Origin of the sequence: Janthinobacterium sp. BJB304, assembly GCF_002735765.1 — a bacterium.
Taxonomy (GTDB): Bacteria; Pseudomonadota; Gammaproteobacteria; order Burkholderiales; family Burkholderiaceae_D; genus Janthinobacterium.
Window position 1 is genome coordinate 1 of record NZ_PDZN01000027.1, and the last position, 56,590, is coordinate 56,590.

At 63.8% G+C, this 56,590-nt stretch carries 53 protein-coding genes, 4 tRNA genes and 1 pseudogene; 24 read left to right on the forward strand and 34 right to left on the reverse strand.

Annotated elements, in window-relative coordinates; genetic code table 11:
• The 3 genes from CSQ95_RS24965 to CSQ95_RS24975 form a co-directional block, all read left to right on the forward strand.
• Positions 1-828, forward strand: an 828-nt coding sequence (locus tag CSQ95_RS24965) for an SDR family oxidoreductase (protein WP_099411453.1), incomplete at its 5' end; no start/stop codon positions are given.
• A 3-nt stretch (positions 829-831) separates the two neighbouring features.
• Positions 832-1,707, forward strand: a complete 876-nt coding sequence (locus tag CSQ95_RS24970; protein ID WP_099411454.1) for a Ku protein — start codon at positions 832-834, stop codon at positions 1,705-1,707.
• 120 nt (positions 1,708-1,827) lie between these two features.
• Positions 1,828-4,140, forward strand: a complete 2,313-nt coding sequence (locus tag CSQ95_RS24975) for a PAS domain S-box protein (protein ID WP_180279156.1) — start codon at positions 1,828-1,830, stop codon at positions 4,138-4,140.
• Here CSQ95_RS24975 and ligD read toward each other — a convergent pair.
• Positions 4,124-6,610, reverse strand: a complete 2,487-nt coding sequence (gene ligD / locus CSQ95_RS24980; RefSeq protein ID WP_099411455.1) for a DNA ligase D — start codon at positions 6,608-6,610, stop codon at positions 4,124-4,126. The genes CSQ95_RS24975 and ligD overlap by 17 nt on opposite strands.
• Before the next feature lie 210 nt (positions 6,611-6,820).
• Here ligD and CSQ95_RS24985 point away from each other — a divergent pair, with 210 nt between their 5' ends.
• The 8 genes from CSQ95_RS24985 to CSQ95_RS25020 all read left to right on the forward strand — a co-directional run bounded on the left by CSQ95_RS24985 (position 6,821) and on the right by CSQ95_RS25020 (position 13,634).
• Entirely contained in the window at positions 6,821-7,150 is a 330-nt protein-coding gene (locus tag CSQ95_RS24985; RefSeq protein WP_070289293.1) for a hypothetical protein, read from the forward strand.
• Between the two features lie 222 nt (positions 7,151-7,372).
• On the forward strand, positions 7,373-7,705 hold the full coding sequence (locus tag CSQ95_RS24990; RefSeq protein WP_099411456.1) for a hypothetical protein: 333 nt from the start codon (positions 7,373-7,375) through the stop codon (positions 7,703-7,705).
• 39 nt (positions 7,706-7,744) lie between these two features.
• Positions 7,745-8,083 carry a hypothetical protein gene (locus tag CSQ95_RS24995; RefSeq protein WP_099411457.1) on the forward strand — a complete coding sequence of 113 codons (339 nt, stop codon included), beginning with the start codon at positions 7,745-7,747 and terminating at the stop codon, positions 8,081-8,083.
• A 277-nt stretch (positions 8,084-8,360) separates the two neighbouring features.
• Positions 8,361-10,529: a TonB-dependent siderophore receptor gene (locus CSQ95_RS25000; protein WP_099411458.1), complete on the forward strand. Its 2,169-nt coding sequence runs from the start codon at positions 8,361-8,363 to the stop codon at positions 10,527-10,529.
• 9 nt (positions 10,530-10,538) lie between these two features.
• Complete coding sequence (locus tag CSQ95_RS25005) at positions 10,539-11,780, forward strand: PepSY-associated TM helix domain-containing protein (protein WP_373632954.1); 1,242 nt, start codon at positions 10,539-10,541, stop codon at positions 11,778-11,780.
• Positions 11,781-11,843: 63 nt separating this feature from the next.
• The gene (locus CSQ95_RS25010) at positions 11,844-12,866 is read left to right on the forward strand and encodes a serine hydrolase (protein ID WP_099411460.1); all 1,023 of its coding nucleotides are present in this window, start codon (positions 11,844-11,846) and stop codon (positions 12,864-12,866) included.
• 114 nt (positions 12,867-12,980) lie between these two features.
• On the forward strand, positions 12,981-13,325 hold the full coding sequence (locus CSQ95_RS25015) for a hypothetical protein (protein ID WP_099411461.1): 345 nt from the start codon (positions 12,981-12,983) through the stop codon (positions 13,323-13,325).
• Positions 13,326-13,370: 45 nt separating this feature from the next.
• Positions 13,371-13,634, forward strand: coding sequence for a hypothetical protein (locus CSQ95_RS25020; protein WP_099411462.1), 264 nt, complete (start codon positions 13,371-13,373; stop codon positions 13,632-13,634).
• Positions 13,635-13,689: 55 nt separating this feature from the next.
• Here the strand turns inward: CSQ95_RS25020 and CSQ95_RS25025 are convergent.
• From CSQ95_RS25025 to CSQ95_RS29765, 6 genes and pseudogenes are all read right to left on the reverse strand, one after another.
• Positions 13,690-14,126, reverse strand: a pseudogene (locus CSQ95_RS25025) (fasciclin domain-containing protein).
• A 140-nt stretch (positions 14,127-14,266) separates the two neighbouring features.
• On the reverse strand, positions 14,267-15,709 hold the full coding sequence (locus CSQ95_RS25030; protein ID WP_257218219.1) for an efflux transporter outer membrane subunit: 1,443 nt from the start codon (positions 15,707-15,709) through the stop codon (positions 14,267-14,269).
• A gap of 44 nt (positions 15,710-15,753) precedes the next feature.
• Positions 15,754-18,954 carry an efflux RND transporter permease subunit gene (locus tag CSQ95_RS25035; protein ID WP_070219500.1) on the reverse strand — a complete coding sequence of 1,067 codons (3,201 nt, stop codon included), beginning with the start codon at positions 18,952-18,954 and terminating at the stop codon, positions 15,754-15,756.
• 2 nt (positions 18,955-18,956) lie between these two features.
• A complete protein-coding gene (locus CSQ95_RS25040) occupies positions 18,957-20,210 on the reverse strand; it encodes an efflux RND transporter periplasmic adaptor subunit (protein ID WP_099411464.1) in 1,254 nt (417 codons plus the stop codon).
• Between the two features lie 271 nt (positions 20,211-20,481).
• Positions 20,482-21,342 (reverse strand): alpha/beta hydrolase, encoded by an 861-nt coding sequence (locus CSQ95_RS25045; RefSeq protein WP_099411465.1) that lies wholly within the window; start codon positions 21,340-21,342, stop codon positions 20,482-20,484.
• Positions 21,339-21,509, reverse strand: coding sequence for a hypothetical protein (locus CSQ95_RS29765; RefSeq protein WP_180279157.1), 171 nt, complete (start codon positions 21,507-21,509; stop codon positions 21,339-21,341). Before CSQ95_RS29765 ends, CSQ95_RS25045 begins: the two co-directional genes overlap by 4 nt.
• A gap of 190 nt (positions 21,510-21,699) precedes the next feature.
• On the opposite strand from CSQ95_RS29765, the gene CSQ95_RS25050 reads away from it, so the two are divergent.
• Genes CSQ95_RS25050 through CSQ95_RS25060 form a run of 3 tightly spaced genes read left to right on the forward strand, consistent with a single transcriptional unit; the run spans position 21,700 to position 24,085 of the window.
• The gene (locus CSQ95_RS25050) at positions 21,700-22,659 is read left to right on the forward strand and encodes a LysR family transcriptional regulator (RefSeq protein WP_070289287.1); all 960 of its coding nucleotides are present in this window, start codon (positions 21,700-21,702) and stop codon (positions 22,657-22,659) included.
• The gene (locus CSQ95_RS25055; protein WP_099411466.1) at positions 22,656-23,633 is read left to right on the forward strand and encodes a D-2-hydroxyacid dehydrogenase; all 978 of its coding nucleotides are present in this window, start codon (positions 22,656-22,658) and stop codon (positions 23,631-23,633) included. Before CSQ95_RS25050 ends, CSQ95_RS25055 begins: the two co-directional genes overlap by 4 nt.
• Entirely contained in the window at positions 23,630-24,085 is a 456-nt protein-coding gene (locus tag CSQ95_RS25060; protein WP_180279158.1) for a hypothetical protein, read from the forward strand. Before CSQ95_RS25055 ends, CSQ95_RS25060 begins: the two co-directional genes overlap by 4 nt.
• A gap of 3 nt (positions 24,086-24,088) precedes the next feature.
• Here the strand turns inward: CSQ95_RS25060 and CSQ95_RS25065 are convergent, their stop codons facing one another.
• The 8 genes from CSQ95_RS25065 to CSQ95_RS25100 all read right to left on the reverse strand — a co-directional run bounded on the left by CSQ95_RS25065 (position 24,089) and on the right by CSQ95_RS25100 (position 29,485).
• On the reverse strand, positions 24,089-24,601 hold the full coding sequence (locus tag CSQ95_RS25065; protein ID WP_257218213.1) for a DUF1993 domain-containing protein: 513 nt from the start codon (positions 24,599-24,601) through the stop codon (positions 24,089-24,091).
• Positions 24,598-25,092, reverse strand: coding sequence for a hypothetical protein (locus tag CSQ95_RS25070; protein ID WP_143450074.1), 495 nt, complete (start codon positions 25,090-25,092; stop codon positions 24,598-24,600). Before CSQ95_RS25070 ends, CSQ95_RS25065 begins: the two co-directional genes overlap by 4 nt.
• 53 nt (positions 25,093-25,145) lie before the next feature.
• Positions 25,146-26,027 (reverse strand): PHB depolymerase family esterase, encoded by an 882-nt coding sequence (locus CSQ95_RS25075; RefSeq protein WP_099411518.1) that lies wholly within the window; start codon positions 26,025-26,027, stop codon positions 25,146-25,148.
• A 75-nt stretch (positions 26,028-26,102) separates the two neighbouring features.
• A complete protein-coding gene (locus CSQ95_RS25080) occupies positions 26,103-27,326 on the reverse strand; it encodes a HAMP domain-containing sensor histidine kinase (RefSeq protein ID WP_099411519.1) in 1,224 nt (407 codons plus the stop codon).
• On the reverse strand, positions 27,319-28,023 hold the full coding sequence (locus tag CSQ95_RS25085; protein WP_099411469.1) for a response regulator transcription factor: 705 nt from the start codon (positions 28,021-28,023) through the stop codon (positions 27,319-27,321). Before CSQ95_RS25085 ends, CSQ95_RS25080 begins: the two co-directional genes overlap by 8 nt.
• Positions 28,020-28,559 carry a GNAT family N-acetyltransferase gene (locus CSQ95_RS25090; RefSeq protein WP_099411470.1) on the reverse strand — a complete coding sequence of 180 codons (540 nt, stop codon included), beginning with the start codon at positions 28,557-28,559 and terminating at the stop codon, positions 28,020-28,022. The genes CSQ95_RS25085 and CSQ95_RS25090 overlap by 4 nt, the downstream gene beginning before the upstream one ends.
• Positions 28,560-28,577: 18 nt before the next feature.
• Positions 28,578-28,925 carry an SMI1/KNR4 family protein gene (locus CSQ95_RS25095; RefSeq protein ID WP_180279159.1) on the reverse strand — a complete coding sequence of 116 codons (348 nt, stop codon included), beginning with the start codon at positions 28,923-28,925 and terminating at the stop codon, positions 28,578-28,580.
• Complete coding sequence (locus CSQ95_RS25100; RefSeq protein ID WP_099411472.1) at positions 28,922-29,485, reverse strand: GNAT family N-acetyltransferase; 564 nt, start codon at positions 29,483-29,485, stop codon at positions 28,922-28,924. Before CSQ95_RS25100 ends, CSQ95_RS25095 begins: the two co-directional genes overlap by 4 nt.
• A 179-nt stretch (positions 29,486-29,664) precedes the next feature.
• Between CSQ95_RS25100 and CSQ95_RS25105 the strand changes: the two genes are divergently transcribed.
• The 4 genes from CSQ95_RS25105 (at position 29,665) to CSQ95_RS25120 (ending at position 32,627) form a co-directional block, all read left to right on the forward strand.
• Positions 29,665-30,432, forward strand: a complete 768-nt coding sequence (locus tag CSQ95_RS25105; protein WP_099411473.1) for a CPBP family intramembrane glutamic endopeptidase — start codon at positions 29,665-29,667, stop codon at positions 30,430-30,432.
• A gap of 9 nt (positions 30,433-30,441) precedes the next feature.
• Positions 30,442-31,107 (forward strand): hypothetical protein, encoded by a 666-nt coding sequence (locus CSQ95_RS25110; protein WP_099411474.1) that lies wholly within the window; start codon positions 30,442-30,444, stop codon positions 31,105-31,107.
• Positions 31,108-31,117: 10 nt separating this feature from the next.
• Positions 31,118-31,924: a DUF6624 domain-containing protein gene (locus CSQ95_RS25115; RefSeq protein WP_099411475.1), complete on the forward strand. Its 807-nt coding sequence runs from the start codon at positions 31,118-31,120 to the stop codon at positions 31,922-31,924.
• Between the two features lie 196 nt (positions 31,925-32,120).
• A complete protein-coding gene (locus CSQ95_RS25120; RefSeq protein ID WP_099411476.1) occupies positions 32,121-32,627 on the forward strand; it encodes an ATP-binding protein in 507 nt (168 codons plus the stop codon).
• Here the strand turns inward: CSQ95_RS25120 and CSQ95_RS25125 are convergent.
• Both CSQ95_RS25125 and CSQ95_RS25130 read right to left on the reverse strand, forming a co-directional pair.
• Positions 32,624-33,769, reverse strand: coding sequence for an alpha-hydroxy acid oxidase (locus CSQ95_RS25125; RefSeq protein WP_099411477.1), 1,146 nt, complete (start codon positions 33,767-33,769; stop codon positions 32,624-32,626). The genes CSQ95_RS25120 and CSQ95_RS25125 overlap by 4 nt on opposite strands.
• Positions 33,770-33,861: 92 nt before the next feature.
• Complete coding sequence (locus CSQ95_RS25130; protein WP_099411478.1) at positions 33,862-34,818, reverse strand: phytanoyl-CoA dioxygenase family protein; 957 nt, start codon at positions 34,816-34,818, stop codon at positions 33,862-33,864.
• A 115-nt stretch (positions 34,819-34,933) separates the two neighbouring features.
• On the opposite strand from CSQ95_RS25130, the gene CSQ95_RS25135 reads away from it, so the two are divergent.
• Complete coding sequence (locus CSQ95_RS25135) at positions 34,934-35,806, forward strand: AraC family transcriptional regulator (protein ID WP_099411479.1); 873 nt, start codon at positions 34,934-34,936, stop codon at positions 35,804-35,806.
• A gap of 56 nt (positions 35,807-35,862) precedes the next feature.
• Here the strand turns inward: CSQ95_RS25135 and CSQ95_RS25140 are convergent.
• Positions 35,863-35,939 (reverse strand) — tRNA-Arg (locus CSQ95_RS25140).
• A complete protein-coding gene (locus tag CSQ95_RS29370; RefSeq protein ID WP_143450075.1) occupies positions 35,917-36,222 on the reverse strand; it encodes a hypothetical protein in 306 nt (101 codons plus the stop codon). The genes CSQ95_RS25140 and CSQ95_RS29370 overlap by 23 nt, the downstream gene beginning before the upstream one ends.
• Here CSQ95_RS29370 and CSQ95_RS25145 point away from each other — a divergent pair.
• On the forward strand, positions 36,217-38,346 hold the full coding sequence (locus CSQ95_RS25145) for a hypothetical protein (protein ID WP_143450076.1): 2,130 nt from the start codon (positions 36,217-36,219) through the stop codon (positions 38,344-38,346). The genes CSQ95_RS29370 and CSQ95_RS25145 overlap by 6 nt on opposite strands.
• Positions 38,347-38,463: 117 nt before the next feature.
• Here CSQ95_RS25145 and CSQ95_RS25150 read toward each other — a convergent pair.
• The 3 genes from CSQ95_RS25150 to CSQ95_RS25160 form a co-directional block, all read right to left on the reverse strand.
• Positions 38,464-38,540 (reverse strand) — tRNA-Arg (locus CSQ95_RS25150).
• Between the two features lie 91 nt (positions 38,541-38,631).
• A tRNA-Arg gene (locus tag CSQ95_RS25155) sits at positions 38,632-38,708 on the reverse strand.
• A gap of 82 nt (positions 38,709-38,790) precedes the next feature.
• Positions 38,791-38,867 (reverse strand) — tRNA-Arg (locus CSQ95_RS25160).
• 428 nt (positions 38,868-39,295) lie between these two features.
• Here CSQ95_RS25160 and CSQ95_RS25165 point away from each other — a divergent pair.
• Entirely contained in the window at positions 39,296-41,803 is a 2,508-nt protein-coding gene (locus CSQ95_RS25165; protein WP_099411481.1) for an ATP-binding protein, read from the forward strand.
• Positions 41,804-42,109: 306 nt separating this feature from the next.
• Positions 42,110-43,093 (forward strand): diguanylate cyclase domain-containing protein, encoded by a 984-nt coding sequence (locus CSQ95_RS25170; protein ID WP_070219228.1) that lies wholly within the window; start codon positions 42,110-42,112, stop codon positions 43,091-43,093.
• 79 nt (positions 43,094-43,172) lie between these two features.
• On the opposite strand, the gene CSQ95_RS25175 is transcribed toward CSQ95_RS25170, so the two are convergent.
• Positions 43,173-43,568 carry a hypothetical protein gene (locus CSQ95_RS25175; RefSeq protein ID WP_070219229.1) on the reverse strand — a complete coding sequence of 132 codons (396 nt, stop codon included), beginning with the start codon at positions 43,566-43,568 and terminating at the stop codon, positions 43,173-43,175.
• A 310-nt stretch (positions 43,569-43,878) separates the two neighbouring features.
• On the opposite strand from CSQ95_RS25175, the gene CSQ95_RS25180 reads away from it, so the two are divergent.
• Both CSQ95_RS25180 and CSQ95_RS25185 read left to right on the forward strand, forming a co-directional pair.
• Positions 43,879-44,592, forward strand: coding sequence for a sensor histidine kinase (locus CSQ95_RS25180; RefSeq protein ID WP_099411482.1), 714 nt, complete (start codon positions 43,879-43,881; stop codon positions 44,590-44,592).
• Positions 44,593-44,666: 74 nt separating this feature from the next.
• Positions 44,667-45,182: a DUF6265 family protein gene (locus CSQ95_RS25185; RefSeq protein WP_099411483.1), complete on the forward strand. Its 516-nt coding sequence runs from the start codon at positions 44,667-44,669 to the stop codon at positions 45,180-45,182.
• Positions 45,183-45,225: 43 nt separating this feature from the next.
• On the opposite strand, the gene CSQ95_RS25190 is transcribed toward CSQ95_RS25185, so the two are convergent.
• From CSQ95_RS25190 to CSQ95_RS25240, 11 genes are all read right to left on the reverse strand, one after another.
• Positions 45,226-46,524: an NAD(P)/FAD-dependent oxidoreductase gene (locus CSQ95_RS25190; protein WP_099411484.1), complete on the reverse strand. Its 1,299-nt coding sequence runs from the start codon at positions 46,522-46,524 to the stop codon at positions 45,226-45,228.
• A 15-nt stretch (positions 46,525-46,539) separates the two neighbouring features.
• A complete protein-coding gene (locus CSQ95_RS29770) occupies positions 46,540-47,043 on the reverse strand; it encodes a hypothetical protein (RefSeq protein ID WP_180279160.1) in 504 nt (167 codons plus the stop codon).
• Between the two features lie 93 nt (positions 47,044-47,136).
• A complete protein-coding gene (locus CSQ95_RS25200; RefSeq protein WP_257218214.1) occupies positions 47,137-47,910 on the reverse strand; it encodes a transporter in 774 nt (257 codons plus the stop codon).
• Positions 47,911-47,987: 77 nt separating this feature from the next.
• On the reverse strand, positions 47,988-49,643 hold the full coding sequence (locus CSQ95_RS30315) for a methyl-accepting chemotaxis protein (protein ID WP_099411485.1): 1,656 nt from the start codon (positions 49,641-49,643) through the stop codon (positions 47,988-47,990).
• Positions 49,644-49,802: 159 nt separating this feature from the next.
• A complete protein-coding gene (locus CSQ95_RS25210; RefSeq protein ID WP_099411486.1) occupies positions 49,803-51,185 on the reverse strand; it encodes a multicopper oxidase family protein in 1,383 nt (460 codons plus the stop codon).
• 2 nt (positions 51,186-51,187) lie between these two features.
• Positions 51,188-52,546 (reverse strand): TolC family protein, encoded by a 1,359-nt coding sequence (locus CSQ95_RS25215; RefSeq protein ID WP_257218215.1) that lies wholly within the window; start codon positions 52,544-52,546, stop codon positions 51,188-51,190.
• A gap of 1 nt (position 52,547) precedes the next feature.
• Positions 52,548-52,922, reverse strand: coding sequence for a hypothetical protein (locus CSQ95_RS25220; RefSeq protein ID WP_099411488.1), 375 nt, complete (start codon positions 52,920-52,922; stop codon positions 52,548-52,550).
• Positions 52,923-53,048: 126 nt separating this feature from the next.
• The gene (locus CSQ95_RS25225; RefSeq protein WP_099411489.1) at positions 53,049-53,465 is read right to left on the reverse strand and encodes a hypothetical protein; all 417 of its coding nucleotides are present in this window, start codon (positions 53,463-53,465) and stop codon (positions 53,049-53,051) included.
• Positions 53,466-53,498: 33 nt separating this feature from the next.
• Positions 53,499-54,044 (reverse strand): hypothetical protein, encoded by a 546-nt coding sequence (locus CSQ95_RS25230; RefSeq protein ID WP_099411490.1) that lies wholly within the window; start codon positions 54,042-54,044, stop codon positions 53,499-53,501.
• Positions 54,045-54,179: 135 nt separating this feature from the next.
• On the reverse strand, positions 54,180-55,754 hold the full coding sequence (locus tag CSQ95_RS25235) for a diguanylate cyclase (protein WP_070313368.1): 1,575 nt from the start codon (positions 55,752-55,754) through the stop codon (positions 54,180-54,182).
• 143 nt (positions 55,755-55,897) lie between these two features.
• A complete protein-coding gene (locus CSQ95_RS25240; RefSeq protein ID WP_099411491.1) occupies positions 55,898-56,455 on the reverse strand; it encodes an NADPH-dependent FMN reductase in 558 nt (185 codons plus the stop codon).
• Between the last annotated feature and the right edge of the window lie 135 nt (positions 56,456-56,590).

A 56,590-nucleotide genomic window follows, 5' to 3' on the forward strand; every position in this document is an offset into this window, starting at 1 on the left:
GCCCAGCACCTGGACAAACCGGGCATCGAGGGGCAAATGCAGTTAAAACCGCGCTTCCTGGCGCCCGATTACTGCGGCAGCGGCAAGCTGGCCGGCATGGTGGCCATCATCACGGGCGGCGATTCGGGCATCGGCCGCGCCGTGGCCGTGCTGTATGCGCGCGAAGGCGCTGATGTCGCCATCATTTACCTGAACGAACACGCGGACGCCAACGAAACGAAGCGCTACGTGGAAGCGGAAGGCCAAAGCTGCCTTTTGATCCCCGGCGACGTGCGCGACCAGGGCTTTTGCCAGCAAGCCGTCAGCCAGGTGCTGGAGAGGTTCACGCACATCGATGTGCTGGTCAACAACGCCGCCTTCCAGGAACACGCCGAATCCTTGCTGGACCTGAGCGAAGAACGCTTCGACCTGACCATGAAAACCAATGTCTACGGTTATTTTCACATGGCCAAGGCCGTGCTGCCCCACTTGCAGCGGGGCGCGTCCATCATCAACACGGGTTCCGTGACGGGTTTGCAGGGTTCCAAGCACCTGCTCGACTATTCCACCACCAAGGGCGCCATCCATGCGTTTACCATGGCGCTGGCCGGCAACCTGCTCGACAAGGGCATCCGCGTGAACGCCATCGCACCCGGCCCCGTCTGGACGCCGCTCAATCCGACCGACAAGTCGCCCGAGGAGATCGAGAAATTCGGCCAGGACACGGACATGCGCCGCCCGGCCCAGCCGGAAGAACTGTCGCCCGCCTATGTCTTCCTGGCCTCTCCCGCCTGTTCCAGCTACATCAGCGGCATTGTCCTGCCCGTCACCGGCACGGTGGGAGACTAGCCGATGGCGCGCGCACTCTGGAAAGGCGCCATCAGCTTCGGGCTCGTGCACATTCCCGTCGAGCTGATTTCTGCCAGCCTCGACCACGAACTGGACTTGTCCATGCTGGACCGGCGCGACTTCGCCCCCATCGGCTACAAGCGCTACAACAAGCAGACGGGCAAGGAAGTCGAGTGGGACGACATCGTCAAGGGCTATGAATACAAGACGGACGAGTACGTGGTACTGTCCGACGAGGATTTAAGGCAGGCGAACGTGACGGCCACGCAAACCATCGATATTTTGACCTTTGTCGATGCGGCGGAGGTGCCGCTGACCTTTTACGAGCACCCGTATTACCTGCTGCCCGCCAAGGGCGGCGAGAAAGTCTATGCGCTGCTGCGCGAAACCTTGCGCAAAGCCAATAAAGTGGGTATCGCCAGCGTAGTCATGCGCACCAAGCAGCATTTGTGCGCGCTCGTCTGCGTGGGCGACGCCATCGTGCTCAACACCCTGCGCTACGCCGATGAGCTCCGGCCCACGGACGACCTGGACTTGCCTGCCAGTACCCTGAAGGCGGCCGGCATTTCCGACAAGGAACTCAAAATGGCCCTGTCGCTCGTGGAAGGCATGAGCGAAGCGTGGGAACCGGAGCAATACCACGACAGCTACCGCGAAGACGTGCTGGCACTGGTCAAGAAGAAAATCAAGGCGAAACAGACCAAGACCATCACGCCGCCCGCCCCAGAACCGGAAGAGGAACACGACAGCAATGTGATCGACCTGGTCGCCCTGCTGCAGCAAAGCCTGGGCAAGAAGGCGTCCGCGGCGCCGGTCCGCAAGCGGACGGCCGCGTCCCCTGCGCGCAAAACGGCGTCCGCCAGGCGCAAGGCGGCCTGAGGCACGCCCCACGCCACCGAGAATAGTCAATACTATAAATGCATTGACTTTGATCAAGCTTCTCGCTACGTTATGCACAGGCCTGCCAACCGGCAAGCCCTGTCATGCGTGCGGGAAAAAATGGATGCCGAGTTAGATCAGCTTATCCTCAGCGGCGCCCCTGGCGGCGTTGTCATCACGAACGAAGAGCACGCCGTCGTGCGCTGGACGGTGGGTGCCCAGCGCATCTTCGGCTATGCCACCGACGAAGCGCTGGGCCGCACGCTGTGGGAACTGATCTCCTTGCCCGGACAAGCCGAGGCGGCGGCGCTGATCGACGAACAGCTGACCCTGCATGGCAGCTACGACCGCGAATCGCTGCGGCGGCGCAAGGATGGCGAACTCATCCACGTCGATGTCGCGTGCCAGGTGGCACAGGCCGGGGCGGATGCCCCCCGCTACCTGATTTCCACCATGAAGGACACGACCTTGCTGAAGGCGGCGCGCGACGCCCAGTTCGTCGAGGTGCGCTACCGCGTGCTGTTCGAATCGACGCCGGACAGCGTCATCATGGTCAATGCCACGGGCGCCATCGTGCTGGCCAACCAGCAGGCGCAGCGTCTGTTCGGCTACGCGGAAGGCGAATTGAACGGCAGACAAATCGATAGTCTGCTGCCGCAACGCCTGCGCCATTCGCACGTGGCGCACCGCGCGCGCTATTTCGATCAGCCCCGCACGCGCACCATGGGCGCCGACCTGGAGTTGCTGGGCTTACGCAAGGACAACATCGAGTTTCCCGTCGAAATCAGCCTGTCGCCCATCCAGACGGAGATCGGCACCTTCGTCATCAGCGCCATCCGCGACGTCAGCGACCGCCGGCGCGCCGAGCAGAAGTTCCGCGGCCTGCTCGAATCGGCGCCGGACGCCATCGTCATCGTCAACGGCGATGGCGAGATCGTGCTCGTCAACTCGCAGACGGAACGCCTGTTCGGCTACTCGCGCGCGGAGTTGCTCGGGCGCAATGTGGAAGTGCTGATCCCGGCCCGCTACGCGATGGACCATCCGCGCCACCGCCATGCGTTTTCCACGGCGCCGCGCGCCCGCTCCATGGGCGCAGGGCTGGAACTGTACGGCTTGCGCCGCGACGGTACCGAATTTCCCGTCGAAATCAGCCTGTCGCCGCTGGAAACAGACGAAGGCGTGCTCGTGTCGTCGGCCATCCGCGACATCTCCGAGCGCAAGCGCATCGAACGCACGCTCAACGAGCAGAAAGTCGAACTCGAACGGGCCAGCCAGGCGAAGGACCGTTTTCTCACCAGCATGTCGCACGAGCTGCGCACGCCGCTGAATGCCATCCTCGGCTTTGCCCAGCTGCTGGCCAACGAAGCCTTGCCCGCCACCGTGCTGCAAAAACGCACCTTCGTGCAAAACATCGTCACCTCGGGGCGCCACCTGCTCACCCTGATCAATGAAATCCTCGACCTGGCGAAGATCGAATCAGGCAGCCTGAGCCTGTCGATGGAAGCGGTGACGCTGCCCGCGCTGATCGAGGAAGTGCGCGTGATGGTGGAAGAACAGGCGCAGCAGCGCCAGATCCACCTGATCTTTCCCGCCTGCGAAGCGCTGACGCTCAGGGCCGACCATACGCGCCTCAAGCAAGTGCTGCTGAACCTGCTGTCGAATGCCATCAAGTACAACCGTCCGGCCGGCAAGGTGGAGCTGGAAATTTCGCAGCCCGATGCGCTGTGCGTGCGCATCGCCATCCGCGACACGGGCAAGGGGCTGGACGACGCGCAGATGGCCGAACTGTTCCAGCCGTTTAACCGCCTGGGGCAGGAGGCCGGCAGCGAAGAAGGCACGGGCATCGGCCTGGTCGTCACCAAGCGCCTGGTCGAACTGATGGGCGGACGCATGGGCGTGCACAGCTGCCTTGGCGAGGGCAGCGTGTTCTGGATCGAACTCGACACCATGGCCGCGCCGCCCGAGAGCATGCCGCTGGACACGGAGGGGCTATCAGAGCCTGCCGGCAACGCCGGGGACGACGCCAGCGGCCAGGCCCTGCTGCTGTACGTGGAAGATAATCCGGCCAGCCTGCGCCTGGTGGAAGACATCGTCAGCTTCCTGCCGCATCTGCGCATGATCTCGGCCACCGATGCGCGCCAGGGCATCGCGCTGGCGCTGGAACGCCAACCCGATGTCATCCTGATGGATATCAACCTGCCCGGCATGAACGGCAACCAGGCGCAACGCATTCTGCGCAACGATCCGCGCACGGCGCACATTCCCGTCATCGCCCTGACGGCCAACGCCATGAAGGGCGACATCCGGCATGGCCTGGCTGCGGGCTTTTTCCGCTACCTGACCAAACCCGTCGAGATTCCCCAACTCAACGCCGCCATCGACGAAGCCCTGCAGCTGGCGCGCGCCACCGTGCCCTTCAAGCCGGAGGAGTAAAGGCCAGCTTTTTCATCGCCGCATCGAGCCCTTTCGCGCTGCGCGCATAGCCGTCCCACGGCGCATTGCCCACGTCGAGACGGCTGTGGACATTGCCCACGTTCCATTGGTCGCCCGCCTTCAGCTTGTCGAGCTCCTCCCAGGCCAGCGGCACGGAAATGCCCAGCCCCGAACGCGTGCGGGCCGACCACGCGCATACGGTGGTGGCGCCCCGGCCGTTGCGTAAATAATCGATGAAAATCTTGCCGACCCGGTTGGACGGTCCGCTTTTCAGGACGAAACGCTGGGGAATGAGCTGCGCCATGTGCGCCACGATGGCTTGCGAAAATGCCTTGACGGTATCCCAGTCGTGTTTCGGGCGGATCGGCACGACCACGTGCAAGCCCTTGCCGCCGCTGGTTTTCAGCCAGGCGGGCAAGCCCAGTTCCGTCAGGAAGGCGCGCAGCAGCACGGCCGCTTCGCGGATGGCGGGCCACGCCACGCCCTTGCCCGGGTCCAGATCGAACACCAGGCGGTTCGGCGTGTCATAGGCGCTGGCCAGTGCGTTTTGCGTATGAAATTCCACCACGTTCCACTGCGCCGCCGACAACAGGCCCTGTACGCTGGCCACTTCCAGCATGCTGGCATGCTCGGGATCGAGGCCGGGATCGAGCTGTTTGACACCGGGCATGGTGGACGTGTCCGCATGCTTCTGGAAAAACAGCTCGCCGCCCACGCCGGACGGCGCGCGCACCAGCGACACGGGCCGGCCCCGCAAATGCACGAGCATCAGCTTGCCCACCAGCGCGTAGTAGCGCACCAGGTCGATCTTCCTGGCGCCGCTGTCCTTGTCGATCACCCTGTCCGCATGGCTGACCTTGAAACTGGCCGGCAAGACGCTGTCCGGCTTGGATTGGTTTGGCATCGTCTTCTCCCTGTCGATTCGCTGTGGCCGCTCGCGCACGATGGCGGCCGGCTGTTTATCCGCACGCAAGCCGTGAAACACGGCGTGGCGCACGGCGCCGCCGCTGGTCCATTGCGCAAAGCCGACCTCGGCCACCAGCTCCGGCTTGACCCAGATGGGCTGGCGCACGCCGCCCGCCTTGCCCGCAAACGGACTCGCCTCCATGGTCAGGGCGTCGAGGCGGCGCCGCAAGTCGCGCAAGGCCGCATCGTCAAAGCCGCTGCCCACATTGCCCGCATAGCGCAGCTTGCCCTGGTCATCGTGCACGCCCAGCAGCAGCGAACCGATGCCTTCGCGCGCGCCTTGCGGCGCCGTATAGCCGCCGATGACGAATTCCTGGCGCAGCCCGCATTTGAGCTTGATCCAGTCGCCGGAACGCCGCGTGACGTAGGGCGAGCCGCGCCGCTTGCCGATCACCCCTTCCAGCCCCAGGCGGCAGGCGTGGGCCAGCAATTGCCGGGGTTTGGCGTCGAGCGCTTCGCTGAAGCGCAGCAGCGGCGAAGCCGGCAAGCGCTGCAGCAGCTGTTCCAGCAAGGCCCGGCGCGCCTCGACGGGCTGGCCGCGCAGATCGTGGCCGTCGAAAAACGGCACGTCGAACAGGTAATACACGATCTCGCTGGTCGTGTCCGCATCGAAGGCCCGCTGCAAGGCGCCGAAATCCGGGTGGCCGCTGGCGTCGTTGACGACGATTTCGCCGTCATACCAGCCTGGCGGCAAGCCCAGCTTTTCCAGCGCCTGCCGCAGTTTCGGCAGTTTCGCCGTCCAGTCGTTGCCATTGCGCGTGATCAAACTGACCCGTTCGCCATCGCAACGCGCGAGGATGCGGTAACCGTCGAATTTCACCTCGAACATCCAGTCTTGCGCGTCTGGCGGCGGCGCATCGACGAGCGTGGCCAGCTGCGGCGACAGGGCGGCTGGCAGCTTCGCGGCTGGCGCAGCCGCCTGCTCCGCGCTGTGTTTGCGCTTGGGCATGGCCTTGTGCTTGACGCTGTCGGGGAATTCGTCGACGACAGAAAATTCCAGCGCCGGCCGGGCATATTCATCTTTTTCCTTGATCAGCAGCCAGGCGGGCTGCTTTTCGCCCTTGCCCTTCATGCGCACGAGCACCCACTTGCCGTGCATCTTGTGGCCATGTACGGTGAATTTCAGCTCGCCGGCTGCCAGCGCCTTGCGCGCATCGGGCGTGGCCGGCTGGGGCCGCCACGTGCCCTTGTCCCAGATGATGACCTTGCCCGCGCCATACTGTTTTTCGGGGATCGTGCCTTCAAAGCTGGCGTAGGCAACCGGGTGGTCTTCCACCTGCACGGCCATGCGCTTGTCGCGCGGGTCGTAGCTGGGCCCTTTCGGCACGGCCCAGCTTTTCATCGTGCCGTCCAGTTCCAGGCGAAAGTCATAGTGCAGACGGCTGGCCCAGTGCTTCTGGATGACGAAGCTGAGCCCGTCGTTCGCCGCCTCGCCGCCCCCCGCAGGCTCGGGCGTGACGGCGAAATTGCGCTTGGCTTGATAGGTTTTCAAAGCGGCTTTCATGGCGGACCCATGCGGTGACGATGGCATCGAGTCTAGGCCGCCAGGGGCCGTGGCGCGGTACGCCAGCTAACAGAGTGCCTGTCCCGGCAAATGTAAGTGTTTGTAATTGAGAGAAAACGTGTCAACGCAATTGCCGCACGGCGCGTTTTTGCCTCAGTGACAGGGGATTGATCTCCTGAACTACAACCCCACTTCTCGAGGAACTGCATCATGAAAAAACGCACTGTCAACATTGTCGCTACTCTGATCGCCGGCTTGTTCGCTACCGCAGCCTTTGCTCAAACCCCAGCACCAGCAGCGCCGGCCAAGGCCGAAGCCAAGCACACCAAGGAAGTGGCTAAAGCAGAAGCCAAAGAAACGAAGGCCGTCGTGAAAGCCGATGCGAAAGAAGCCGCCGTCGCCGCCGATGCGAAAGCCGATGTCGCCAGCGCCAAGGCCGATGCCGCCGTCACCAAAGCCAAAGCCCACAAAAAAGCGAAAAAAGCCAAGGCCAAGGCTGACGAAGCCAAAACTGAAGCAACCGCAGCAGCAGCCAAGTAATCCCCACAGCGCATTTTTTGCGCCACACAAAAAGACAGCTTAGGCTGTCTTTTTTCGTTTTCATGCCAGCATCATGCGGCAACATCCTATAAAACACCTGATTGTAAGAAAGTGTAAACAAGGTCAACGGTAAGCTTCCGGGGCGCGTTTTATGCTCAGTGACACGGGAATCATCCCACCACCAACAGATACACCAGACAAACCACCACTGAGGACTGCACCATGAAAAAAGTAATCGCTACCCTGATCGCCGGCCTGTTCGCAACCGCTGCCTTCGCCCAGACGCCTGCAGCTCCGGCAGTGCCCGCCAAAGTCGAAGCGGCCCATACCAAGGCCGTCGCAAAAGCCGATGCCAAGGAAGCGCAAACGGTCGTGAAAGCGGACGCCAAAGAAGCGAAAGCCGTCGTCGCCGCGAAAACGGAAGTCGCCAGCGCCAAGGCGGAAGCGGCCACCACGAAAGCCAAAGCCCATCACAAGGCCAAGCACACGAAAGCCAAGGCTGACGCAAAACTGGCTTCGGCCACCGCTGAAGCAGCACCGGCAGCAGCCAAGTAATCACCCAGACAATCGCTTACCACTCTCCAGGACAATACAATGAAAAAAGTTATCGCCACTCTCGTCGCCAGCCTGTTCGCTACCGCAGCCTTCGCCCAAACCCCTGCCGCCCCGGCAGCACCGGTTCCCGCCAAGGCGGAAGCGGCCCACACGAAAGCCGTAGCAAAAGCGGAAGCCAAGGAAACCAAGGCCGTCGTGAAAGCCGATGCGAAAGAAGCGGCCGTCGCCGCCGATGCGAAAGCCGACGTGGCCAGCGCCAAGGCCGACGCCAAGGTCAGCAAGGCCAAGGCCCATCACAAGGCCAGCAAATCCAAGGTAAAAGCGGATGCAACGAAAGCGGCAGAAGCCGTACCGGCAGCACCAGCGCCAGCGAAGTAATCGCAGCGGTAGCCACGGGAGCGCGTCCGCCGGGTCTGCGCTTCCGTGGCGACTTCGCCTGCAGTACCAAAGACAGCTTCGGCTGTCTTTTTTTTCGCGTCCGGCACTGGCTGCGCATGACCGACACTTACGCTCGGAAGCAGGAGCCTTCCACGTAAAACCGTGTAAAGATGTAAAAAACAACGCTTTTCAGTCACAAAAATTTTCCATTCCGGCCTCTCCTCAAATAGAATTGAGAATTATTCTCATTCTCATCCTTGATTCAGGAGCCGTTTCAATGCCAGGTCACACCGTTCTTTCCGCCACACCGTCCACCCCATCCTCCCCCGCCGCGCTGTCGTTGCGCCCGCTGGCCCTGGCCATTTCACTGGCGCTCGGCGCCGGCATGGCGCATGGCGCCGGCAGCGCCCCCGCCGATGACGCTGGCGAAGATACGCTCATGATGCAAACCATTACCGTCACGGGCAGCAGCGACGCGAACGCCTACACGACGCGCAAAAGCGCCTCGGCCAGCAAATTCGACCTGTCGCTGCGCGAGACGCCGCAGGCCGTTTCCGTGGTCACGCGCGCGCAAATGGATGATTTCAGGCTCGATAACGCCAGCAAGGTGCTGGCGCAAACGACGGGCGTGACGGTGGAAGCGGTGGAAACGGACCGTACCTATTACACGGCGCGCGGCTACGACATCACCAACTTCCAGTTCGACGGCGTGGGCATTCCTTTCGTCTTCGGCAATGTGATGGGCGACCTCGATACGGCGCTGTTCGAGCGCGTCGACATCGTGCGCGGCGCGAACGGCCTGATTTCCTCGACCGGCAATCCGTCGGCCACCGTCAACTTCGTGCGCAAGCGCCCTACCCAGGGCCTGGCCGCTGCCGCCGGCGTCACGCTGGGCTCGTGGAACACGCGCCGCGTCGATGCCGACGTCTCGACGCCGCTCGGCGCCGATGGCAAGGTGGCGGCCCGCTTCGTCGTCGCCCACGAGGAAGGCGATTCCCACCTGGACCGCTACTCGCCGCGCAAGGATGTCGCCTACGCCATCGTCGAAGCGAAGCTGACGCCGGACACCCGCCTGGCCGTGGGCCACAGCTACCAGAACAACCTGGCCAGGGGCGGCATGTGGGGCGCCCTGCCCGTCGCCTACGCGGATGGCACGCCGACCGACTACCCGGTTTCCGCCTCGACCTCGGCCGACTGGTCGCGCTGGAGCATCCTCAACAACAGCACCTTCGCCGAACTGGCGCACCAGTTCAATGCCGACTGGCGCGTGACGGCCACGGCCACCTACAACCGCTCCACCTCAGATTCCAAACTGTTCTACGTCTACGGCACGCCGGACAAGGCCACGGGCAACGGCTTGTTCAGCTACCCTTCGCGCTATGCCTCGGCCAACAAGCAGCGCCTGTTCGATGTCGCCGCCACGGGCACATTCACGCTGGCCGGGCGCCGGCATGACCTCAGCATGGGCCTGGCCTGGTCGAAGTCCACGCTCGACGACGTGTCGTATTATGGCCGCGGCATCGGCACGTCCCTGCCGAACGGCACGGCCTTCGACGGCTCCTACCCGGAACCGCTCTTCGATGCATCGACCAATGGCAGCGCCTACAAGGACGAACGCAAGAATGCCTACCTGGCCGCCCGCTTCAACCTGGCCGACAATGCCAAGCTGCTGGCGGGCGTGAACACCGTCAAGGCCGACAGCACGGGCAGCGCGTACGGCGTCAGCCAGGCCAAGTCGCAGAGCGACACCACGCCCTATCTCGGCCTGGTGTACGACATCGGCCGCCATGTGTCGGCCTACGGCAGCTACACGGAGATCTTCAACCCGCAAAGCAGCATCGACCGCACGGGCCAGACCCTGGCGGCGGCTACCGGCAAGAGCCTGGAAGCGGGCTTGAAAAGCGACTGGTTCGACGGTCGCCTGAACCTGTCCGGCGCCCTGTTCAAGACGCGCCAGAAGAACGTGGCCGAGGCGGCCGGCACCACGCCCGACCTCAAGACCTTCTACAAAGGCGTCGATTCGGAGTCGCAGGGTTTCGAGCTCGATGCCTCGGGCGAACTGGCGAAAGGCTGGCAGGCGAACGCCGGCTATGCGCAGCTGCGCATCGAGGGCGACGACGGCCACGATGCGCGCACCTTCATCCCGCGCAAGCGCTTCCACCTGGTCACTACCTATCACGTGCCGGCCGTGCCGACGCTGAAGCTGGGCGCCAGCCTGACCTGGCAGGACGCCATCTACAACAAGGTCGACGACAGCACCACCCTGCACCAGGGCGCCTACGCGCAACTGGGCCTGATGGCCAGCTACGCCATCAGCCGCAACGTCAGCCTGTCGCTGAACCTGAACAATGTGACGGACAAGAAGCACCTGACCAGCCTGTACTGGACCCAGTCGCTGTACGCGGCGGGCCGCAATGGCAGCGCCACCCTGAGCTGGAAATACTAGGGAGCCGCCATGCGACTGCGTCCTCCCATGGTTGTTCTGCACCGCTGGTTCGGCCTGGCGGTGGCGCTCTTCCTGTTCATTTCCGGCCTGACGGGCGCCGTGATCTCGTGGGATCACGAGCTCGACGCCTGGCTCAATCCGCAGCTGTTCCACGCCGCCGGCACCGCCGGTGACGGCCCCGCAAAATCGGGACTGGAACTGGCGCAGCAGCTCGAGGCGCAGGACCGGCGCCTGCGCGTGAACTACACGCTCACGGCGATCGAGCCTGGCCACACGGCGCTGATCGCGGTGGAAGGCCGGCCCGACCCGGCCACCGGCAAGCCGTTTGAGCCGGGCTTCAACCAGGTGGCCGTCGACCCGGCCACGGGCGCCATCCAGGGCACGCGCCAGTGGGCTGCGGTCTCGCTGACGCGCGAAAACCTGCTGCCCTTCCTGTATAAACTGCACTACACCATGCACATTCCCGATGGCTGGGGCATCGAACTGGGCGTGTGGTTCATGGGCATCATCGGCATCGTGTGGGTCCTTGACTGCGGCATCGCCCTGTATCTGTCGTTTCCGAACCGGCGCAGCTGGCGCAAGTCGCTGGCCTTCCGCTGGCGCGAAAGGGGCCACAGGCTGAACTTCGACTTGCACCGCTCGGGCGGCGTGTGGGTCTGGTTGCTGCTGCTGGCGCTGGCCGTCACGTCCGTGTCGATGAATCTGCAAACCCAGGTGATGCGTCCGCTGGTGGCGAAGTTGTCCACGCTCAGCCCGAACGCCTTCGACAGCCGCACGCCGCAGCCGCCCGGGCATCCCATCGAACCGCTGCTGACGCGCGAACAGGTTGTCGCGCTGGCGAAGACGGAAGCGGCAAGGCGGGGCTGGACGCTGCCGGCCGGCGGCGTGTTTTATTCTTCCGCCTACGGCCTGTATGGCGTCGGTTTCTTCGCGGCGGACAACGACCATGGCGACGGCGGCCTGGGAAATGCATGGCTGTACTTCGACGGGCGCGACGGCAAGCCGGCGGGCGGCGTGGTGCCCGGCACGGGCAGCGCGGGCGACATCTTCCTGCAGGCGCAATTCCCCCTGCATTCGGGCCGCATCCTGGGCCTGCCCGGGCGCATCCTGATTTCCGCCATGGGCCTGGTGGTGGCCATGCTGAGCGCGACGGGCCTGATCATCTGGTTGAGAAAACACCGTGCCCGCGCAGCGCAGACCGGCAAGGCGCCGGCGCCGCTGCATGCAAACTTCAGCAAGCAGGTGCAGTAAAACGCCACAAAACGGCGCAACTGGGCGACACTGGCAATCCGACCATCGCCACGAAAGCTGTCCATGCGCCGCCTGTCCTTGTCCTTGCTGAGTACCCTCCTCCTGTCCTGCGCCGCCCTGGCGCAGGACAGCGCCCCCGGCACCATCGCGCAAGTCCTGCAAGCCCAGGACCGCGACAGCCATGGCGACCTGCGCGCCGTCGTCGTGTTGCGCGACGGCGCCATCGTCGCCGAACGCTATTACAACGGCGAGACGGCCGATACCCTGCACGACATCCGCTCGGCCGGCAAGAGCATCACCGCCCTGCTGGCCGGTGCGGCCGTGGCGCGCGGCCAGCTGGCGACGACAAAAACCGTAGGCGACTACTGGCACGAAGTGGCCGGCAGCCCGGTCGGCAAAGTCGTCCTCGACGATGTGCTGACCATGCGTTCGGGCCTGGCGGCCTTCGATGAAGACGAACGGTCGCCCGGCAATGAAGACAAGCTCGATGCGGCGCCCGATCCCGCCGCCTTCGTGCGCGGCGTGCCGGCCGCAACAAAGCCGGGCAGCGCCTACCGCTACAACTCGCTGGGGGCGTACATCGCCGGCAGAGTGGTGGAAAACGCCAGCGGCGCCGACCTGGAAGACTACGCCGCCAAGGTGCTGTTCGCGCCACTGGGCATCACGCGCTGGAGCTGGGGCCGCGACGTGGCCAACCATCCGAAGGGACAGGGCAATCTGTCGCTGCGGGCGCGCGACACCGCAAAAATTGGCCAGATGGTGCTCGACGATGGCGTAGTTGGCGGCAAGAGGGTCATCGATGCGGGCTGGCTGCAAGCGGCGCTGGCGCCGCGCGTGGCCATCGGCGCCGTCGACCGCTACGCCGACAGCTACGGCTATTTCTGGTACGCGAAGACGCAGGATATCGGGGGACAGCAGATTGCCGTGTATTTCGCCTCGGGCAATGGCGGCAACAAGATCTATGTGATCCCCGCGCGCCGCATGGTGGTGAGCATCGCATCCAGCGCGTATGGCAAGGGTTACGGACAGCGCCGTTCGGAAGACATCCTGAAAGCCATCCTGAAGGCCGATGTCACGCAGATGTAAGCGTTTGTAATGACAGTCAACGCAAGCGTCCGGGGCCGCGTTTTATGCTCAGTGACACGGGAATCATCCCGGCACCAACAGACTTACCAGACAACCACCACTGAGGACTGCACCATGAAAAACGTAATCGCTACCCTGATCGCCGGCCTGTTCGCAACCGCTGCCTTTGCCCAGACGCCTGCAGCTCCTGCAGCCACCCCGGCAGCCTCGGTTCCCGCCAAAGTGGAAGCGGCCCACACCAAGGCCGTCGTGAAAGCCGATGCCAAGGAAGCGCAAACGGTCGTCAAAGCGGACGCGAAAGAAGCGAAAGCCGTCGTCGCCGCCAAGACGGACGTCGCCAGCGCCAAAGCGGAAGCGGCCATCACCAAGGCCAAAGCCCACCACAAAGCCAAGAAAACCAAGGCCAAGGCTGACGAAAAGCTGGCATCGGCCACCGCTGAAGCGGCTCCAGCGAAGTAATTTCTTCCCACTGCATTCACCCGAAAAAACACCAAGGATCTCATCATGAAAAAAGTTATCGCCACCCTGATCGCCAGCCTGTTCGCCACCGCCGCTTTCGCCCAGACGCCAGCCGTCGCGCCAGTCGCTCCAGTGGCACCGATTCCTGTCGTCGCCCCTGTCGTCAAGGCCGAAGCCCCGGCAGCAGCCGTCAAGCCGGCCGCGCACAAGAAAGCCAAGCATCACAAGGCAAAGAAAGCCGCTCCAGCCGTCAAGGCAACGCCTGCGGAACCGGCAACGCCAGCTACGCCAGCAACACCGGCCAAGTAATCACGGACGCAGCAAGCAAAAAGACAGGGTTTTCCCTGTCTTTTTTTTCGTCCGCTTATTTTGGCATCAGCACCGTGTCGATGACATTGATCACGCCATTCGACTGGTACACGTCATAGGTGCTGATGTTGGCGCTGTTGCCGCCTTCATCCATCACCACGATGTTGTGCATGCCGTTCATGGCGAACATCAGCTTGCCCCGCTCGCCGTGGGCAAGGTGGCTTTACCGTCATGCATCTTGATTTCCTACGCCAGCGCCTTGAAGTCGTATTTGCCGGGCACCACGTGGTAGGTGAGGATTTTCGTCAGGGTCGCCTTGTTTTCCGGCTTGAACAGGGTGTCGACCAGGCCGGCCGCCTTCACGACGGCGACCAGGGTCGTGTGGTCGGCTGAATTGACGGCGTTGTCGACGATGTCCCTGGACGGATACATGCTCTGGCCACCGACCATGGTCGCCATGTCGGAGGCAAAGGGGGTGCTGGCGGCCAGCATGGACGTAATGAACAGGGTATTGTCGGCTTACGCGCTGCGCGCTAAGCCGACCTACAGCGCTGAGCCGACCTGCGCCAACCATAAAAAAACGGCGCCGTGCTGTGCACGACGCCGTTCTTGGCAGGCTTATCGCCGGGATACTAGTTGGCCGCGACTTGCGGCTCCGTCTCGCCCCAGCCGCCGCCCAGGGCGCGGATCAGCGCCACCGTGGTGACGGCGCGGTTGCCGCGCAACTGCACGGCATTGCGCTCGATGGCCGCCAGGTTGCGCTGCGCGTCGAGCAGGTCCAGGTAGCTGGAACGGCCCGCGTCGTACAGCTTTTGCGCCAGGTCGGCCGAGCGGCGCGCCGAGACGACGGCTTCGTCGATCTGCTGCGTCTGGCCCGACAGGATGCGCAGGCCGGCCAGGTTGTCTTCCACCTCGGCGAAGGCCACCAGCACGCTCTGGCGATACGTGGCCACCGATTCTTCCAGCTGCGCTTCGCTGCGGCTCACGGCCGCCTTGTTGCGGCCGCCGTCGATGATCGGCATCGACATCAGGGCGCCCAGCAGCCAGGAGCGGCTGCTCCACTTGAAGATGTCCGAGAAGGTATCGGACGCGCCGCCGCCGGAAGCGTTCAGGCTCAATGCGGGGAACATGGCCGACTTGGCCGCGCCGATGCGCGCATTCGACGCTTCCATGGTGCGCTGCGCCGACGCGATGTCGGGACGGCGCTCCAGCAAGGACGAAGGCATGCCGGCCGGGATCACGGGCAGGAAGCCGCTATCCTGCAGCGGGTTGACGCCCGCCGTGAAGCTGGCGGCAGGTTTGCCCAGCAGGACGGCCAGCGCATGCTCGCTGGTGGCGCGCTGGCGCTGCAGGCCGATGGCTTCGGCGCGCACGGTCGACAGCTCCGTGCGGGCACGGGACAGGTCGAATTCGCCGATGTCGCCCAGGTCGTAGCGGCGCTGGTTCACATGCACGCTTTCCTCGCGCAGGCGCACCGTCTGTTCCAGGGTCGCCAGTTCGGCATCCGTGGCGCGCAGCTGGAAGTAGGTTTGCGCCACGTCGGCCTGCAGCGACAGCAGCACCGAGCGGTAAGTCGCTTCCACGGCCAGCGCATCGCTGCGCGCGGCGCTGACGTTCGATGCCACCCTGCCGAACAGATCGACTTCGTAGCTGGCCGTCAGGTTGGCCTGGTAGACGTTGGTCGCCGCCACCGGCGCGCCGTTCGGCAAGCCGAGCGACACGGCGGAAGCGCGGTTGCGCTGGCCGCCCACGTTCACGCCCACTTGCGGAATGCGGTCCGCTTCGGCGATGCCGGCAATCGCCCTCGCCTGCTTGACGCGGGCGGCGGCCACGGCCAGGTTGGCGTTCGCCTGCGTGGCCTCGTTGATCAGGCCAGTCAAAGCCGGATCATTGAACGCCAGCCACCATTCGCCGCGCGCCTGGCGCTCGGCTGGCACGCCCTGCTTCCAGCGCGTGCCGTCGGCCGCCGTCTGCACGGCAGGCGCTTGCGCTTCCTTGAACGCCGCCGGCGTCTCGATCTGCGGCTGCTTGAACTCGGGCGCCGCGCAGGCGGCCAGCAGGACTGCGGCGGCCATGGCGCTCAAGACGGGCGCCGCGCGCCGGATGATTGCATTGGTTTTCAATATATATCTCCTTCCAGGTCCAGCGCTGGCGCGGCGACAGGCTTGGCGGCAGCGGCGGCTGGTTTTTTCTCAAAACGCTGCGCCAGGGTGCGCAGCAGTACGTAGAACACGGGCGTCAGGAACAGGCCGAAGAAGGTCACGCCCAGCATGCCGGCGAAGACCGCCACGCCCATCGCATGGCGCATTTCCGAACCGGCGCCGTGCGAGAACACGAGGGGCACGACGCCCATGATGAAGGCGATCGACGTCATCAGGATCGGACGCAGACGCAGACGACATGCTTCCAGCGCCGCTTGCACGACGGTGCGGCCATGCTCTTCCAGTTCGCGGGCAAATTCCACGATCAGGATCGCATTCTTCGACGCCAGCCCCACCAGCACGAACAGGGCGATCTGGGTGAACACGTTGTTGTCACCACCGGTCAATTTGACGCCCAACAAGGCGCAGAGGATCGACATCGGCACGATCAGGATCACGGCCAGCGGCAGGGTCCAGCTTTCATACTGGGCAGCGAGCACCAGGAACACCAGCAGCACGCACAGCGGGAAGACATAGATCATCGTATTGCCGGACAAGATGTCCTGGTAGGTCAGCTCCGTCCACTCATACGAAATCCCCTGCGGCAGCACTTCCTTGGCGATGCGTTCCAGCGCGACTTGCGCCTGGCCGCTCGATACGCCAGGTGCGGCGCCGCCGTTGAAATCGGCTGCTGCATACGCGTTGTAGCGCTGCACGCGGTCAGGACCGTAACTATCCTTGACGCGCATCAACGACGACAGCGGGATCATTTCGCCTTTGTCATTGCGGACCTTCAGCTGCGCGATATCCTGGGCATGTGAACGGAAGGCCGCATCGGCCTGCACGCGCACCTGGTAGGTGCGGCCAAACTGGTTGAAGTCATTCACGTACAGCGAACCGAGGTTGATCTGCAAGGTCTGGTAAATCGTTTGCAGCTGCACGCCCATCTGCTTGGCTTTCACGCGGTCGACGTCGGCGAACAGTTGCGGCACGTTGATCTGGTAACCCGAGAATACGCCCGCCAGTTCCGGCGTCTGGTACGCTTTCGCGGCCAGTGCCTGGGTGGCGTTGTACAGCGCGTCGTAACCGAGATTGCCGCGGTCTTCGATCATCATCTTGAAGCCGCCGATGGTACCGAGGCCATTCACAGGCGGTGGCGGGAAGACCATGATGAAGGCGTCCTGGATACCGCCCAGGCGCTTGTTGATCTCGGCCGCGATGGCGCCGCCGGACAATTCCTTGGTGGTGCGTTCGTCGAACGGCTTCAGGGTCGCGAAGACAATGCCGGCGTTCGGCGCATTGGTAAAGTCATTGATCGACAGGCCGGGGAAGGCGATGGTCGATTCGACGCCGGGCACCGATTTGATCACGTCGGACATGCGGCGCACGACATCTTCCGTGCGATCCAGCGAAGCGGCGTCGGGCAATTGCGCAAAGCCCACCAGGTATTGCTTGTCCTGCGCCGGCACGAAGCCGGCCGGCACGGACTTGAAGGTGAAGATGGCGGCAACGACCAGCAGCGCATACACGCCCAGCGAGGCGCTCTTGCGGCCCAACACGCCCTTCACGCCCGCTTCATAGCGGTGCGAGGCGCGGCCGAAGAAGCGGTTGAACCAGGCGAAGAAGCGGCCGAAGACCATGTCCATGCCGCGTGTCAGCGCGTCCTTCGGCGCATCGTGCGGTTTCAAGAGAGCGGCCGACAGGGCCGGCGCCAGGGTCAGCGAGCTGAAAGCGGAGATCACGGTCGAAATGGCGATCGTCAGCGCGAACTGGCGATAGAACTCGCCCGACAGGCCGGGCACGAAGGCGATCGGCACGAACACGGCGCACAGCACCAGGGCGATGGCGACGATGGGACCGCTGACCTCTTTCATGGCCTGGATGGTGGCGTCGCGCGGCGAGAGGCCTTCCTCGATGTTGCGCTCGACGTTTTCCACCACGACGATGGCGTCATCGACGACGATACCGATGGCCAGCACGAGGCCGAACAGCGACAGGGTGTTGATCGAGAATCCGAAGCCCAGCATCACGGCAAAGGTACCGACGATGGAGACGGGAACGGCCAGCAGCGGGATGATCGATGCGCGCCAGGTTTGCAGGAAGATGATCACCACCAGCACCACCAGGGCAATCGCTTCGAGCAGGGTGTGGATCACGGCTTCGATGGACGAACGCACGAACTGCGTCGGGTCGTACTCGATGCGGTATTCCACGCCTTGCGGGAAGTCTTTTTTCAGTTCGTCCATCTTGGCGCGCACGTCGGAAGACAATTGCAGCGCGTTGGCGTTCGGCGCTTCGAAAATACCCATGCCGACGGCAGGATTGTTGTTCAGCAGCGAACGCAGCGAGTAGCTGTTGGCGCCCATTTCCACGCGCGCCACGTCCTTGAGGTGCGTGACGGCGCCGTCGGCATTGGTGCGCACGATGATGGCGCCGAATTCCTCGGGCGTCTGCAGACGGCCCTGGGTGTTGACGGTCAGCTGGAAGTCCGAGTTCTTCGCTGGCGAGGCGCCGATCACGCCGGCAGCCACCTGCACGTTCTGCTCGCGGATGGCGTCGACGACGTCATTGGCCGTCATGCCGCGCGCCGCTACCTTTTGCGGGTCGAGCCAGATGCGCATCGCATAATCGCCGGCGCCGAAGATCTGGATGTCGCCCATGCCGGGCAAACGGGCCAATTGATCCTTGACGTTCAGCACCGCGTAGTTACGCAGGTACATATCGTCATAGCGCTTGTTCGGCGACACCAGATGCACGACCATGGTCAGGTTGGGCGAGGACTTGACGGTCGTCACGCCGATCTGGCGCACTTCCTCGGGCAGGCGCGGCAAGGCGCGCTGCACGCGGTTCTGCACCTGCGTCTCGGCCTGCTCGACGTTGGTGCCGATCTTGAAGGTCACGGTCAGCATCATCGCGCCGTCGGACGTGTTTTGCGAGGACATGTAGAGCATGTTCTCGACGCCGTTGATCTGCTCTTCGAGCGGCGCGGCCACGGTTTCGGCGATCACTTTCGGGTTGGCGCCCGGGTATTGCGCGCGCACCACCACGGATGGCGGCACGACGTCGGGATATTCGGAGATGGGCAGGCCGAATATCGACAGCAGCCCGGCCACGAATATGACGATCGACAGCACCGCCGCGAAAATCGGCTTGTCGATGAAAAAGCGGGAAAAATTCATGTTTATTCCTTGGAAGTCGATGCTGCTTTCGCGGCGATCTTGGCGTCTTTTGCTTCAGGTTTTGCGGGAGCGACGGGCGCGGTCGGGTCGAAATCCATGGCCACCATCTGCGGCGTCACGGGTGCGCCGGGGCGCACGCGCTGCAAGCCGTTGACGACGATTTTTTCGCCCGCCTTCAAGCCTTCGCGCACCACGCGCAAGCCGTCCGAGGTCGGGCCCAGCTTGACGGCGCGGTATTCGGCCTTGTTATCGGCGCCCACCACGTAGACATATTTACGGCTTTGATCCGTGCCAACGGCACGGTCGGAGATCAACAGCGCCGTGCTTTGCGCGTGCGGGCCGTTGCCGCCGTCGAGCTGGATGCGCGCGAACAGGCCCGGCACCAGCTGGCGCTCGGCGTTGGCGAAGGTGGCGCGCATGCGCACGCTGCCCGTGGCCGGGTCGAGCTGGTTGTCGACGAATTCCAGCTTGCCTTCGTGCGGGAAGCCCGTTTCATTGGCCAGGCCTACCTTGACGGTGACGGGCGTGCCCTTTTGCGCCGTGCCGGCCACGCGCAGATAGGTATCTTCATCGCCGTCGAAGCTGGCGTAGATGCGGTCCGTCGACACCACCGACGTCAAAATGGCGGAAGCGTCGATCAGGTTGCCGACGGTGATTTCCGCCTTGCTGACGCGGCCGCTGATCGGCGCCTGCACCTGCGTGTACGACAGGTTCAGCCTGGCCGCTTCATACGCGGCTTGCGCCGAGCGGACATTCGCGTCCAGCTCTTTCAGGCCCGAGGCCTTTTCATCGAATTCGCGCTGGGCGATGGCTTTTTCGGCCAGCAGCTTTTCAGCGCGCGACAGTTCCAGCTTGGCCAGTTCCGCCTTCGCGCGGGCGGAACTGGCCGTGCCTTCGGCGCGCGACACTTCGGCCTGGAAGGGGCGCGGATCGATGACGAACAGCACATCGCCCTTTTTGACTTCGCTGCCCGGCTTGAAGTTGACGGCCGTGATGAAGCCGCCGACGCGCGAGCGGATTTCCACGCGCTCGATCGCTTCCAGGCGGCCCGAGAATTCCTGCGTTTCCGTGATCTGTTTTTCCACGACGGCGGCGGCCGAGATGGGCGGGCCGCCGGCCGCTGGCGCGTCGGGCACCTTGCTATTGGCCGAATCGCAGCCGGCCAGGCTCACGGCCACCAGTCCCGCCAGCGCGAGCGAGGCAGCGAGAGGCTTGATGAGTGTACCTAAGGTGGAAAATTGTTGAACGTTTTTCATTTTATTTCCCTGTTTTATGAAAATTTCTAATGGTATGGGCGGCATGAAGCAACCCAGCTGAAAAAGTGAATGGTGGTGCCATGGCGCCCGACGGCGCTCAATCAAAGGTAAACAGGCCGCCAGCTGCTTGAAAGCGGACGGGGACGACGAAGCTGGCTGTGCGAACGCACAACGCAGACAGGAAGGGAACTACACTGCGTAGTGTAGCAACCGAAACTCAAAAAGTAAACTGATTAGTGTAAGTTTTTTTGCAGTGCCGCAGATGGCGGCCTCATGACTCGGGCTCCTGCCCCAGTCCGGCGACGAAACTGCTAATTTCGCTCAATACCTGCACCTTGCAGGCACATTCATTACGGGCGGTCGCGTCCTGCAGCGGCGCGGCGGCCATGCGCCGCACGGTGGTCTTGATGCCGCAGGCGATCAATTTACTGCCGTATTGTTCAGCCTCGTCGCGCAATGGGTCGTCTTCGCTGGACAATATCAAGGCTGGCGGCAGGTTCTTCAGGCGGCTCGACTGCAATGGCGACGCGTACGGGTGGGTGCGGTCAGCGGCATTCGGCAGGTAGCCGCGGTAGGCGGCGGCGCATTGATCGGCCACTTCGGCCAGGTCCGGACAGGTCGGCAAGTGGCGCATCGAACAGGTCGACAGGCCGGGGTCGAGCATGGGCATGATCAGCACCTGGCCCGCGAGGGGCGGTCCGCCACGGTCGCGCGACATCATGGCGCACACGGCAGCCAGGTTGGCGCCCGCTTCGATGCCCGACACCACCATCTGCTTGCCCGTCCAGCCCAGCTTGGACTTATTCTTTTTCGCCCACAGCAGCACGGCATGCGCGTCTTCCACGGCTGCGGGGAATGGCCGCACCTTCGCCAGCGTGTAGTTCGCGGCCAGCACCACATGGTCGGGGTTGCTCAGCACGAGGCAGCGCAGGAAGTCGTCCGCGTCGTCCAGGTCGCCATCGACAAAGCCGCCGCCATGGAAGAAGACCATCAGGTTCGGCTGCTTGGCGCCCGGCACGCCGGCCGTATAGACGCGCGCGCCGAGCGCATCCTGCGCGCCCTGCACCTGGATGTCGCGTATCTTCAGCGCCTGGCCAGGTGCCAGTTCAGCCGCGGCGTCGGCAAACGTCATTGCGCCACCACCGGCTGTACGGCCACATCGCGTACCGCGTCGTTCAGGCACAACAGGGCGATGCCGCCCACTTCATGGGTCAGGGCGCTATAAGCGCTGGCTTCGCTTTGCGCCGCCAGCGAGTAGGCATCCGTCGATACCATCGCGGCCAGAGCAAGCGAGCTCATAGCGAGAGCGAGCACTGCAAAGATTCCATTCCGATGACCCATGATGTTTCTCCTGTTGTACTTCCTGCGGCATCACATTTATGCTGCAGTACAACAACTATAGACTTGATCTACAATCTGATAAAGAGTGCAATGCCGAATTGATTGTTCAGGATTCTGAATAATCACGAAGAAAGTGATAGGAAATCAAGTGAACAAGCTGCAAGCCATGGAAGTTTTCATCCAAGTCGTCGATGCGGGCGGCTTTACGCGCGCGGCGGAAAACATGCAGTTACCCAAAGCCACCGTGTCGACCCTGATCCAGTCGCTGGAAGCGAGCTTGTCGGTCAAGTTGCTCAACCGCACCACGCGCCACGTCAGCATCACCTCCGACGGCGCCGCCTATTACGAACGCTGCGTGCGCATCCTGTCCGACGTACGCGAAGCCGAGGAATCGCTGTCGCGCACGCGCTTGAGCCCCAGCGGGCGGCTGCGCGTGGATGCGCCCACGGCCCTGGCCAGCGAACTGATCATCCCCGCCCTGCCCGACTTCTTCGCCCGCTACCCCGATATATCGCTGGAACTCGGCTGCAGCGACCGCCCCGTCGACCTGATCGAGGAAGGCGTCGACTGCGCCGTGCGCGGCGGCGAGCTGGGCGACCTGAACCTGATCGCGCGCCGGGTCGGCGTGCTGCATTTCATCACCTGTGCCGCGCCCGGCTACCTGGCGCGCTATGGCACGCCGCTGCACCCGAACGATCTGGCGCAGCACCGGGGCGTGAATTTTTTCTCCGCCAAGACAGGCAAGACCTTTGACTGGGATTTCACGCGCGCCGGCGAACGCATCCAGATGTCCATGCCCAGCCATATTGCCTTGAACGACTCGAACGCCTACGCGGCGGCCGGCCTGGCGGGCCTGGGCATCGTGCAAATGACGCATTTCATGCTTGCGCCGCTGATGGAACAGGGCAAAATGGTGGAATTGCTGGGCGATTGGGAATCCGACCCGCTGCCCATCCACGTGATCTATCCGCCCAACCGCCACCTGTCCGCCAAGGTGCGCGTATTCGTCGAATGGGTCGCCGACATGTTTACCAACCACCCGGCCACGCAGCTGAAGGGCAAGAGCACCCTTCCCGCGCGTGCCGCCCTGACCGAGGCCCAGCCATGACCGCAGCAAGCACACCGCCGCACCCGCACCGCATCGTCTTTCTCGACCGCGACAGCCTGATCGCCACCGTGCGCCCGCCCGCCTTCGCCCACGGCTGGGAAGAATATCCGCATACCAAGGGCAGCGAGCAGACGGTAGCCCGCCTGCAAGGCGCCACCATCGCCATCACGAACAAGGTGCCGCTGCGCGCGGCCGAACTGGCGCAGCTGCCCCACCTGAAAATGATCGCCGTGGCCGCCACGGGCACGGATATCCTCGACCTGGCCGCCTGCCGCGCGCGGGGCATTATCGTCGCGAATATCCGCGACTATGCGCGCGCCACCGTGCCCGAGCACACGCTGGCCCTGATGCTGGCTCTGCGCCGCCAGCTGGTCGCCTACCGCGCGGACGTGGAAGCGGGCCTGTGGCAGAAGTCCGACCGCTTCTGCCTGTTCGGCCACCCGATCCGCGACCTGGCCGGCAGCCGCCTGGGTTTGCTCGGCTACGGCGCGCTGGGCAAGTCCGTGGCCCAGCTGGGACGCGCCTTCGGCATGCAGGTGATCGTCCACAACCGTTCCCCGATCCAGGAAGACGGCGTGCAGGAAGTGAGTTTTGACGAACTGCTGGCCAGCTCCGACGTGCTCAGTCTGCACCTGCCCTTGACGGACAAGACGCGCAACATCATCGGAGAGCAAGAGCTGGCGCGCATGCAGCCGACGTCCCTGCTGATCAACACGGCGCGCGGCGGCCTCGTCGATGAAGCGGCGCTGGCCGACGCATTGACCCGTGGCGTGATCGCCGGCGCCGGCTTCGACGTGCTATCGAAGGAACCGCCGCCGCCCGACAATCCACTGTTGAACTTGCGCCTGCCCAACTTCATCCTCACGCCCCACACGGCCTGGGCCAGCGGTGAAGCCATGCAAAAACTGGCCGACATATTGATCGGCAATATCGAAGCGTTCGAACGCGGTGCGCCCGTGAACGTGGTGGCATGAGCGTCTTGCACGAGCTCGATGAACTGCTGTGTGGCGATGACGAGGAATACGACCGCCTCGACCTGTTTCAGGAGGCGGACGAACTGATCGGGCAGCTGCGGACCGCCGACGTGCCCGCGCTGCTGGCGCTGTGGCAAGCGCGCAACCTGTGCTGGCAGCAGCGTTTCACGCAAGCGAGTACCAACATCGACGGTGCCGTGCTGCGCGCGCTGCTGGCCGGTTTGCTGCAGATCAGGGAGACGACGCACGGCGTGTTCGAACTGATGTCGCGACTGCCTGCGACAGCCGACGCCTCTGCGCTCAGCGACGCGCTGCTCGACTACGCCGAGCGAGCCTGGCATGCGGACCAGGGGCGGCACCGGCAAATCCAGATCAGTTGCTGGAGCTGCGGGCTGTCGGGCCGGCTGCTGAAGCGGCTGGGACTGTCTGCCTGGAAGGAGGCTGGGCTGTAGGTCCTACGGCGCGGCGGGACGCTCAAATGAAAACCCCGGCGCATACGCGTGATAACCGTCGAAATCGCCCTTGCCGATGGGCGCGCCGGCACTGCGCGCGATCGCATACGCCATGCTGAAGTGAAAGTAGAAATTCGGCAGGATGTACAGATTCAAGTACTCGCCGGCCGGCAGCGCGATGTCGGCAAAGCCGGCGCGGTCGCGGCAGATGCGGTCTGGCGGCCCGTCGAAGCGCTCTGCGGGAATCGCCTTGAGATAACGCATGGTCTGCGCGATCTGTTCCTGCAGGCTGGCGGCGGCGCTGAAATCGGCCACCTCCAGCCCCGCCAGCGGGTAGCAGCCGCGCAGCGAAAAGCTTACGGCCGCGCGCACTTGCTGGGCGAACGGCAGCATGTCCGGGTGCAAACGCGCCGCCAGGATCTGCGGCTGGGCATCGAGCTTGTCCAGCATGGCCGAAAGCTGCGCCAGCGAGCGGCAAAAGATGGTGGCGGGGTTGATCTGCATCACGTCCGTCATGACAAGCCCTCCTGCGCGGCCACCTGCTTCAGCACGCGGATCAGCCTGCGTTCGTGGCGGCCCACGGCGTCCCAGTTCCAGGCCTCGGGCGAACCGAATTCCGGGTAATGGGCTTGCCATTTTTCCGCGCGCTTCTGCGAATTGGCGCCCACGTTCGAGTCCAGGCCCTTGCCGCTGGAGAGGCGCAGATACACGCGGATGACGCCCCAGCCTTCGCACACGTAGCGGTAGCTGAGGCCAGCGCACTTGGCCGGGTCGAGCGCGATACGGCGCGGGGCAAAGTGCCCGGCCATGTCCGGGTAATGGACGGCCAGGAGCACCTCGCTGGCCCCCTCTGCCTCCAGCCTGGCAGCATACGCGCACAGCTCGGCCGGCGAGCTAAAATACAGCGTTTCCTGTTCCGCCTCCGAATACGCCTGCGCCACGGACGCGCCGGGCTTGGCAAAGATCGCCTCGGCCAAGGCCGCGATACCTGCTGTTGATAATCCCACTGTGCCTGCCTTTCCTGTTGGGTTACGCCATGCGCCGTCATCCTAGCATGGCGTCAACGTCGATGGCGGCTGAAAAATTCCCACATCACCTCATTTGCATCGATGGCGCGCGTGGTCTTTCCGATGGGCAGGCCAACATTGAAAGCGTCGGCACCGGGCCACGTGTGGCCGCCTTCCTTGACGGTAAGCAAGGCCACCTTGGCGCCGCCCGCACCACTGCCCTGCTCCAGCCAGTTCACTTGCGTGGCGTCGCCGGCAGGACCAGAAAGCAGGCGCGGCTGCGGCGTGGTGCCGTCGATGCCGTTGTGTTTGCGCCAGTAATCGTACGTGCCTTCGGCCGACAGGTAGCTGGCAGCCTTGCCCTCAAACAGCACGACCTTGTCGGCCGTGCCCTGTATCAGCAGCATGCCGACCTTGTCCTTCTGCTTGTGATGCTGGAGCACCGGTTCCGGCATGGGCGCGCCCACCGAGGCGACGGCGGCGAAATGCTGAGGCAGTTCCGCCGCCAGGCGCAGGGCAAAGAAACCGCCGCGCGACAGGCCCGTCGCATACACGCGCTTGTCATCAATGCGGTAATCCTGTTTGAGTTTGCTCAATATCGCTTGCGTAAAGCCGACGTCATCGGTGCCGGCCAGGTAATCCATGCCGAAGCCCACGTTCCAGTCCTGCTTGATGCCTTGCGGATAGACGACGATGAACCGGTACCGCTCGGCCGCCTTGTTCATCTGCGTATACAGCATCTGTTCCGCCATGCTCATGCCGCCGCCATGGAAATTGAAGACGACGGGAAAGTTCTGCTGGGGCTGGCTTTGATACGCCTCCGGCGTATAGACGATGTAGCGGCGCTTTTCCTCCTTGTGGACGAGGCTGCTCACTTGCGCCAGAACCGGGAGGCAGGTGCACGCCAGCACCAGCAGGCTGATAAGAAGTTTCATGCGGTTTTCTCCATTCATCAAGAGCTTGCAGCTTACGCAGGCGCCGGTGAAATCGCGGTGAAATCTCCCTGCTTTTTATCGTATCTGGAGGGGAATGATGTCGACGCGATAGTGCGCCTCGCCCGGATGAAAACGGATATCCCAGCGCATGGCCTGCGCCACGCGCCCCAGCAAGCTTTGTCCGTGTGCAAAGCCATGGATGCGCCGTGGCTGCCCCGCCTGCACGGTATTGCTGATGCTCAGGCAACCTTGCGCATACGCGATGTTGATGCGGCAAGCGGGGCCGCCATGGAACAGGGCATTCGCCAGGCAGTTATTGATGAGCAACATCGTCAGCTGAGGATTGCCGACGACCTCGAGGCGCTCGGACAAGTCCAATGTCAGCAGGCTGGCGTCCCACGGATGTTCGTCGAGCAGGCGCAGCAGGCATTGCTCGATGCAGGCGCGCAGCTCCATCACGTCGCCGGGCAGTTGCTCGGCCCGCGCCAGCGCGAACAGCACCTCGATGGTGGCGCGCATGTCGTCGACGCCCTGGCGCAGCTGCGCCTGCCCATCTGCCGTCAAAGGCTGCGCGCCGGCCAGCGCCAGGCCGTTGTGCATCAAGGTCAGCGGCGTGCGCAGTTCGTGGCTGACGTCGCGGGCGAATGCCTGTTCGCGCCGCAACACCGTTTGCAGTTCGACAAACGTGGTTTCCAGGCGGCGCGCCAGGAAACCGATCTCGTCGGGGCGATCGCGCTCGCTGAAATGGACGGCGCCGCCGGGCGCCAGCTGGCGCGCTTCCTGCGCCAATCTCTGCAAGGGCAGCACGAGGCGCCGCGCCAGCCAGTATGCCTGCAGCAAGGCCAGGGCGATCAGCGCCAGCGCCACGCCAGCGACGACACCGCCCACCTCCCGCACCAGGCGCTGCACTACCAGCACGGGTGCCACGTCGGCCAGCAGATACGCGCGCTGCGGCTGGCCGGCGGCAGCGAGGTCCAGCGCCAGCACGTGATAATGCTGGCCCGTCGTCGTAAACACTTCGCCGCGCGGGGCAGACGGCGGCACGTGTGCGCGCACGGCTTGAGGCAAATCAAGGTAGCGGCCATAAACCGTGATGAGGTCGCTGCCAGACGGCGTAAGCTCACCGTGCTGGCGCAAGCGCTGGCTGACCACCGCCGCTTCGCGCTCGAGCAGGCGCTGCACCAGCATGTCTTCCGTCACGTAGGCGATCACCAGCGCCAGGCCCGTGTAGCACAGGCACAGCAGGACGGTGAAGCCGGCCAGGGCCGCAAACAGGCGCTGCCGGATTGACCTAACCATCGCCGGCCGCCGCATCGAAGGCCAGGCGGTAGCCCAGCTGCGGGATGGTCACGAGTACACCCGCCGCGCCAAGCAACTCCAGTTGCTTGCGCAACGCGTAGATGTGCGATTTGAGGGCGTCACTGTCGGGCGGCTGGCTGCCCCACAGGGCTTGCAGCAAGGCCGAGCGCGACACGGCGTGCGGATGCTCGCGGCACAGCAGCAGCAAAATTTTAAAACCCGTCTGCGTCAACGGCAGCGGTACGTCGCCGACCAAGGCGCGCCCTGCGCGCGTCTGCAAGGTGAATGGGCCCACGCGCATTTCCTGATGCACGTGCAGCTGCTGCCGTCGCGCCAGCGCTTCGCAGCGCAAGGCCACTTCGCGCAAGTCGAAGGGCTTGGTCAGATAGTCGTCGGCGCCGTCGCGAAAGCCGCGTGCCTTGTCTTCATAAGAGTCGCGCGCCGTCAGCATCAGAATCGGCACATTGCTGGGCGCACTGGCCTTGATGGCGCGGCACACCTGCAAGCCATCGATATCGGGCAGGTTCAGGTCCAGCAGCACCACGTCATAAGTGTTGAGCGTGGCCAGCGCGACACCGAGCGCGCCCGTTCCCGCATGGTCGGTCTGCCAGCCCAGACCGTCGAGGAAATCCAATACCTGGCGCGCGATGGCCAGGTGGTCTTCCACCAGCAGGATGCTCAAGGGCGCTTTGCTCATGGAATACCGGCAAGGCGCGCATACAGCCAGAAGTTACCCGATCTTCCGCGGATTTGCCGGTAGCAGCGCAGATAGCCTTCCCGCTCGAAAGCGCAGCGTTCGAGCACGCGCAGCGAACGTGCATTGCTTTCCAGCACGGTCGCCTGGATACGCAGCAAGCCCAGGCGTTGAAAACCCCAGTCCAGCATGGACTGGACGATGGACGTGGCCACGCCCTGCCCCCACACGACAGGAGAAAGATCGTAGGCAATCTCGGCTGTGCGGTGCTGCCGAGAAATGGCATTCAAGCCGATGGTACCCACCAGCTGGCCGCCCTCGCGCAGCACCACGGCCAGGCGCATGGACGACGCCGGCTGGGCCGATGCATAATCAGCGAAATTGGCTTGCAAGTCATCGATGGAATGCAAATCCCAGCTCGTGTGCTCGACGACGACAGGGTCGGCCAGGTAAGCATACCAGGCGGGAGCGTCGCTGCGTTCCAGCGGGCGCAAGGTCACGAGGGGATGGGTGGAACAGGGCAAGTCAGCCGGTTTCATCGTTTGCTCATGGAATAGTCAATCGACGGGGCAATCAGCGGCCAGCCAGGCGGCGAAATCATCGGCGGCCCGCTCGAAATCGCCGCGCTGCATCGAGCCATGGCCCACCAGGTACACGGCGCGGTCGCTCCCATCGAGGGCCAGCATGACGGCGCGCCCGCCGCTGTCGTCGCCGATGGTCATGTAGCCGGGGCAAAATTGCTGCGTCTCATACGTTTCATTGCGTTCCCGTAAGCTGTCCACGCCGTACAGCAATACCTGTTCGCCCCGCATGCTCTCTTGCCCATCCTGCAGAAAACGCAGGTAATGCGCCGGCAAGGGGGCACCCAGCCAGCGTTCAAGCGCGTCGATCGCTTGCCCGCTCACGCGGCATCCTTGCGCCGCGCTTCCCACTCGCGCCGCAGCAAGCCGTACAGTGCCGAATCGCTGACGTGGCCGCCGACGATCCAGCGCTCCGGCAAGAAGCCTTCCCTGTTAAAACCCTGGCGCTCGAGGGCGCTGGCCGAACCGGCGTTGAGCGGGTCGATATCGGCTTCCAGACGGTTCAGGTCGCGCTCGACGAAGGCGTACTCGATCAGCGCCGACAGCGCTTCGTGCATATAGCCACGGCCCCAGTGCGGACGCGCCAGCGCGTAGCCGATCTCGGCGCGGCGGTTCTGGCGGTGCACGGAAAACAGCGTGCAGCTGCCCACATATTCGCCCGTCGCCTGCAGTTCGATGGCGAAGCGGAAGAACTCTTCGTTCTCGAAGGCGGCGCTGTCCTCGGCGATCTGGCGCGCGGCGCGGCCGGCATCGTCCCAAGGCGGCTCGCTGAAATAGCGCATCACTTCGGGATCGGAGTGCATGGCGAACAGGGCCGCCTCATCGGATGGCTGCGGCTTGCGCAGGATCAGGCGTTCGGTGGTGATGGTCTTGCTGTAGGTCATGGCGCTCCAGTCTGGCGGCAAACGGACGAATGCTTATTATTCCATGCAACTATAACGAAGTGGCAATTTTGTGACAGTGCTTTTAATGTAATATGGCAATATTTAGACCATATCATTGATGCAACTTCATGATCCGCTCATGCACGCAGTAAAACACGCAGCCAACACCGAAGCCGACCATGTCCATCCCTAAAATCCACCTCACCATGCCGCTTGCCCTGAGCGCACTGTCCGTCTGGCTGGGCTTGAGCATGGGCGGCCGCTGGCTGGAATCGGCCGGCTACGCCTTGCCGGGCGCCGCCGTCACCGGCCGTATCGGCCTGTCGTGGGCGCTGGCCGCCCTGTTTGCGCTGGCGCTGCTGCTGGCATCCAGCCGGCCCCGCGAAGCGGGCCTGTGCGCGCCGCAGCCATGGAAAAGCACGTGGCTGGTCTGGCCGCCCCTGCTGTATGCGCTGCTGATGCTGTTGCTGGCCTGGGCCGGCGGCTGGCCGCAGCCGCGCGTGCTGCTGATCGTCGCGTGCAATGCGGCGCTGGTGGCCGTCTCGGAAGAACTGATGTTCCGCGCCATCTTGCTGCAAGGCATGCTGGACCGCTACGCCGTCTGGCCCGCCGTATTGCTTTCCTCGGCGTTGTTCGGCCTGGCCCATACGGCCAACGGCCTGGCCACGGGCGACGTCAGCGGCGCCTTGTGGCAAGCCGTGGCCGCCACCTTGCAGGGCGTCGGCTACACGGCCATCCGCCTGCGCACCCGCTCCATCTGGCCCATGGTGCTCGTGCATGGACTGTGGGATTACGCGCTGGTGACGGCCACCTTGCCGCACCCGGCCGAAGATGGCGCATCGATCCTGCCATATATCGCCCTGCTGGCCGTGCTGCCCCTGTGCCTGTACGGCGTCTACCTGCTGCGCCCCAGCCAGCGGGCGGTCATATATCAACTGCAACGATAAGGAATGTGCATGGCGTTTTTTTCACGCGATTACGAGGTATTCCTGCTGCTGGCCGCGCCCGATGCCATACCGCTATGGGATGCGGCGCAATGGACGCCGTTCGCCGCCAGCCTCGACGGCCTGATGGCGCAGGCTGGCGCGAGGGGCAAGGCCGCCGTGCGCAGCCATCAATACAATCCCAAGGGCAAGCCGATTCCCTTTGGCCGCCTGGGCTGGGACGCCAAATCGCACGCGAAGTGGACGCACACGCCGGCCACGACGCAAGCGCGCTTCATGAGCCTGGAAGCGTGGGCGCCCACCTGGACCGTCTGCGAAAAGGACGACCAGGCGCCCGACGTATTCCTCGCCCTGGCCAACGAATCGCTGCTGGGACTGGCAGGCAAGCCCTTGCAGTTCAGCCAGCGCCTGGTGTGCGCCATCGCCACGGACATGGGCCCGGAAGCGGCCGCCACCTTGCGGCAAGCGCTTGCGCAACTGGCCGCGCAGCAAGACGCCGTCGTCTTCGCCCACACGCGGCGCCAGTGGGGCCGCGCCTCGTCGTATGGCGGTTTCACGGGCGCCATCCAGGACATGCTGATCGGCGGCCTGTTCCGGCAGGACGACCCGCATGCGCGGCCGCTCGATGACGCCGCGTTCCTAGATGCGTGGAGCAAACTCGACATCCACCATGCATGAACGCACTCCCATGCCACGTCTGACCTGCGCCATCCTGCTGTGCTGGAGCGTCCATGCGGGCGCCTTTGAGCTGAGCGGCACCATCCGCAGCAATGGAACGCCGCTGCCGCAAGCCATCAGCATCGTTGCCGAGCGCATGCACGGCGAGCCGCAGATACATGGCACGGTCGAAAGTGGCAGCTACCGCATTGATGTACCTGAAGGCGGCACACTGGCGCTGCTGCTGCAATCGCCCGGCTGGGAAGCGGAACCCAAGCTCATCTTCAACGCGGCCACGGCGGGCGCGCTGGACTTCCTGCTGTATCCGGCCGCAGTGCCCGAAGCGGCGCTGGCAGCCGAATTGCGGACCATGGAACAGGAAGACCAGGCCCTGCGCGCGGGATTCCCGCCAACGGGGCCGGACCTGGCCACGCGCCAGCGCATGCTGGCCACGGATGAAGCACGCGAGCAACGCTTGCGGCAAATCATCGCCAGCAAGGGCTGGCCCACGCAAACGATGGTCGGCTACAAGGCGGCGGGCAGCGCCTGGCTGATCGCCCAGCATGGATCCAATGCCTTCCTCAAAAGCAGCCTGGTCCTGATGCGCGCGGCAGCGGCACGGGGAGAGATCACGCCCTCGAAGCTGGCACTGGCGATCGACCGCGACTTGAGCAATGACAAGCTGCCGCAGCAGTACGGCAGCCAGTTCCGCACGGATAGCACCGGCAAGACGGTTCCCTTCCCCATCGACGATCCGCAGCGCCTGGAGCAGCGCCGCGCCAGCATGGGCATGGAACCGTATGCGCAGTACCGGCAGTTATTCGAAAAGGACAATTGACAACGCCATCCATCGCATGGCATCGTTGCGCCATGCCATCGCCATTCCCGCCCCTGCCATCGATTATTGCCGCCATTTCAAGCATGGTGGCTGGACAGGAATGACATTGACCAAGCCGCCTGCAAGGCGGCTTTGATCTGCAACAAACAATCAAGACGTCTCGCAGGCTTTGTTTTCTCCACCTGAGCGAGCGACCATGCAAACTACTTCCAGTACCCTAGTTACCCCCACCTTGCACCTCGTGTCCGGCAAGATTGCTTCCGGTAAATCCACCTTGACGGCCCGGCTGGCCAGCGCGCCGCATACGGTGCGCATCAGCGAAGACACCCTGCTGGCGCAGCTGTATCCGGGCCAGATCGCCAGCCTGGCCGACTATGTCGCGTGCGCGGCGCGGCTGCGCGCGGCCATCGCGCCTCTGGCCATGCAGATGCTGCGGGCGGGCGTGTCCGTCGTGCTCGATTTCCCCGCGAATACACCCGCCAGCCGGGCCTGGATGCGCGAGCTGTTCCAGCAGGCGGGCGTGCCGCACGTGCTGCATTACCTCGACGTGACGGATGAGGAATGCAAGGCGCGCTTACGCCAGCGCAATGACAGCGGGCTGCATCCGTTTTCCACCAGCGACGCGCAATTTGATGAAATCACGCGCCACTTCGTGCCGCCCGACGCATCGGAAGGCTTTGATATTGTGCGGATTACCGCTTAAAACGTCCCCGGCAGCAGGATTTTCTTGTCCACCTGCTGCAAGTCGCGCAAGCCGCAAAAGGCCATCGTCAGGTCGAGTTCGTTGCGGATGATGTCCAGGCATTTGGTCACGCCCGGGCCGCCCATGGCGCCCAGGCCATATAAGAATGGGCGGCCGATGTACACGCCCTTGGCGCCCAGCGCCACGGCCTTGATCACGTCCTGGCCCGAGCGGATGCCGCCATCCATGTGCACTTCGATCTGGCTGCCGACGGTGTCGACGATGGCGGGCAAGGCTTCGATCGACGATTGCGCGCCGTCGAGCTGGCGCCCGCCGTGGTTCGAGACGATCAGCGCGTCGGCGCCGCTGTTGACGGCCAGGCGCGCGTCTTCGGGGTCCATGATGCCCTTGATGATCAGCTTGCCGCCCCAGCGCTGCTTGATCCATTCCACGTCCGCCCACGACAGGCTCAGGTCGAACTGCTGCTGCGTCCAGGCCGACAGTGACGACATGTCGGACACGGACGTGGCGTGGCCGACGATGTTGCCGAAGCCGCGGCGTTTCGTGCCCAGCATGCCCGCCACCCAGCGCGGCTTGGTGGCCATGTTGAGGATATTCGGTATGGTCAGTTTGGGCGGCGCCGACAGGCCGTTGCGCAAGTCCTTGTGACGCTGGCCCAGCACCTGCAAGTCGAGCGTCAATACGAGCGCGCCGCACTTGGCCGCCTTGGCGCGGTCGATCAGGCGGTTGATGAATTCGCGGTCCTTCATCACGTACAGCTGGAACCAGAACGGTTTGCTCGTGTTCGCCGCCACGTCCTCGATCGAGCAGATGCTCATGGTCGACAGGGTAAACGGCACGCCAAACTTCTCGGCGGCCTGGGCCGCGAGGATTTCGCCATCCGCATGCTGCATGCCCGTCAAGCCCGTGGGCGACAGGGCCACCGGCATCGAGACAGCCTGCCCCACCATGGTCGAGGCCAGGCTGCGGTTTTCCAGGTTGACGGCCACGCGCTGGCGGAATTTGATCTTGGCAAAATCGCTGTTGTTGGCGCGGTACGTCGATTCCGTCCAGGAGCCGGAATCGGCGTAGTCGTAAAACATGCGCGGCACCCGTTTCTGGGCCAGCACGCGCAAGTCTTCGATGCAGGTGATGATACTCATGCGTTTCCTCGGTCGATGGCTAGTCAGGCCATGATCGTGCATTTGCCGGCAATTGTCTATCCGGCAGGCAAGCCTGCCGGATGGCGCTTCGCTTACCAGTCGCGCGCGCCGAGGATCTGCTCGCCCAGTTCGCTCAACTGCGCTTGCGGATAGCGCAGCTTTTCCTTTTCCTCGGGGTCGCCGGGAAACGCATAGCCTTGCGGCGCGCTGCGCTCGCGCCAGCTTTGCACGCGCCAGTCGCGCAAGGCCTGGTTGTCTTGCTGGGCGGGCGTAAAGGAAATGTATTGCGCCAGGCGCACCTGGTCCGTCGAGGTGTTCGGGCGGATGCCATGCGCCAGCAGGCTGTTGAAGATCAACAACTCCCCCTTCTTCATGGCGATGAATTCCATCGCGTACGGCACCGTCGCCAGGTCCGGCTGCCACGGGTTGCGATCCGCCGGCACGGTCTTGCGCCAGCTCAATAAGTTATTGAACAATTCCGGATAGCACTGGAAACCGCCGCTCTCGGGCGAGGTGTCGGACAGGGCCAGCACGCCCTGCACGTTGACGGGCAGCGGGTCGAGCGTGGTGTCCGCATCCCAGTGGATGAAGCCGCCAAACTTGCGCTTGCCATGGTTGGGCGTGTTCAGGTTGGCGCGGTCGATCGTCACCCACAAATCCTGACGGTCCCAGATGTCGACGAAGGCGTCATACACGCGCCGGGTCTGGCGGTTATCCCACAGGGTCTGGTTGTGATAGGCCTCGACCATGCCGGAGCCGTTGAGTTCCTTCATCGCGTGATCGCGCAATTGCTCCCGGTTCCAGGTGGCGGGGTCGTGCTGGTCGAGTCCCTGGAATTCCCACAGGAAATCTGTCGTGCGCCGCACTTGCTCGGGCGGCACCGCATTCTTGACGATGACGTAGCCATAGGTTTGCCAGTGCAGGAAATCGCTGTCGGACAGCACGCGCAGGGGCAGCTGTTTCCGGATATCGCGCAACTGGGTCTGTTCCGTGTAGGCCACGGACGGATTGCCGGGACGGTCTTCGCCGTATTGGTATGGGTTCTGCATCGCTGTCTCCTGTGTTGGTGTGAGACAGATTGTGCGATGGCATGGCCCGCTGAAATGCGCGCTGAGCGGCCAATACTGATACTATCGTGACTATCTACGCCATCAAAACGTCATAATGACGCCTTTATTCGAACAAGTCACGATACCGGCCGGCCACTCCTGGGGCTTGCTGTGGCGCGAACTCGACACCATTCCCTTCCTCTGGCACTACCACCCGCAGTTCGAGCTGACCCTGACGGTCAATGCGCGGGGGCAGCGCTACATCGGCGACCACCTGGGCGATTTCGAACCGGGCGACCTGGTGCTGCTGGGGCCGAACTTGCCGCACACGTGGTCGGCCAGCGAGCGCATTGACAGCGCACAGCCGATGCTGGCCGTCGTCGTATGGTTTTCGCTCGAGTGGCTGGAGCAGCTGGCGGCCTGCTTTCCCGAGTTGCACAGCTTGCGCCAACTGGCGGCCCGCGCCGGCCCTGCCCTGCATTTTTCAGCCGGCACGAGTGCGCGCTGCGCGGATAAGCTGCTGCAATTGAACGCCCTGCCCGTGCCGCAGCGCTTGCCGCTGCTGCTCGACGTGCTGCTGGACCTGGCGGGCGATACGGGCGCGCGGCCGCTGGCCTCGACGGCGCAGGCGCCGCTGCCCGATGGGCAGCACAAGCGCATGGCCGGCGTGTTCGATTTCATGCACGCGCATTTTCGGGAAGAGATCGCACTGGAAACCCTGGCGCAGCGGGCGGCCCTGTCGCTGGGCGCGTTTCACCGCTGCTTCAAGCGCCACGCGCATTGCACGCCGGGCGAGTACCTGGCGCGGCTGCGCATCGGTCGCGCCTGCCAACAGCTGATCGAGAGCAATCTCGCCATCGCCGTCATCGCACAGGAGGCCGGCTACCGCAACCTCGCGCATTTCAACCGCCAGTTCCGCGCCGCCAAGCACGTCACGCCGCGCGCGTTTCGCCTGCAGTACCGGCGCGGCGTCAAAGACCTATCGTAAATCCGTTCGGAAACGAAAAAAGGGGATCAGATTTTACAATCTGATCCCCGATATTCTGGTGCGGCTGGCAGGAATTGAACCCACGACCCCTTGGTTCGTAGCCAAGTACTCTATCCAGCTGAGCTACAGCCGCCTAAGACAAGATTATAGCAGGGCTTTGCAGAATGGCAAAGGGCGTGGCGGCGATATTTCACAATTGACGCCCTCCCCGGTTTTTCACCGGCCGCCCCGCCACTTGCATTTTTAATCACATTGATTTTCTGATTGCGGCGCAAAACCGACACGCTGATGACTGATTGGCCATTATTAATGCATTCAAGAAAAATAAATTGCAATTCATGGAAAACTTTGAGAATGTTTACTAGCAGTAATTCCAAAAAAAATACCAAGGGGATGTCATGAAAATAAACTTGCATAAATTGCCTCTGGCCGCCGCCTGCGCGGCCGCCCTCCTTCTTGCCGCCTGTGGCGGCGGCAGTAGCAGCAGCCCCGCTGACCCGGTTCCGCCCGTCGTGCCGCCGCCGGCAACGACGCTCAGCGGCACTGCCGCCGTCGGCGCGCCCATCTCGGGCAGCGTGGTGGCCATCGATAGCAAGGGCAAAGTGTCCACGGCGGTCAATACCGGCGCCGGCGGGGCATTTACGGTCGACGTGGCCGGCATGACGGCGCCGTTTTTCCTCAGCATCACCGGCTCGTCCGGCGGCAAGCAGGTGACGCTCAATTCCATCGCCACCGCGGCGGGGCAAACCGTCAACATCACGCCGCTGACCGACCTGATCGTCTCCACGGCGTCGGGCCAGCCCGGCGGCACGGCCCTGGCCGCCGTCTGCGCTCCTGTCGCCAATACGGTATCGGCCGCCTGCACCTCGGCCCTGGCCAATGCCGCGACGCAGCAACGGCTCGATGCGGCCGTGGCCGCCGTCGTCGCCATGATCAAACCGATTAATACCGGCAATACCAATCCGCTGACGGGTACCTTTGTTGCCAACGGCACGGGCATGGACGCCGTGCTGGACCAGATCCTCGTCGCGCCCGCGGAAGCGCAGGGCGCCATGGCCACCGTCACCCTGATCGCCACCAACAGCGCGCTGGGCAGCGTGACCCTGCCGGCCGCCGCCGGCGGCGCGCCGACGATACCGGCAGCGACGCCGCCATCGGACGCCGACCTGACCAAGGCGACGGCCGCGGCCAGTGTCTTGCCGGAAATCCGCGCCTGCATGGCCTCGCTCAGCGCCCTGTATCCAAAGACGGGCTTCGTCGTGCCGTCGGCGGCGGCCGTGTCGCCGTTCATCGACGGCACCTTCAACATGGGCGCGGCGGTGGGCAAGGCTGAAATCCTGGCCGCCCTGACCAGCAAGGACCAGGCCGCCCACGCGGGCCTGACGATCGAAGCGCTGGGTTTAGCGGGCGTGGACATGCAGCCTTTGAGCTCGGGCGAGATTGCCGCGCTGACGTCCGCGAGCAGCACCTCGACGACGCGCGTCGCCGACTTCATCGGCAATCGCCTCGGTGCCGGGGCGACGGCCATCGCCTTCACATCAGGCAAGCCCAGCAGCGCATGGGTACAGTTGCGCATCGGAACAGATGCGGGCATGCTCAACTGGAAGCTGGTCAAGACGGGCGACACCAGCGGCTGCGCCGGCGGCTGGAAGCTGGCCGGCAGCGGCCACCTGGACATGCACATGAATGCGCGCATCCAGCGCAGCGTCGATACGGCGGGCACGGCCAGCTTTGCGCGCGAATGGGCTGCCCACGTCGAGCTCGACACCGTGCTGCAGGAAAATCCGGCCGTCAACAAGATCGACGTGCGGGGACCGGGCCTGACGACGTTCGGCGACTTCCAGATACCGGGCACGGCCGGCAGCAAACTGCAGCTGATCCTGCCAGCCACCGGCTACACCCATATGCGGGTGGCCGACAGCAATGGCGCCGCCAGCACTTTCTACAATAACGCGGAAGCCATCCAGAGCTGCCAGGACCTGGCCAGCCTGCCCGCCAATACGCAGGGCCTGGGCGCGGGTACGGCTTGCATCGACGAAACGAAAGTGGCGCCTGGAAAAATCTACGTGTGGACCCTGAAAACGCCGAATGGCGCCGTCAGCGCCTTCCCGTTCCAGATCAATGCCGTGCCCCTGTCGAAAGCGTTTGCCAAGGCCAACCAGGCCAGCCTGTTCGCCACGCTTACCAGCATCACGCCGGCGAAACTGTCGTCCATCCCGGCCGCCGCCCTGCTCGATGGCGCGGTGACCTTCAACTACACGCAGTCGGCCACCTACGGATCGAAAATGGATAATTGCGGCCTGTACTTGTTCAATGGCGCCACGCCGGTACTGAACGCGGAGCAAAATGCGGTTGGACAGGAAACCTCGTGCACCTTCACGACCTCGGGGCTCAATGCGCTGGCGTCGAACGTGGCGGACCCCGCGCAATCTGGCGCTTCGCTGTTCAAGTTCACCGGTCCCGTGACCAGCGGCGGACTGTGGGTGACCACCATCGTCCTGGGCAACCAGGCGTCGTCGGGCCAGCCTTACCCGAATTGACGGGGCCCGCCACTGCAGCGCGCCGCGATGGGGGCGGCGCGCTGCAGGCTTGCCTTTCGCTGGACGAAAAAAAACCCGGAAAGCGAACTTTCCGGGTTTTTTCACTACTGCTGATACTGGTGCGGCTGGCAGGAATTGAACCCACGACCCCTTGGTTCGTAGCCAAGTACTCTATCCAGCTGAGCTACAGCCGCAAACTCTGACACACTTCGCCGAACGGCGCGAAGCTTGAAACTTTCATCAGAACGAAGCGAACTTCATTCCGGCAACGATACTAATCAATACTGGTGCGGCTGGCAGGAATTGAACCCACGACCCCTTGGTTCGTAGCCAAGTACTCTATCCATCTGAGCTACAGCCGCAAAACCTCTACAACATTCCATCAACAACATGGAGGTGAAACTTATCACAACAAAACAAGGCAAAGCCTGATTTTCAGTATTCTGGTGCGGCTGGCAGGAATTGAACCCACGACCCCTTGGTTCGTAGCCAAGTACTCTATCCAGCTGAGCTACAGCCGCGCAGGCAAACATTATAGCGTATTCATTTCGCTTTGAAAAGTTCGATTTTTCAATCGCTTAGCTGATTTTGCAGAATACCGCCCCGCATGATCGACTACCTTTTCACTGCCAAAAAGCTGACGCCTTTTTATCGCAGGGCACTTCTGCTTCCACAGTCGCGTCCAGCGAATCGAGGAGTTGCTGCCTCGAAAGAAGCGGGATTATAGGGACTGCTTTCCAGCCTGTCCAGTGCTATCTGCAGGCGGCGCGCAAGCGTGCGGTGGCGGCGCCCCGCTTGGGGCTACAATACCAGCCAGACAGGGGCGCTTTTGCCTCCCCTGATGCATGACGGCGGACATTGAGCATCATGACCTATTTAACTGAGCTTAGCGACGGCGGCCCGGCGGGACAAGCGCCCGTGCGGCAGATTCATTGTTGCAGGATTTCCGATGGCCAAGCATGACCGCGAGCAAGATCTGCTTCCCCCATCAGCGCCGCTGAGCCTATCGGACGAGCGCCTGTCCAACTTGCTGGAAGGTATTACCGACGGCTTTTGCCTGCTCGACCGCGACTGGACCATCCGCTACCTCAATACGCGCGGCGCCGCCATGCTGGCGCCGCAACACGCGCCTGGCACCAGCCTGGCGGGGAAGAACCTGTGGCATGCCTGCCCCGCCCTGCATGGCACGGAACTCGAAACCCAGTACCGGCGCGCCATGGCGCAGCAGCTCAGCTGCAGTTTCGAACTGCCGTATCCGCCGCTGGGGCGCTGGCTGGAAGTGCGCATCTTCCCTTCCAGCGAAGGCTTGACCACGTATATCCAGGACATCAGCCAGCGCAAGGCGGCCGAGGAAAACTTGCGCCACAGCGAGGAAGACTTGCGCGCACTGGCCAATTCCATCCCGCAACTGGCCTGGATCGCCAGCTTCGATGGCACCATTGCCTGGTACAACCAGCGCTGGCACGACTACACGGGCACCACTGCCGAACAGATGGCGGGCGACGGCTGGAGCATCGCCTATGACGCGCAGCACCTGCCTTCCATGCTGCAAGCCTGGAAGGCAGCCTTGCGCGAGGGCACGCCCTTCGAAATGGAGTTCCCCATCCGCGGTGCCGACGGCCAGTACCGCTGGTTCCTGACGCGCGCCAATCCCGTGCGCGACCGGGGCGGCCAGCTGCTGCGCTGGTTTGGCACGAGCACCGACGTCGACCAGGTCAAGCGGGCGCAGGAAGCCTTGCGCGATGAAACGCGCGTACTGGAGCTGCTCAACAATACGGGCGCGGCCCTGGCCAGCACCCTCGACTTGCCGGCCCTGCTGCAGGAAACCGTCGATGCGGCCACGCGCATCAGCGGCGCGCGCTTCGGCGCCTTTTACTATGATGATGCGGGCGATATCCACGACGATCCCGACGCCCTGCCCGCGGCACGCGCCGTCAACGGCATCAGCCTGCGCCAGGCCGATGCCATCGCCACGGAACTGCGCCAGGGAGCGGCCATGCGCCAGAACGACTTGCTGGCCGCGCCCGACGCCAGCGCCGGCGGCGCCCCGCCGCTGCGCAGCTGCCTGAGCCTGCCCGTCAGTTCGCGCTCGGGCCTGTTGCTGGGGCGCTTGCTGCTCGGCCATCCGCAAGCGGGCATGTTCAGCGCGCGCAGCGAACGCATCGTCTCGGCCATCGCGGCCCAGGCCGCCGTAGCGCTCGATAATACGCGCCTGTACGCGGCCGCCACGCGCGCCGCCGAAGAGCGCAAGGTGCTGCTCGACAGCGAACGCGAGGCACGCGCCGACGCCGAGCGCACGAACCAGCTGAAAGACGATTTTCTCGCCACGCTGTCGCACGAACTGCGCACGCCGCTGTCGGCCATCCTGGGCTGGGCGCAAGTGCTGCGGCGCGGCACGCGCGACCAGGCCGACCTGCATCGCGGCCTGCAAAGCATCGAACGCAATGCGCGCGCGCAGGCGCAACTGATCGAAGACTTGCTCGACATGAGCCGCATCACTTCCGGCAAGGTGCTGCTGGACCTGCAAACCATCGTGCCCGCCAGCATCATCGCCTCGGCCATCGAAACCCTGCGCCCGGCGGCCGACGCCAAGCACATCGCCATCCACAGCAACATCGCCAGCGATGCGGGCAGGATCACGGGCGACCCCAGCCGTATCCAGCAAGTGATCTGGAACCTGTTGTCGAATGCCCTGAAGTTCACGCCGCAAGGCGGCCGGGTCGAGATCGGCGTGCGCCGCGAGGCAAGCCGCCTGGCCATCGCGGTGAGCGACAACGGCGTCGGCATCAAGAAAGACTTCCTGCCCCACGTGTTCGACCGCTTCCGCCAGGCCGACGCCTCCACCACGCGCCGGCATGGCGGCCTGGGGCTGGGACTGGCGATCGTCAAGCACCTGGTGGAGCAGCATGGCGGCACGGTCACGGTCAGCAGCGCCGGCGATATGCAGGGCGCCAGCTTTACCGTGCGCCTGCCCCTGGGGACGCGGACCGCGCCGGCGCGGCCAAAGGGCGGCGACTTGCCCGCCAGCCATGACTTGCGCGGCGTCACCGTCCTGCTGGTCGATGACGAGGCCGATGCGCGCGAACTGACGGCGCGCATCCTGCGTGACAGCAACGCCGAAGTGCATGGCGCCGGCAACGTGGCGCAAGCGCTGCAACTGCTGGACCAGGTACACCCGCATGTGCTGGTCAGCGACATCGGCATGCCTGACGCCGACGGTTTCGACTTGCTGGCGCAAATCCGCGCGCACGCCTCCCCTGATGCGGCCCGGCTGCCCGCGCTGGCGCTGACGGCGTTCGCGCAACCGCAGGACCGCCAGCGGGCACTGGCCAGCGGCTTCCAGGCCTGGGTCTCGAAACCGCTCGACCCGGCCGAACTGCTGGCGGCCGTGGCGCAACTGGCCGCAACGCGCTCTCTCACGCAGCGTCCTGAAGAGAGCAGCAATACGCCGCCCTAAAAGGATGATGCAAAGAAATACATGATGCAGTACAAAATGACTATTTTCATGGGCTAGCCTTCCTACTTTCAGACGCGGCTCTGTCCTACAAGCAACTAAGCTAAAGTTTGCTACACTGAAATGCAGAAACGCACCTGCACGGCAGGCTGGAGATGGCGGCCTGGGCCGGCGAGAACGTCAGAAGCGAGCTCAAGCGCTGTTGTGCGCCCTAACTTGTTGCAAGGCGCTACTATCTTCCCCACCGCCGTCAGCCCATCATCTGCGGTGGAAGCCAGCGTTGCATAGACCGTATAACCGAGACCTTACATGCCCAGCCAAGATGAGATTTTGAAAGCCAAAATTTTGGTCGTCGACGATTCACCCGACAATGTTGACCTGATGCTGGAAATCCTGCGCGATGCCGGCTACACCAATGTGACGGCCACCATGCGTCCGGCCCAGGTTTGCCCCCTGCACCGGGAGCATTGCTACGACCTGATCTTGCTGGATCTGCAAATGCCGGAACTCAATGGTTTCCAGGTCATGAAAGGCTTGAAGGAAATCGAGCATGGCGGCTACCTGCCCGTGCTGGCCCTGACGGCACAGCCGAGTTTCAAGATCGCAGCCCTGGAAGCGGGCGCGCGCGACTTCATCAGCAAGCCCTTCGACCTGATGGAAGTGCACAAGCGCATCCACAACATGCTGGAAGTGCGCCTGCTGTACAAGGAACTGGCGCAATACAGCAAGCAGCAGCAGGAACTGGCGCTGCACGATCCGCTGACGGGCTTGCCGAACCGGCGCCTGCTGGAAGACCGCATCGAGCATACCTTGCAGCAATCGGCCCGCAGCCGCGGCAAGTCGGCCATCCTGTACCTGGACCTGGACGGCTTCAAGGCCATCAACGACAGTTACGGCCACGGCTATGGCGATGAAATCCTGAAAATGGTGGCGGCCCGCCTGGTGAGCGCATCGCGCAAGGAAGACACGGTGGCGCGCATCGGCGGCGACGAATTCGTCATCGTGCTGGGCAACCTGGCCGGCAAGGGCGACGCGCGCGAACCGGCCGCCAAGCTGATCGAAGTCATTTCCGAGCCGTATTTCATCAACGACCTGACCCTGCGCCTGTCGACCAGCATCGGCATCGCCATCTACCCGGACGACGCCAGCACCGTCGAATCCCTGCTGGGCGCGGCCGACACGGCCCTGTACGAAGCCAAGCGTGCCGGCAAGAACCGCTTTTGCTGCATCCCGCACGAGGTGATCGCTTCGCAGGTGAATATGCAAAAAAACAACATTCCGTCGATCGCCTGAGTTTTTACGCCACACCGCACATGAAAAAAACCGGCAAGCCACGTTGATGGCTTGCCGGTTTTTTCATGAGCACGATGTTTTATTTCTTGCCAGCCGTCACTTCATGCTGGCCCGCATGCTGGTGGTCCGTTTGCGCATCGACGGTTTCCGGCGGTACTTCGATGCGCGTGATGCCAGCATCGACGGAGATCGGGTCGCTGGCGGGGAAGGTCATTTCCACGGCGTCGTCAAGCAACTCTTCCTTGGCCCGCTCTTCGCCGCTCATGCCTTCTTCATCGGCCAGGATGGCCAGCGCGCTGGCCCATTTCACGAAATTAAGGTTGGACAATTCGCGTACGGTGGTCACGCCAAACGCTTGCTGCAAGGCCTTCGCATCCTTCGCGCTGACGCCGCGCAAAGCGCTGATGGGGGCATTGACGATGTCGCGGAAGCTTTTGTCGAGGTATTCCTTGTCGACGATGGTTTCGATATTCATGGCATGTCCTTTCGTTTCGGTAAACGGGCCTGTACTGCACCCTGCGCCGCGGGGCGGCTATGCTGCATGGAAAAATGCACAACCCCACTATGGCAGCGTGTGGCGTCCCGGTATGTGCGCAGCCGTACGTAAAGACGGGAACAACTTCCTGCTGGCGCAAACAGAAATATTGCCTATCATATAAAAATGATGGGAGGAGATTAAAATTGCCGAAAAGACAGAAATTTTCCATCCATGCGCCCCGCGATGAAATCCTCATGTATGATCCACAACTTGAATTTGGTCCACCTTTCACCATTCACGGGGCGCTATGTCCGCACAAACAGATCCGAACAAGGAAGCGGCCCAGGCCGATGCGGAACGCGCCGCCGATCTCAGCGAGTTGCTCGGTCATGTCAACACCAGTTGGGACAATGAACGGCGCGCCCTGTCGCGCCAGCTGCACGACAGCCTCGGCTCGTCGCTGACGGCGCTGACCATGCACCTGTCGCTGCTGACGCAAAAAATGCCGCAGGAAGCGGCCTTGCTCGACCGCGCCGCGACCATGAAGCAATTGCTGCTGAATGTCATCGAGACCAACCGGCAAATGCAGATGAAGCTGTGGAACGACAAGCTGGAGTTTCTCGGGGTGAATGTGGCGCTGGGCGAGCTGGCTGCGCAATTTGCGGAACAGCACAAGATCACCGTGCGCTGCAGCCTGCCCGAAGATGAACTGATTTGTCCGCGCAACGTGGGCGTGGCCCTGCTGCGCACCCTGGAAGAGGCGCTCAGCAATATCGCCGCGCACGCGCAGGCAAGCGAAGTGGATATCATCATCGACGACAACGACGAGGCGCTGATGATGACCGTCAAGGATAACGGCAGCGGCTTGCCGGCCAGCGAGCCCGTCGAAATGAGCAAGCACGGCCTGCGCGCCGTGCGCGAGCGCGTGCATTACCTCGGCGGCAGCCTGAGCCTGACGGCGAATCCGCAAGGCGGCATGGCCCTGACTGCCGTCTTGCCGCGCATTAGCCCGAAAGAATAATCCCTGCCAGACAGCATCGGGCCGGAACATCGCCGGGCGCCCTGCCCCGCTCAACGATACGACGAGGAAACCGCATGCAACGACTGATCCCCACCCTGCTGGCAGCGCTGCTGGCCATGGGAGCCGCCCAGGCCGCCGGCAAGACCGTGCCGCCGCCGGAAACCGTGGACAAGCTGGCCTGGCTGGCCGGCTGCTGGAACGTCGACGGCGCCGAACCTGGTTCCGGGGAGCAATGGAGTACGGCCGCCGGCGGCACCATCCTCGGCACCAGCCGCACCGTCAAGGGCGGCAAGACGACGGCCTTCGAATTCGTGCAGATCCGCCTCACCGAACCGGGCCAGCTGGCCTACATCGTGCAGCCGTCGGGCCAGCCGGCCGTAGTGTTCAACCTGCTGCGCCAGGACAAGCCGAATGAATTCATCTTCGCCAACCTGGACAATGACTTCCCGAGCCGCATCGTCTACCGCCAGGACAGCGAGCGCATCTTACACGCCAGCATCACCGGCACCTTGAAGGGCAAGCTCACCACCATCGCCTTCCCCATGACGCGGGGCCGCTGCGACGCGGCGCCCCTCGCGCACGGCAAATAAAAAGGGGCCGCAAGGCCCCTTGTTTTGATACGGCGCAAACTGCTTAATGCAACTTGACCTGCGGCGAGCTGCGCTTGATCAGGAAACGGCCCATGGCCATGACGGCCGTGCGCACGGTGCCCAGCACGGCGTTGTGGTGCATCAGGTGCAGGCTCACATACATCATGCGCGCGACAAAGCCTTCGACGAACCAGCTCAGGCCCTTCAGCGATCCCATCAGGGTGCCGACCGAGGTGGTGCGGCCAAACGACACCAGCGAACCGTAGTCCAGATATTCGTACGGCTTGGTTTGCGGCGGCTTGCCCTTCGCCTGCAGCAGGAACGTTTTCAGCAGGTAATCGGCTTGCTGGTGGGCAGCCTGGGCGCGCGGCGGCACCAGCTTGCCGTCGGGACCCGTACAGGCGGCGCAATCGCCCAGCGCGAAGATATTCGCATGGCCCTGCACATTGAGCATGCCCGTCACTTCCAGCTGGCCCGCGCGGTTGGTAGGCAGGCCCAAAGTGGACAGGAATTCCGGCGCACGGATGCCGGCGGCCCACACGCAGATGTCGGCCGCATAGCTGGTGCCGCTGGCCACCGTCACCTTGTCGGCTTCGATCGTGGTGACGCGCGTATCGGTCACCACCGTGATGCCATGCTGGTGCAGCAGTTTCGAGGCGGCGATGGAAACGCGCTCGGGCAGCGGCGCCAGGATGCGCGGCGCCCCTTCGAGCAGGGTGATGCGCACATCCTTGATGGCGTTGAGATTCTGGAAGCCGTACGCGGCATACACGCCGCTCGCTTCGCGCAATTCGGCCGCCAGTTCCACGCCCGTCGCGCCGCCGCCGATGATGACGATGTCGACGCCGGGATGGCCCGCGTCGCCCTGGCGCTGTTCGGCCATGGCCAGCAGTTTCAGCAGGGTCAAACGGAAACGTTCGGCGTCTTCCGTGGCATTGAGGGAAATCGTGTTTTCCTGGGCGCCGGGTACGCCGAAGTAATTCGAGGTGCTGCCCACGGCCAGCACCAGCTGGTCGTAGCTGACCTGGCGCTGCGGCAAGAGCTGCTCATCCTTGTCCGTGGCGATGGCGCCCACGGTGAGGCTGTTCGACGCTGCGTCGAGCCCGATCAGGGGACCATAGACATAGGTAAAACCATTGTCATGCGCCAGCATCTGGTACGACAGGCCCTCTTGATGAATGTCCAGGGTGCCGGCCGCCACTTCATGCAGTGACGGCTTCCAGATATGGTACAGGCGGCTGTCGACCAGGGTGACCTGGCCTGGGCCGAGCTTGCGGCTGAGTTTGCAAGCCAGCTCCAGGCCGCCTGCACCTCCTCCTACGATAACGATTTTACTATGCAAAGATCCTCCTGCTTGTTAATCCCTGTGCCCGTTGCCGTTGCCGTTGCCGTTGCCATTGCCATTGCCACGACCATTGCCGTTGCCATGGCCTTTGCCCGGCTTGTCATCATGCTTGTCGCGCTTGTCATAGTGCTTGTCATGCTTGTCGTCATGACGGCCGCGGTCGCCGTAATCGGGACGGCCATGGTCGCCATGCTGCTGGCGGTAGCGGGGCACATATTGGTTGTTATACCAACCATCTTGGACGAAATATACCTCTTGGTTACAGGCATTATACTTGCGGCAGTGCTTGGACCAGTGTTTGGCATGGCCGGGCGGTACGCGCAGGTAGATCGGGGCGGCCGAATAGTATTGCGGGCGCTGCACGATGACGGGCTGGGCGTAGATCAATTGCGGCGCGGGATAGTCGCCTATGTCGATGCGGCCGTAAAAGCCTGGCTGGCCGACGGTGACGGAAACCTGGGCAACGGCGGCGGTACCTGCCGACAGCAGGACGGCGGCGAGAATGAGGGTTTTCATGAGGACACTCCTTTTATCAGTTATGCCGCAATTGTAGACCTTGTGTGACCAACTGTTTGTGCGCAAGGACACATAAGGAATCGCGTCGCAATCTCACCACAGTTTGCCAAAAGGCACGACCAGGCCGCTGAACAGCGACCAGTCCGGCGACGCCGCCGTCAAGCCGCGCGCCATGCCGATATCGATGGCCAACCGCGGCGTGGGACTGTAAGTGGCGGCCAGCAGCAGCTGCGCCGTGGCTGGCGCGCCGCGCAGGCGCGTGCCAGACACTTCCGCCGTGGCGCCCCAGCGGTCGCTGACGGGCGTGGAAAAGGAGGCCGCCCAGCCCGTTTGCACCCTGCCCGTGCCAGGGTCGGAAGCCCCCAGGCGCGTGGCGTTCAGGTTGGCGTCCATGTGCACGGCGCCCAGGTCGCGGCTGAAAATACCGTTCAACGAGACGTCGCTCTTGCCGCTGCCGATGCTGTCCTTGGCAGTGGGCAACTTCCAGCCCAGTTCCAGGCCCAGCGCCGTGGCGCTGTCGAGCAAGAAGGCGCGTTTGAGCACGACCGTCGTGTCGCCCACGCCCGTCTCGCGCCGGCCCGTGTCATCGCGCGCGCGCACGAAGCCCTCGCCTTCGAGCAGCATGCCCCATTCGGGCGTGAACGCCAGCTTGAACGTATATGGCAGGCTGGCGCGGCGTGTATCGTCCGTTTTCGACAGCAGGCCGCCCGCCTCGAATTCCAGCTGGCCCGGCACGGGCAGCTGGGCGGGACTGGCCACCGATGGACGATAAGGCAGGACGGGATCGCCCTCCTGCGCCTGCGCCAGGGGCGCCAGCGACAGCAGCAACAGGGAAAAACTGAAGGAGGACAGGAAAGAAGATGGCATGGGGGACCCGGAAGTGGCAAACGCGCAATAGCGACAGCCTACCACCGCCGCGCCGATTGCGCCCGAGCCAGCCGCCGTCAGGCCAGGCGCCGCACATCCTGCCGGGCGGGCGGCACTGGCCGGCGCAGCGGCGTGACGTTGCTCGATGCCCGCACGGCGATGCCTTCGGCCTGGGCATGCAGGCGGAACACGCCCACCAGCTCCGTCAGGGTCTGCGCCTGGTCCTGCAGCGATTCGGCGGCGGCCGCCGCCTCTTCCACCAGGGCCGCATTCTGCTGCGTCACCTGGTCCATCTGCAGCACGGCCTGGTTGACTTGCTCGATGCCGGCGCTTTGCTCGGCGCTGGCGGCCGTGATTTCCTGCATGATATCGGCCACCTGGCGCACGCTGGTCACCACCTCATCCATCGTCCTGCCCGCGTCATGCACGAGTCTGGAGCCGATTTCGACCTGTTCGACGGAGTCGCCGATCAGGGTCTTGATTTCCTTGGCGGCACTAGCAGAACGCTGGGCCAGACTGCGCACTTCGGATGCCACGACGGCAAATCCCCGCCCTTCCTCGCCCGCCCGGGCCGCTTCCACGGCCGCGTTCAAGGCCAGGATATTCGTCTGGAAGGCGATGCCATCGATGACGCTGATGATGTCGACGATCTTGCGCGACGACGCATTGATCGATTCCATGGTCTGCACCACCTGCCCCACCACGGCGCCGCCCTTGCCGGCCACATCGGACGCGGCGCCGGCCAGCGCATTGGCCTGGCGCGCGTTGTCCGCGTTCTGCCGCACGGCCGAGGTCAGCTGTTCCATCGATGACGCCGTTTCTTCCAGCGAACTGGCCTGCTCTTCCGTGCGCGACGACAAGTCGAGGTTGCCCTGGGCGATTTCGCTCGAGGCCGTGTTGATGGTGTCCGTACCCGAGCGCACCTGGCTGACGATGCCCACCAGCTTGTCGCGCATGGCTTTCATGGCGAACAGCAGGCTGGCATTGTCATGGCTGGCCGTGCGGATATCGATGGTGAGATCGCCCTCGGCGATGGCGCCGGCGATCCTGACGGCATACGCCGGTTCGCCGCCGAGCTGGCGCGTCAGTCCGCGCGTGATCAGCGCCCCCAGCGCCAGGCCGGCCGCCATGCTGCCCAGCACCAGCGCGATCATGAAGCTGCGGCTGGCCTGGTACACGCCCGATGCCTGCTCGGAAGCCGCCTTGGCGCGCTCTTCCTTCTGCAGCGAAAGTTTATCCAGCATACCGTCGAGTTCATCGGCATGCTGGCGCGTCTTGTTGAGCAGTTCGACCAGTTGCGCGCTGCGCTGCGCCAGCGGCTCGGCCGCCGCCAGCGCCAGGGCTTGCTGCATGGTGGCAACGTACTCCGCTTCGACAGCGGCGAAGCGGGCAAACAATTCCTTGGCGGCCGGCGTGACGAACAGCGGCTGGGCCTTGGCCAGATAGCTTTTATTTAACTCGAGGAATTTGCCGATGTCGGCCTGGCGCGTGGCGCGCTCCTCGGCGGTCGTGGCCAGCAAGAAATTGCTGCGCGCGCGACCCACCTTGATCAGGGCAATATTGGCTTCCTTGATGTACGACAGCCCCAGCAATTCATGGTTGTACATCTGCCCCGCCATGGTATCGATCTTGCCCATGTTGAAGATGCCGATGCCGGCCACGATGGCCCCCATCAGCGCGACGCAAAAGAAGGCAGCGAGCAGGCGCGTCCCCACTTTCATTTTACTCAACATGTTTCCTCCCAGGCAAGACGGTAGCCAATAATTTAAGCTATGACTTGAATATAAGGAAAAAACAGTCACTAAAATGCTCGGATTGTCACTAACCAACAATTCCTTGATACAAAGCAACATGCCCCGGGGCGTGCCATGCTAGCAATCCCCGGGAGAGCGTCAATGGCCGCTGTGCCCGCCTGGCTTGCGCACCGTCATTTCCACGCCGCTTTTTGCCGCCGGCTTGCCCGCGCCCTGGCCCCGCACCGGTTCCGGCACGGCGCCCGTCCATTCATAGGCCACGCTGCGGGACGGGTGCTTGTACCAGCCCGGGTCGCGGTAATCGCCCGGTTTCTGATCCTTGCGCACCTTGACCGTGGTAAACATGCCGCCCATGCCGATGGCGCCGAAGGGGCCGTCGCCCGCCATCATCGGCAAGGTATTGTCGGGGATCGGCATCTGCATCTCGCCCATGTCGGCCATGCCCCGCTCGCCCATCACCATGTAGCCGGGCACCAATTGATTGATCTTCGCCGCCACGCCCTGATGGTCGACGCCGATCATGGTCGGTACGTCATGCCCCATGGCATTCATCGTGTGGTGCGACTTGTGGCAGTGGAAAGCCCAGTCGCCGATGTCCGTTGCCGTGAACTCGACGGCGCGCATCTGGCCCACGGCGATATCGGTCGTCACTTCGGGCCAGCGCGATTCGGGGCGCGTCCAGCCGCCATCCGTGCCCGTCACCTCGAATTCGTGGCCATGCATGTGGATCGGGTGGTTCGTCATGGTCAGGTTGCCCACGCGCACGCGCACCTTGTCGCCCTGGCGCACGACCATGGGGTCGATGCCGGGGAAGACGCGGCTGTTGAAGGTGAACAAATTAAAATCCGTCATGGTCATGATCTTCGGCGTGTAGCTGCCGGGATCGATATCGTAGTTGCTGAGCAGGAAGACGAAATCGCGGTCCACCTTCATGAAGTTCGGGTCTTTCGGGTGCGTGACCCAGAAACCCATCATGCCCATGGCCATCTGCGTCATTTCGTCCGCATGCGGGTGGTACATAAAGGTGCCGGGCCGCCTGGCGACGAATTCATAGACGAAGGTTTTGCCGGGAGGAATACCCGGCTGGGTCAGGCCCGTGACGCCATCCATGCCGTTGGGCAAGCGCTGGCCATGCCAGTGCACGCTCGTGTGTTCCGGCAACTTGTTGGTGACGAAGATGCGCACGCGGTCGCCCTCCACGACTTCGATGGTGGGACCGGGCGACTGGCCGTTGTAGCCCCACAGATTGGCTTGCATGCCGGGCGCCAGTTCGCGCACGACGGGCTCGGCCACCAGATGGAATTCCTTGACGTTGTTGTTCATGCGCCAGGGCAAGGACCAGCCATTCAGGGTGACGACGGGGTTGTACGGACGCCCGTTCGGCGGCGGTGGCGGCGCTTTCGTGTCTGCGCCAGCCATGCTGACGGCTTCCGGCAGGGACGCCGCACCGACTCTGCTCACCGCTGCAGCACTCAGGGCGACGGCGCCCGCATTCATGAAAAAATTTCTACGTGTAATCATCATTATTCCTTGTTGGCTGGGCCGCTGCCATTGATGGCGCCTTGCAGTTCGGTTTGCGCGATCCAGAAATCGCGCTGGGTTTCGATGGCGCTGTTCACGCTGGCGACTTGCTCGCGTGCATCGGCCAGCAGTTCGAACACGCTGGCCAGCATGCCGTTGTAGCGCAGCAATACTTCATGCGAGATCGTCTTGCGCAGCGGCACGACTTCATCGCGGTAATGGCGCGCCAGGTCGTAGGCCGTGCGGTAGCTCGAATACGCTTCGCGCACTTCCGAGCGGGCCTTCACCGCCGTGCCCGCCGTGCGCTGCAGCGACTGCTCATACAGCGCTTGCGCCTTGGTGTTGCGCGCCGTGCCCCAGTCGAACAGCGGCAGTTCCAGCGATACCTCATAGCCGTTTTCGCGCGGCGCCCCGCTCGTGCTCTTGTTGGTATAAGCCACGTCGAGCACATTGATGAAACCCGTCACCTTGGACAGGCCCAGTGCACTGGCCGTGGCATGGGCGTCAAGTTTGCTCATCTGCACGTCGAGGCGCTGCTCCATCGCCTGCGCCTCGATATTGCCAGGCTCCGCCGCCTGGGCCGGCAAGTCGGGCAGGCGCGACGGCAAAGTAAAGCTGGTCTGCTTGCCCCACAGGCCCAGCAAGCGCGTCAGGTGTTCGCGCGTCACCAATGCCTGGTGGCGGGCGCGGGCCAGGTCGCCGACGGCGTCCGCATAAAACACTTGGTGGCGCGCCTGGTCGAGGCGGCTCCAGTTGCCCGCCTGCCGCAGGCGCGTGGCCAGTTCGGCGCCCGCCTCGGCCGACAGCAGCGCCCGCTGCATGAACGCTTCCGTCTGCACGGCGGCCACGGCATTGAAGTAGGAGCGGCGCGTCTCAAGCGCCAGCTGCACGGCGCTGCCGGCGGCCTGCAGCTTGGCTTGCTCGAAGCGGCCCCGCTCGATGTTCACGCGCATCGGCATGGTCAGCAAGCCCGCCAGGTCGAAGCTGACGCCGCGGTCGATTTCATTGCCGTGGCTGCCGTGCGAACGGCCGAACGACAGGCCCGGGTTGCGCAAGCGCCCCGCCTGCACCAGGTCCGATTCGGAGGCGCCCAGTTCGGCCAGCGCCACTTTCATGCCTTGGTTGTTCATCAGGGCGATGCGCACGGCGCTGTCGGCGTCCAGGGGCTGGGCCAGCAAAGAGGCCAGCTTTTCCTCGCCGCCCTTGTCCGTCAATGCCGCAGGGGCGCCCGTGCGGGCGTCGGCCAGCGCGGACACGGCCTGCATGCCGCCATCGGGGCTGAAGCTGGCGCAGCCGCTGAGCAGCAAGACGGCCGCCAGCGCCAGCGGCGTCAGGCAAGTTGATTTTGTGAAACGTGCCATCTCAGTGTCCTTCATGCTGGTGTTGCGGGGCGGGCTGGGCGGCCGGCTTGGCATCGGGCTTGGGGCCGGGCTTCTCCATCGGCATGGAATGACCTTCCATCTTATGGCCTTCCACCTTGTGGCCCTCCATCTTCATCATGCCCATGTGGCCGCCAGCCTTGCCGACTTTGTCGTTGAGGGCGCGCCAGGCCTGGTCGGGCGTGACGTCGTCCTCGGCGGCGGGACGGTAGCCGGCGAAGGCGGAGCGGTAGGTGGCGGCCGGCACGGGCGCTTGCGCCTCTTGCGGGGCGGGCTGGGGCTGGGACTGCGCGGCGGCCGGCGGCAGCGCGGCTGATGCCACGCCGGCGGCCAGCGCGAGGCTGAATAATTGCTTCATGGTATTCCTTGAATGACGGGGTATGGCGCGGCGGGCGCGCGACGGGAACGCTGGCGCGACCGGTACAAGCTGCAAAATCAAGATGCAGGGACGTGCGACGGCGGCACCGCCAGGTTCAACGGGCGGTCAGGCGGAGCGCGTGCTTCTCGGGGGACGTTCAGGGCCGGAGGGGATATGCCCGGCGAACAGGGAATCGGGCGCCAGCGCCGGGGGTGGCGCGCGCAGGGTCAAGGCGTGTACGGCAGGCATGCCGGGCGGCGCCGTGGCGCCCACCGTGCAGGCGCCATGGTTGCTGCAATCGTGGCCAGGGTGGCCGGCGCCGCCATCGTCCATGGCCATGTGCAGCGGCTGGCCTTGCATCTGCATGTCGCCCATGTCATGGCACTGGGGCACCTGCATGGCCTCGACAGCGACCGTGACCGCTGCCGCCCGCTCGTCCACGCAGCAGCTGCGCATGGCCGACGCAAAGCCCTGCAAGGGCAAGGTGACGGCCAGCAGCCAGAGCAGCGAGCGGGCGAGAAAGCGGAAAAAGGCACGGTTCATGGCACGACTATAAACCTTCCCACATGAGGAAGGTCAAGTGCCTATTTGATCTCGCCGGCCATGCGTCAGCCAGATGACGTAGACGCCGTAATAGCCCTGCCCTTCCAGGATGAGCTGGCCATCGGCAAAATAGATTTTCTCCACTTTATTGACGGTAAAGTACGCGCGGCCATCGGCCGCCTCCACGTCGCCCAAGCAACGGGCGCGGGGCCGGCAGTAGCCGCTGGCGCGCCCGATGGCCCACATCAGGTCGCCGATCATGAAGTCGTCAATCATTTCGGTCAGCAGCGGCCGGTGACCCGCCAGCATGGCCGTGATGTCGGGGTAACCGGCGTCCCTGAGCTCGGGCAAGTCGCTTTCCTCGTACTGCAGATCGTCTTCGCGGCAATCCTGCACGAAACTGTTGAACTGTTCGTCGAGCAGTCCCGCCAGCGCCGCTTCCGGCACGCTCAGGCGGAACGGGTGCAGCGGCAGCACGCTGTGCTGGCCGTAATTGAGTTCGCGGCAGTCGAGCAAGGCCAGCGGGTGGGGCTGATCACGGACCTCGCAGCGGATGCCAAGTTCTTGCTCAAACGTCATCAATATTCACCGTTGCCATGCACATTGTCCCCGTTGTACACCATCAGGGCCATATGGTAAGCGCTGTCGGGCAAACGGGACAGGCTCAGATGCAACAGAAAACAACGGATCAGTTCATCCCGCACGGCACGCCTGTCAGGCGGGTTCCGTGATGCCCACGCAATTGCGCCCGTTTTCCTTGGCCACGTACAGGGCCGCGTCGGCGGCCAGCAGCACGGCGTCCGTGCTGCGCTCGCCGTGCGACGATGCCACCACGCCCAGCGAGACCGTGATGGCGCCCGCGCCGGGAATCACGGCGGCGGCCACCTTGGCGCGCAGGCGCTCGGCCACCTGCATGGCCACGTCCAGGTCGGCATCGGGCAGCAGCATGATGAATTCGTCGCCGCCATTGCGGCACAGCACGTCGGCATCGCGCGAACAGGCGCGCATCAGCTGCGCCAGGCGCAGGATGACTTCATCGCCCACGGCATGGCCCCATTTATCGTTGACTTGCTTGAAATGGTCGATATCGATGGCGATGACGGAAAACGGCCGCGCCTGCGCCTGCCAGACGTCGAGCGCCGCCGCCATGCCGCGCCGGTTCGACAGGCCCGTCAGCGGGTCCGTCTCCACGTCGGTCTTCAACTTGCCGATCCTGTTCTGCAACAACGCCAGGCCCTTCAGCAAGGCTTTCTTGATCTGCGCCGCCTCCACATACCAGGCACGGATGGCGGCAATGTGCTCGCTCGTACCAGGCACATCCATGCGCCGCGCCCCCTCGGCCAGTTGCATCAGGGGCCGCGAAATCAGGCTGGCCAGCCACCAGATGAATGGCAAACTCAGCAAGGCGATCGGCAGGGAATGCCATACGGTATTGGCCATCAGCTGGTTCAGCGGGGCCAGGGTCATGGCCGTGGGACGCTGCGCCACGATGCCCCAGCCCGTCGACGGCATGACGGCGTAGCCGGCCAGCATGTCCACGCCCAGGCTGTTATGCATGCGCCGGTTGCCGCCGCCCCGCTGCGCGATGATGGTGTCGATGACGTCATTGCTGCCGGCCACGTGGCCCAGGCGCTCAGGATCCGGGTGGTACAGCAGGCGCCGGTTCTGGTCGACCACGTACAGGTAAGAGCCGTCGCGGTAGTAATGCTGGCCCAGCATGGTGTACAGGATGTTTTTCTGTTTCAGGTAGATGCTGCCGCCCACATAACCGAGGTAGCGGCCATCCTTGCCAAGGATGGGATGCGAAATGAACACCACCAGGTTGCCGGCCGAGGACACATACGGCTGCGTCACCAGCGGGCGCCGTTCGCGCAGCGCCTGGATGGCGCCGGCCGAGTCGAGCGTGCGGTTTTTCAGGGCCAGGGTTTCCGGCGACACGCCCAGCACCTTGCCCTGGGCATCGACGATGAGCACGGAATTGAAACTGTTCGTTTGCAGGCGCAGGCGCTGCGCCTCGTCCGTCAGCCAGGCGTCGTCGCCCATGCGCGATGGCAGGCTGCCGGCGCTGTAGGCCAGCTGCTGGCGCGCCGACTGCAGGAAATCCTCAGCCGTGCTGGCCAGCTTGCTCGCGTAGGCGTGGTTCGCTTCCAGGGTGGTATCGATCAGCAGCTGGCGCTGCACGCTATAGCTGGCATAAAAGGTGTTGGCCAGGGACACCAGGGCGCTGGCAAAGGCCACGAGCACGATCAAACGGCGCAAGTTCATGCGCGGAACAGGTTTAGTCCACATGGAGTCGGCAGGAAATTGGAAAGTATTGCGCTAAAGAAAGAGCGCATTATACCGAGACAGCCGTGCCAATATTGAAATCCTGGCATCGTTGGTCAAAGAATCTGAACAAGCGGCAACGCTGAGCGCTGCCGCCTTGACTTGCATCAAGCGTGAATCGCGTGCTTGCGGACCCAGTCCACGTAGCGCTGCATCCAGCCCTGGAAGAAACCGAGGCTGGCCGGACCGATGCCGCCGTGCTCGTCGAACAGGCCGTCCTTGGCCTGGATAAACATTTCAGGCTGTCCCAGCAGCGGCACGTCCAGGTAGGCGAGCACATTGCGCAAATGCTGCTGCGCCAGGGCCGTACCGGTGGCGCCGACGGACACGCCCAGCACGGCGCCCGGCTTGCCGCCCCACACGCTCTGGCCATACGGACGCGAGCCGTGGTCGAGGGCGTTTTTCAGCACGCCGGGGATAGAGCGGTTGTATTCGGGGGTGAGGAAGAGCAAGGCTTGCGATGCAGAAATATCGGATTTGAGGCGCAGCACCTGCTCCGCCTGCGCGCCATCGTCATCCTGGTTGTACAGCGGCAAGTCGCCGATTTCAATGTGCTTGAAGGAAAACTCGGGCGGCGCCAGCTTGATGATGGCGTCGGCCAGCTTGCGGTTGAAGGAATCCTTGCGCAGGCTGCCGACGATGATTGCGACTTGATATTGGCTCATATAAATCCCCGATGATGGTTAAAAAAAAGCCCTGAGGTGCGTGCACGTCAGGGCTATCTTGCCACACAATCATCGGTTTCGCGCTGCCTAGCGTGCGAAACCAGCGCACCTGAAAAAATGCTCAGGGCTAGGCGC

Coding starts and splice junctions, on each gene's coding strand:
- CSQ95_RS24995 (WP_099411457.1), top strand. CDS start 7,745: ATGAAAAAAGTTATCGCCACTCTCGTCGCCAGCCTGTTCGCTACCGCA.
- CSQ95_RS25005 (WP_373632954.1), top strand. CDS start 10,539: ATGCGACTGCGTCCTCCCATGGTTGTTCTGCACCGCTGGTTCGGCCTG.
- CSQ95_RS25080 (WP_099411519.1), bottom strand. CDS start 27,326: ATGGTTAGGTCAATCCGGCAGCGCCTGTTTGCGGCCCTGGCCGGCTTC.
- CSQ95_RS25065 (WP_257218213.1), bottom strand. CDS start 24,601: ATGACGGACGTGATGCAGATCAACCCCGCCACCATCTTTTGCCGCTCG.
- CSQ95_RS25055 (WP_099411466.1), top strand. CDS start 22,656: ATGACCGCAGCAAGCACACCGCCGCACCCGCACCGCATCGTCTTTCTC.
- CSQ95_RS25000 (WP_099411458.1), top strand. CDS start 8,361: ATGCCAGGTCACACCGTTCTTTCCGCCACACCGTCCACCCCATCCTCC.
- CSQ95_RS25220 (WP_099411488.1), bottom strand. CDS start 52,922: ATGAAGCAATTATTCAGCCTCGCGCTGGCCGCCGGCGTGGCATCAGCC.
- CSQ95_RS29770 (WP_180279160.1), bottom strand. CDS start 47,043: ATGAAAACCCTCATTCTCGCCGCCGTCCTGCTGTCGGCAGGTACCGCC.
- CSQ95_RS25165 (WP_099411481.1), top strand. CDS start 39,296: ATGGCCAAGCATGACCGCGAGCAAGATCTGCTTCCCCCATCAGCGCCG.
- CSQ95_RS25035 (WP_070219500.1), bottom strand. CDS start 18,954: ATGAATTTTTCCCGCTTTTTCATCGACAAGCCGATTTTCGCGGCGGTG.
- CSQ95_RS25240 (WP_099411491.1), bottom strand. CDS start 56,455: ATGAGCCAATATCAAGTCGCAATCATCGTCGGCAGCCTGCGCAAGGAT.
- CSQ95_RS30315 (WP_099411485.1), bottom strand. CDS start 49,643: ATGTTGAGTAAAATGAAAGTGGGGACGCGCCTGCTCGCTGCCTTCTTT.
- CSQ95_RS25185 (WP_099411483.1), top strand. CDS start 44,667: ATGCAACGACTGATCCCCACCCTGCTGGCAGCGCTGCTGGCCATGGGA.
- CSQ95_RS24975 (WP_180279156.1), top strand. CDS start 1,828: ATGGATGCCGAGTTAGATCAGCTTATCCTCAGCGGCGCCCCTGGCGGC.
- CSQ95_RS24970 (WP_099411454.1), top strand. CDS start 832: ATGGCGCGCGCACTCTGGAAAGGCGCCATCAGCTTCGGGCTCGTGCAC.
- CSQ95_RS25230 (WP_099411490.1), bottom strand. CDS start 54,044: ATGACGTTTGAGCAAGAACTTGGCATCCGCTGCGAGGTCCGTGATCAG.
- CSQ95_RS25125 (WP_099411477.1), bottom strand. CDS start 33,769: ATGAGTATCATCACCTGCATCGAAGACTTGCGCGTGCTGGCCCAGAAA.
- CSQ95_RS25085 (WP_099411469.1), bottom strand. CDS start 28,023: ATGAGCAAAGCGCCCTTGAGCATCCTGCTGGTGGAAGACCACCTGGCC.
- CSQ95_RS25200 (WP_257218214.1), bottom strand. CDS start 47,910: ATGCCATCTTCTTTCCTGTCCTCCTTCAGTTTTTCCCTGTTGCTGCTG.
- CSQ95_RS29765 (WP_180279157.1), bottom strand. CDS start 21,509: ATGAGCTCGCTTGCTCTGGCCGCGATGGTATCGACGGATGCCTACTCG.
- CSQ95_RS25115 (WP_099411475.1), top strand. CDS start 31,118: ATGCCACGTCTGACCTGCGCCATCCTGCTGTGCTGGAGCGTCCATGCG.
- CSQ95_RS25170 (WP_070219228.1), top strand. CDS start 42,110: ATGCCCAGCCAAGATGAGATTTTGAAAGCCAAAATTTTGGTCGTCGAC.
- CSQ95_RS24985 (WP_070289293.1), top strand. CDS start 6,821: ATGAAAAAACGCACTGTCAACATTGTCGCTACTCTGATCGCCGGCTTG.
- CSQ95_RS25225 (WP_099411489.1), bottom strand. CDS start 53,465: ATGAACCGTGCCTTTTTCCGCTTTCTCGCCCGCTCGCTGCTCTGGCTG.
- CSQ95_RS25235 (WP_070313368.1), bottom strand. CDS start 55,754: ATGTGGACTAAACCTGTTCCGCGCATGAACTTGCGCCGTTTGATCGTG.
- CSQ95_RS25075 (WP_099411518.1), bottom strand. CDS start 26,027: ATGAAACTTCTTATCAGCCTGCTGGTGCTGGCGTGCACCTGCCTCCCG.
- CSQ95_RS25105 (WP_099411473.1), top strand. CDS start 29,665: ATGTCCATCCCTAAAATCCACCTCACCATGCCGCTTGCCCTGAGCGCA.
- CSQ95_RS25090 (WP_099411470.1), bottom strand. CDS start 28,559: ATGAAACCGGCTGACTTGCCCTGTTCCACCCATCCCCTCGTGACCTTG.
- CSQ95_RS25130 (WP_099411478.1), bottom strand. CDS start 34,818: ATGCAGAACCCATACCAATACGGCGAAGACCGTCCCGGCAATCCGTCC.
- CSQ95_RS25010 (WP_099411460.1), top strand. CDS start 11,844: ATGCGCCGCCTGTCCTTGTCCTTGCTGAGTACCCTCCTCCTGTCCTGC.
- CSQ95_RS25040 (WP_099411464.1), bottom strand. CDS start 20,210: ATGAAAAACGTTCAACAATTTTCCACCTTAGGTACACTCATCAAGCCT.
- CSQ95_RS24990 (WP_099411456.1), top strand. CDS start 7,373: ATGAAAAAAGTAATCGCTACCCTGATCGCCGGCCTGTTCGCAACCGCT.
- CSQ95_RS25100 (WP_099411472.1), bottom strand. CDS start 29,485: ATGACCTACAGCAAGACCATCACCACCGAACGCCTGATCCTGCGCAAG.
- ligD (WP_099411455.1), bottom strand. CDS start 6,610: ATGAAAGCCGCTTTGAAAACCTATCAAGCCAAGCGCAATTTCGCCGTC.
- CSQ95_RS25030 (WP_257218219.1), bottom strand. CDS start 15,709: ATGGCCGCCGCAGTCCTGCTGGCCGCCTGCGCGGCGCCCGAGTTCAAG.
- CSQ95_RS25210 (WP_099411486.1), bottom strand. CDS start 51,185: ATGATTACACGTAGAAATTTTTTCATGAATGCGGGCGCCGTCGCCCTG.
- CSQ95_RS25175 (WP_070219229.1), bottom strand. CDS start 43,568: ATGAATATCGAAACCATCGTCGACAAGGAATACCTCGACAAAAGCTTC.
- CSQ95_RS25135 (WP_099411479.1), top strand. CDS start 34,934: ATGACGCCTTTATTCGAACAAGTCACGATACCGGCCGGCCACTCCTGG.
- CSQ95_RS25215 (WP_257218215.1), bottom strand. CDS start 52,546: ATGGCACGTTTCACAAAATCAACTTGCCTGACGCCGCTGGCGCTGGCG.
- CSQ95_RS25180 (WP_099411482.1), top strand. CDS start 43,879: ATGTCCGCACAAACAGATCCGAACAAGGAAGCGGCCCAGGCCGATGCG.
- CSQ95_RS25060 (WP_180279158.1), top strand. CDS start 23,630: ATGAGCGTCTTGCACGAGCTCGATGAACTGCTGTGTGGCGATGACGAG.
- CSQ95_RS29370 (WP_143450075.1), bottom strand. CDS start 36,222: ATGCAAGTTTATTTTCATGACATCCCCTTGGTATTTTTTTTGGAATTA.
- CSQ95_RS25015 (WP_099411461.1), top strand. CDS start 12,981: ATGAAAAACGTAATCGCTACCCTGATCGCCGGCCTGTTCGCAACCGCT.
- CSQ95_RS25045 (WP_099411465.1), bottom strand. CDS start 21,342: ATGACGTTTGCCGACGCCGCGGCTGAACTGGCACCTGGCCAGGCGCTG.
- CSQ95_RS25120 (WP_099411476.1), top strand. CDS start 32,121: ATGCAAACTACTTCCAGTACCCTAGTTACCCCCACCTTGCACCTCGTG.
- CSQ95_RS25020 (WP_099411462.1), top strand. CDS start 13,371: ATGAAAAAAGTTATCGCCACCCTGATCGCCAGCCTGTTCGCCACCGCC.
- CSQ95_RS25110 (WP_099411474.1), top strand. CDS start 30,442: ATGGCGTTTTTTTCACGCGATTACGAGGTATTCCTGCTGCTGGCCGCG.